The following is a 57671-nucleotide window of genomic DNA, read 5'->3' as shown; positions in this document are numbered from 1 at the left end:
TCGGCGCGCTGTACTACACCAGCTCCGGGACGCAGGGCGACGCCATCGCCATCCTGAAGAACGCGGGCATGAACTACGCCCGGCTCAAGGTGTGGGTGAACCCGGCCGACGGGTACAACAACAAGGCCCGGGTGCTGACCATGGCACAGCGGATCAAGGCGCAGGGCCTGAAGCTGCTGGTCGACTTCCACTACTCCGACTCGTGGGCAGACCCGGGCAAGCAGGTGCCCCCGGCGGCGTGGGCGAACTACTCCCTCGCCCAGCTGAACACCGCGGTCTACAACCACACCTACGACGTGCTCAACGCGCTCAAGGCGCAGGGCACCACGGCGGACATGGTGCAGGTCGGCAACGAGATCAACCCCGGCATGCTGCTGCCCACCGGCAGCACGTCCAACTGGGACAACCTGTCGCAGCTGCTGAAGTCGGGCGTCAACGCGGTCAAGGCGGTCAACTCCTCGACGCTGGTGATGCTGCACCTGGCCGAGGGCGGCGACAACGCCACCTTCCGCTGGTGGTTCGACCAGGCGGTGGCGTACCGCGTGCCGTTCGACGTGATCGGGGCGTCGTTCTACTGCTACTGGCACGGGCCGCTGTCGGGGCTGCAGGCCAACCTCAACGACATGGCGTCCCGGTACGGCAAGCCGGTCATCGTGGCCGAGACGGCGTACGGCTTCACCACGGCACAGGACGACGGCGAGACCAACATCTTCACCTCGTCACTGGCGAGCACCTGCGGCTACCCGGCGAGCGCGACCGGACAGCGGGACGCGTTCGCCGCCGTGGTGAACATCGTCAAGAACGTGCCGAACGGCCGCGGCATGGGCGTCTTCTACTGGGAGCCGGCGTGGACCGCGCAGGCCGGCTCGGGCTGGGACCCCGCCAACCCGTCGTCGGGCAACGGCTGGGAGAACCAGGCCCTGTTCGACTACAGCTCGCGGGCGCTGACCGCGATGTCGGTGTACGGCTCCATGTAAGAGCGACGCCGCCGGGTGGTAGGGCACCCGGCGACGCCGCCGTTGACAGCCGACGCGACTGTTGCGAGTATGTGAACGCTCACAGACACATCGGTAACATCATGGACATCCATCCGGCATCTCTACGCCGGGCCGATCACCCGCACGCCGCCCGGCGGGACCGTTCCCCCACTGGCGAAGACCGCCCCGTCGAGCAGGTCGACGCCCGACACGTCCGGCACGGTGACCGGCTCGTCGCCGTGGTTCAACAGGAACAGGTACTCGCCGCGCCGCACCGCCTCGACGCTGTCCGGCAGGCCGCGCGGGCGCGACACCCCGGCCGCGTCGAGGGCCTGCGACAGCAGCGGGCGCAGCCCGTCCACGCTGGTGGCGACGTACCAGGCGGTGCCCCGGCCCAGCTCGTGTCGGGTGACCGCCGGATGCCCGGCGTCGGGGCCCGCCGCGAACCCGGTCACCGTCACCGCGCCCGCCGGGCGGACCCGCTCCGACCAGACCCGGGCCGTGCCCCCGTCGGACAGCGCGACCGTCTCGTGCTCGCGCAGCGGGTGGAACTCCTCGACGGACAGCCCCAGCACGTCACGCAGGACCCCCGGGTACGCGCCCGGGTGTACGGCGTCGTGCTCGTCGACGATCCCGGAGAAGTACGACACCAGCAGGTGCCCGCCCGACTCGACGAAACACCGCAGGTTCTTCGCCGAGGCCTCCCCGAGCAGGTAAGCGCTAGGGGCAACCACCAGCTTGTACGCCGAAAGATCCGCCGCCGGGTGCACGAAGTCGACGGTCGCGTGCTCGCGCCACAGCGCCGCGTAGTACGCCTCGACCCGCTCCCGGAAGCGCAGGTCCACGCTCGGCCGCCACTCCAGGTCCAGCGCCCACCAGGACTCCCAGTCCCAGACCACGGCCACCTCGGCGGCGACCCGCGCGCCGCGTACCCCCGAAAGGCGGTCGACCTCACCGCCCAGCGCGACCACGTCGCGCCACAGGTCCGAGTCGGTGCCGGCGTGCGGCAGCATCGCCGAGTGGAACTTCTCCGCTCCGGCGCGCGAGGCCCGCCACTGGAAGAACAGCACCGAGTCCGAACCGCGCGCCACGTGGGCGAGGCTGTTGCGGCGCATCTCCCCCGGGCGCTTGGCGATGTTGCGGGGCTGCCAGCTGACCGCGCCCGTGGAGTGCTCCATCAGCAGCCACGGCCGGCCGCCGCCCAGCGAGCGGCTCAGGTCCGCGGCCATGGCCAGGTCGATGTGGTTGTCGGGCTGATCGGCGTTGAGGTAGTGGTCGTTGGAGACCACGTCGACCTCGGGCGCCCAGCGCCACAGGTCCATCGACTTGCAGTTGGTGACCATGAAGTTCGTGGTGACCGGCAGGTGCGGGGTGGCCGCGCGGATCACGTCACGCTGCGCCGTGAAGCAGGCCAGGTTCTCCGCGGAGCTGAAGCGGGCGAAGTCGAGCCGCTGCGCCGGGTTGACCACGGTGTGGTTGGCGCGGGGCGCGTCGATCTCGTCCCAGTCGCCGTAACGCTGGCTCCAGAACGTGGTGCCCCAGGCGGCGTTGAGCGCGTCGAGGCCGTGGTAGGTCTCGCGCAGCCAGCCGCGGAACGCCTGCACGCTGGCCTCGCAGTAGCACTCGCCGAGCGGCGCGCCGTACTCGTTGTGCACGTGCCACATGACCACGCCGGGATGATCGCGGTAGTGCTCGGCGAGCCGGTGTGCCAGCTCAACCGTCGCGTGGCGGTACTCGGGCGAGCTGGGGCAGGCGGTCTCGCGGCTGCCGAAGCCGATGCGCACGCCGTCCCGGTTGACCGGCAGCGTGTGCGGGTACTTCCGGGCGAACCAGGCGGGCGGGGCGGCGCTGGGCGTGGCGAGGTCGACGCTGACCCCGCCCGCGTGCAGCCGGTCGATGATCTCGTCGAGCCAGCCGAACTCGTAGCGGCCCTGCTCCGGTTCCAGCAGCGCCCACGCGAAGATGCCGAGGCTGACCAGGTTGACTCCGGCGTCGCGCATCAGCGCGACGTCTTCTTCCTGCACCTCACGGGGCCACTGCTCCGGGTTGTAGTCGCCGCCGAAGGCCAGCCCGCGCAGGCGCGGCACCACATGTTCGGTCTCGGACACGAATCCCCCTGACAAGCACGGCACGTCTGTGAACGTGCACAGTAACCGACCGCCCGCCCCCCGCAAAGCACCCTCCCGTCGCCGACCGCGCCCCGCCCGCCCCTCTGCCGCAACTCTTAAAGAGTCGCGGCATCGGCGATCCCCTGACAGGCCAAGTCTTTAAGAGTTGCGCCGAGGGGGGGGTGGGCGGCGGGCGGCGGGCGGGGCGTGTAACGCCTCGGATACGGGGTCTTGACGGGTCGGTTACGTGGCGAGCACACTGTGCCGCACTGTGAACGTTCACAGAGAATTCGCCTTTGACGGAGGACCTATGCGTACGAAGCGGCTCAGGATGGTGATGTCCGCAATGCTGGTCGGCGCCCTGGCAGCGGGCTGTTCGGGCGGTGGGCAGGAACAGACCCCGCAGGAGACCGGCCCGGTCGAGCTGACGTTCTGGACGTGGGCTCCCAACATGGACAAGATCGCGGCGGTGTGGAACACGGCGCACCCCGACATCAAGGTCACCGTCAGCAAGCAGGCGGGCGGCGACGAGGCGGCGGCGAAGTTCCTGACCGCGGCCAAGGCGGGCAACGCGCCCGACCTGGTGCAGGCCGAGTACCAGATGCTGCCGTCGTTCGTGGCCGCCGAGGCCGTGGCCGACATCAAGGGCGAGGTCGCCGGAGTGCGCGACCAGTTCTCCGACGGCATCTGGAACCTGGTGACCCTGGGCACCGACGGCGTCTACGGCCTGCCGCAGGACAGCGGCCCGATGATGTTCTACTACCGCACCGACCTGTTCACCAAGTACGGCATCGCGGTCCCCAAGACCTGGGACGAGTACGCGGCCGCGGCCCGCACCGTGCACGCCAAGGACAAGTCCGTCTACCTGGGCGGCTTCTCCAGCAAGGACCCGGGCTGGTTCGCCGGGCTGTCGCAGCAGGCCGGCGCGCAGTGGTGGTCCATCACCGGCGAGGCCTGGAAGGTCGGCATCAACGACGACGCGACGAAGAAGGTCGCCGACTTCTGGGGCGGCCTGGCCAAGGACGGCGTCGTCGACACGCAGGCCCCGTGGACGCCGGAGTGGAACGCGGCGCTCAACGGCGGCAAGATCCTGAGCTGGGCGTCGGCGGTCTGGGCACCGGGTGTGCTGAGCAGCAATGCCCCCGACGGCAAGGGCAAGTGGGCCATCGCGCCGCTGCCGCAGTGGAGCGCCGGGGAGAACTACTCCGGCTTCTGGGGCGGCTCGTCCATCGCGATCGCCGAGGGCAGCAAGCACAAGCAGGCCGCGGCGCAGTTCGCGTCCTGGCTGAACACCGACGCCAAGGCGCTGGACCTGCTCATCAAGGAGGCCGCGATCTACCCGGCGGCCAAGAGCGGCCAGGCTCTGATGACCACCGCGCCGGAGTACTTCACCAACCAGGCCGACTTCTGGCAGCAGGCGACCAACATCGCCGGCACCGCGCGGGGCTTCACCTTCGGCCCCAACGTGAACGTCGCGTACAGCGCGTACAAGGACGCCTTCGACAAGGCGCTGCAGAACAAGTCCTCCTTCACGGACGCGCTGGGCGCGATGCATGACGCGACCGTCGCCGACATGAAGAAGTCCGGCTTCACGCTGGCGAGCTGATAGATGACCAAGGCAAACCGGGGCGCCCGCGCGTACAGCGCGGGCGCCACCCCCTACCTCTACCTCGCTCCCGCGGTGGTCCTGTTCACCCTGTTCATCGCCGCGCCCCGCGGGTACACCCCGGACCTGAGCCTGCGCCGGGTGCAGTTCTCCGGACTGGGGCTCGGTAAGAAGTCGCGCACCGAGATCTTCGTCGGCCTCGACAACTACCGCACGGCCGTTGCCGACGGGGAGTTCTGGGCGGGCTGGCTGCGGGTGCTCGGATACGCCACGTTGGTGCTGGCTTTGATGTTGGGTCTGGCCCTGGTGTTCGCGCTGCTGCTGGACTCGGCGCGGGTGCGGCTGGCCCGCTTCTCCCGGATCGCGATCTTCCTGCCGTACGCGGTGCCGGGCGTGGTCGCCACCCTGCTCTGGGGCTTCCTCTATCTGCCGAGCCTGAGCCCGATCCACGGCACGCTGCGCGCGTTCGGGTTCGACAACGTCGACCTGCTCAGCCCGAGCACGGTCATGTTCTCCATGGTCAACGTCGCGATCTGGGGCGGCACCGGCTTCAACATGCTGGTCCTCTACACCCAGCTGCGGGCCATCCCCCGCGACTACTACGAGGCCGCCCGCATCGACGGCGCGGGCGAGCTGGCCATCGCGCTGCGGGTCAAGGTGCCGATCCTGGCCCCGGCCCTGGTGTTGACCACGGTGTTCTCCATCATCGCGACGATCCAGGTGTTCACCGAGCCGATGACGCTGCGGCCCATCTCGAACGCGGTCAGCTCCACCTGGAGCCCGCTGATGAAGGTCTACCGCGACGCGTTCGTCACCGGCGACCTCTACAGCGCCGCCGCCACGTCGCTGGTCATCGCCGCGATCTCGGTCGTGCCGTCACTGCTGTTCATGCGCCTGGTGCGCCGCCAGGCCTTCGGGGAGGAAAGATGACGACCAAGGGGGTACGCAGACCGCTCGGGCTCGCGCCCACCGCGGTGCTGCTGCTCGGGGCGCTGTACTGCCTGCTGCCGGTGTGCTGGGTGCTAGCCGCGTCGACCAAGACGCGCGGGGAGCTGTTCACCACCAACGCGTTCACCCCGGGCACCGGATTCTTCAGCAACATCGCCGACCTGTCGGAGTACCGCGACGGGATCTTCTGGCAGTGGATGGCCAACACCGCGCTGTACGCGGGCGTCGGCGCGCTGCTGTCCACGGCGGTGTCGGTGCTGGCCGGGTACGCCCTGGCGAAGTTCCGGTTCTTCGGCCGCAACGTGATCTTCAACGTGCTGATCGGCGGCATCCTGGTGCCCGCGGTGGTGCTCGCGGTGCCGCAGTACCTGCTGCTGGCCAAGGCCGGGCTCGCCAACACCTACTGGGCGGTGCTGCTGCCCAGCATCCTGCACCCGTACAGCATCTACCTGGCCCGCATCTACGCGTCGGCGGCCATCCCGGACGCGCTGCTGGAGGCCGGGCGCATCGACGGGGCGGGCGAAAACCGGCTGCTGCGGGTGGTGGCGGTGCCGCTGATGCTGCCCGGCATGGTGACGATCTTCCTGTTCCAGTTCGTCGCGATCTGGAACAACTTCCTGCTGCCGTTCATCATGCTCGCCGACGACGAACGCTTCCCGCTCACCGTCGGCCTGTACACGCTGCTGGCCACCGGGGCCAACCAGCCCGCGCTCTACAACCTCGTCATCACCGGCGCGCTGCTGTCGATCATTCCCCTGATCGCGCTCTTCCTCACCATGCAGCGGTACTGGCGTACGGACCTGTCCGGCGGGTCTGTGAAAAGCTGATGGCTGTGACCAACAAGCGGCGTCCCACGATCCACGACGTGGCCCGTGCCTCGGGAGTCTCCCGGGGCACGGTGTCCCGCGCCCTCAACGGCGACCCGTACGTGAGCACCGCCGCGCTCGCCGCCGTCACCCGCGCCGTCGCCGAGACCGGGTACGTCGTCAACCGCGCCGCGCGCAGCCTGGTCACCCAGCGCACCGGCACCGTCGTCATGGTGCTGAGCGAGCCGCAGGAGAAGCTGTTCGAGGACCCGAACTTCAGCGTGCTGCTGCGGGTCGCCACCCGGCGGCTCGCTCAGCGCGACGTCGCCCTGGTCATGATGGTCGCCGGCGATGATGGCGACCGCGAGCGCGTGGTCCGCTACCTGCGCGGCGGCCACGCCGACGGCGTCCTGCTCCTGTCGGCCCACTCCGGCGACCCGCTGCTCGCCGAGCTCGAAGGCCTCGCCATCCCGGCGGTGGCCTGCGGCGCGGTCCTCGGCCGCGAAGGCGTGATCCCGTACGCCGCCGCCGACGACCGCGAAGGCGCCCGCCAGATGGCGCAGTACCTCGTCGACCAGGGCCGTAGGAAGATCGCCACGATCACCGGCCCGCTCGACACCCCCGGCGGCCTCAACCGCCTCGAAGGCTTCTGCGACGTGCTCGGCCGCAAAGCGGTCAAGAAGCTCATCGCCCACGGCGACTACTCCCGCCACAGCGGCGAAGCCGCCATGCGCGAGCTGCTCGACCGCGTCCCCGACCTCGACGCCGTCTTCGTCGGCTCCGACCTCATGGCCGCGGGCGCCCTGGCTGTCCTGCGCGAACGCGGCCGCCGTGTCCCGGAGGACGTCGCCGTCGGCGGCTTCGACGACTCGGCCATCGCCGGCTCCACCCACCCGAAGCTGACCACCGTCCGCCAACCCCTGGAGCAGGTCGCCACCGAAACCGTCCGCCTCCTCCTTGAGCTGATCGACGGCGCCGACACGGTCGAGAACGTCATCCTCGCCACCGAACTCGTCCCCCGCGACTCCGCATAAGAAAGGGCGCCTTCCCATCGGTATACGCAGAGGAAGGGTGCCTTCTTAACCGCGCGTCACGCGGCGTTCGGGTTTGTGCTGGTTGCGGGAGGGTCGGGTGGTCAGGGCGTGGAGGAGAGCGCCCACGGCGGCGGCGAGGTCCGCCCGGCTCTCCGGGGTACCGGGCGGCGGGGCCGTCAACGCGCCCGCACCGGCGAGCCGGTCGAACAGGAGCCCGTCCACGCAGGCCACGAAATGGTCGCCGGCCCGGTCCGGGTCCGCGGCGCCCGCGGCGGCCAGCATGGCGCGCGCCTGCACGCGTGAGGCGGCGCCGTGACCGAGGATGTCACGCAACTCCGGGTGGTGGGTCGCTTCGAGCACGCAGGCGTAACGGGCCAGGGCGCGGTCACGCCCCTCGGTGAGCCACCGGTCCAGCAGCGCGCCGGTCGCGGCCGCGATCCCGTCCAGGTCGGCCCCGGTCAGTTTCGGGGGGTACGCAGGCACGTCGTCGCTCGGCAGGCTGCCCGCCGCCAGGTCGGCCGCGTCGAGGTCGGCGAGCCGCTGCACGAGCGCCTCGATCAGCGCCTTGCGGGTGCGGTAGTAGGCGGAGGTCGTGCCCGTCGGCAGTGCGGCGCGCGCGTCGACCGCGCGGTGGGTCAGACCGCGCATGCCCTGCTCGGCGACGAGTGCGATGGCGGCGTCGGTGATGACGGCGTACCGGGTGACCACGTTAACCCTCGCTTTCCACGCCTGTAGTATGCCGCTTCTACAGATGTAGAAAAGGAGTGGCATGGACGCGATCGTCATCGGCGCGGGCATCGGCGGGCTGTGCGCGGCCATCGGACTGAGGCAACGCGGCTGGCAGGTCACGGTGCTGGAACGCGCGGCCGCCTTCAGCGAGGTCGGCGCGGGCCTGACCCTGATGGCCAACGGCCTGCGCGGGCTGGACGTGCTCGGGATCGGCGACACCGTACGGGCCGCAGGACGGGCCGACGCGCCCGGCGGCACGCGTGCCTCGTCGGGCCGATGGATCTCGCGGATCGACGCCGAAGCGATGACCCGGCTGCTGGGCACCGCCGCGCTCGGCATCCACCGGGCGACCCTGCACGAGATCCTACGGGCAGCGCTGCCCGCCGGGACCATCCTCACCGGCGCGCAGGTGACGGGCCTCGGCCCGCAGGCCCGAGGCGACGAGCCGACCGGCCGGCAGGTCGTCTACCAGCACGCGGGCAAGACGGTGACCGTGCGGGCCGCGCTCATCGTGGCCGCGGACGGGATTGACAGCGCCGTACGCGCCCAACTGTGGCCCGACCACCCAGGGCCAGTCCACTCCGGCTCGACGGCGTGGCTGGGCGTCACCGGACCCTGGGCCGGGGAACGCGCGGCCGCGATCAGCTGGGGCCCAGGCGCCGAGTTCGGCACCGTCCCGCTCGGCGACGGCCGGGTCTACTGGTTCGCCGCGGTGAACGCCCCCGCCAAATGGCGCGTAGAAGACGAGATGGCGGCCGTACGCCAGCGATTCGGCGGCTGGCACGATCCGGTTCCCGGCCTGCTCGACGCCACCGACCCGGCGGCGGTGATCCGCACCGACCTGCGCCATCTCGCCGCTCCCCTGCCGTCCTATGTACGCGGCAACGTTGCGCTGCTCGGCGACGCCGCCCACGCCATGACCCCGAACCTGGGCCAGGGCGCGAACCAGGCCATCGAGGACGCGGTGGTGCTCGCCGCGGTCTGCGGCCCCGGAGACGCCATCCCGGCCGCACTGGCCGAATACGACCGGCAACGCCGTCCCCGGTCGCAGCAGGTCGCCCGCGCCGCCGTACAGATCGGCCGGATCGGCCAGCAGCTGGCGAACCCGCTGGCCGTAGGCCTGCGCAACACGATGATGCGGCTGACCCCGTCCCGGTTGGCCCTGCGGTCGATGGCCCGCCACGCAGACTGGGACGCGCCCCGGATCCCGCGGTGACCGACCGCGCCTGTGGTGATGTGTCCGCGGGTGCCCGGCACGGTGCGCCGACGGTTGACGGCGGGCCCATGTCGTCGCGGTGTCACCGGCACCTCCGGGCATGGTCGCGAGGTGTTCCGGAACGTGAGGTTCAGTGCCGACGGCTGACCGTCGCCACGTACGGATCGAGTTCGCCGGGCTCGAACCGGCAGAGTTTCATCGCCCACCAGAATCGGCCGCCGGCGTCACCGGTCAGGCGGTAGGACCCGTCCGCGTGCAGCGTGGCCGACTCCCCGTCCTCGAAGGGCACGATCGTCAGCCGGCACCGGTCGTGCGCGAGGTCCCACACCCGGATGGTCCCGTCTCCGCCGCCGGTGACGACGACAGGGCTTCCGTCCACGTCGACCACCCGCACCGACCAGATGGGGCCGGTGTGCGCCTGGAACGGTTCGCCGATCGGCTCCCCGGTCGCCAGCTCGGACAGCCGCAGCAGTCCGTCCTGCCCGCCCGCGACGATGACGGCGCCACCGGCGAGGCTGCTCACCGCCACGCACCGCACCGATCCCGGGTGGCGCAACGGCCGGCCCGCCAAGCGCTGGTCGGACAGGTCCAGCACGCGAAGCACGCCATCGGCTTCCCATAGCACAAAAGGCTCACCGTTGACACCGACCACCGCCGATCGTCCGGTGACGCCGTCCCGCGTCCAGAGGTCGGCGAGCATCAGGTCGCCGCTGTCCAGGTCCCAGGACAGCACCCCGTCACCGGCCGCGACGACGATCGTCTGCTCACCGATGGTCTTGACGGTGAGCGAGTCGAGCGATGCGGCCGGCCCGGTAAGGGTCGTCAGCAACCGGCCCGTCGCCAGATCGCAGACCGACAGCGATGCGGGGCCGACGCCTCCCACGATGATCACCGGCTGGCCCTGCAAGCGGGCCGTGGCCATCATCCGAACCGCTCCGACGTGAGCGGGCCACGGCCGGCCCACCGCCGCTCCCGTGTCGAGGTCAGCGGTCCGGATGTAGCCGTCGCTGCCCCCGGACACCACGACGGGCCGTCCGTCCAGGTCGCCGATCGCCATGGACACCGCAGATCCGAACCCCGCACGGCTGCGCTCCCCGACCGGAGATCCGGTCACCGCATCCCACGCCCAGACCGTACCTTCACGGCCCTCCGTCGCCACGATGACGACCCGGCCCTTCAAACCCGCCACCTCCAGCATTCGGTGCGAGTCAACCTGTTCGGTCCACGGTTCGCCCACGACGTCCAGGTGTTCCAGGTCCAGGACTCGGACCTGGCCGCCGTCGTCGTCGCAGACCACGATCACGCGACGTCCGTCGAGCTCGGCGGATGCCAGCGAGAGCTGCGAACCGGGCCGGTCGAGCCAGACGCTGTCGGCGGGTTGCCCGGTCACCGGGTTCATCGTCCGCACCGCTCCGCTGCCGCAGGCCACTGCCACGACGGGGGATCCGGCGACCGTAGCGGCCGCCAATGACCACGCCGGACCGTCCTGGGTGTGCCATGCCGGGCCGATCGGCTGCCCGGAGCGAAGATCAAAAACGCGGACGAGTCCTCCGCGCCCGGCAGCGGCTACCGCAGCGCGACCGCCGACGTCGACCAGCGCCAGTGACCACACCGGACCGCCGAACCCGGACCACGACTCACCCACCGGATCGCCCGTCGTGAGGTCCCACGCCCGGACGGTCCCGTCGGCGGCACCGGCGACCACCAACGGCCGGCTGTCGACCTGAGCAGAAACGACAGCGAACACCACTCGCCCCTGACCGGCATGAATCATCCGATGCATGTGCCGGCCCGTCGCCGCGTCGCAGACCCACAGATGCCCGTCCGCTCCGCCCGACACGATGACGGGTCCGTCCGCGAGCACCGCCGTGGTGACGGACCACACCACGCCGCCATGATGCGAGCACACCTCGCCCACCGGTCGCCCGGTCACCAGATCCCATCGTCGGACGTCCCCGGCGTCGTCGCCGGAGACGACCAGCAGCCTCCCGCCGACCTCCACCGTCGTCACCGACGTGACGGAACCCGTGTGGCCGACGAGATTGCGAAGCGGTCGCCCACTCGCCAGATCGCGAACCTGGACGAGCGGGCCCCTGCCGACGACGATGACGCCCAGGGAGTCGACGACAGTCACGCAATTCGCGCCGAACGCGACCGAGGTCATGACGTCGACGTCGTCCCGGGCCGCGACCGCCGCGTCGGCAAGCTCGGGGGCGTGGAGTGCCGGCACGTCCAACGCGGTGCCGAGGATGGCCGCACGCTTCCAGGAGCTGCCGACCACCCTGGTCTCCCGTAGGTCCGTGTCGATGAGCTGGGCGCGGTCGAATTTGGCACCGGCGAGGTCGGCGCCGGCCAGGCCGACGTGGGCGAGCCGGGTGTCGGACAGATCAGCCGAGCTCAGCCGCGCATCGGACAGGTCGATGTCCATCAGCACCACTCCGGCCAGAACCGTCGAGCTCAAGTCGGCGCCCCGCAGCGCGAGGCCGGAGAGATCCGCGCCACGCAGATCCCGTGCCGACAGGTCGACGGTGGCGTCGACCGGCAACCGCCGCGTCAGCGTCAGGGCGCTCTCCTTCGCCAGCGGGTACGACGTGGGCTCGGTGAGGACTCCACTCGCCCATGCACGGGCGTTCGCGTGACCAGCCAGGTCGACGAAGAACTCCGCCATCAGCGGCGACACGGCCCGCACCTCGAGCAGCGCCGTCTGGCCCGTGTCGCACAGCTCGATCGCCGCGGCATTCGCCACGAGCCACTCCAGGACCGACTGGTGGACGAACGCGAAGGTGTCGTCGTCGCGGCGCACGAGCAACGTGCCCGAGCCGATCGCATGTGCCGCCTGCGGTGTGGTGAAGTCCTGCTCATGCAGATGGGTGAGGTCAGCCTCGACCCGGGCCAGCAGATCGTTCAGCGCCAGACCGGAAGCTCCGCTGGTCCACAGCTGGATCGCCAGGCGCGTGACCGCGGTGAAACGGTCCTCGTCGCCGAGTCCCGCCCGCTGGTGCCGCAGTCGGCCCGTCTCGAAGCCGAGCCACCACCCGATCAGCTCACGGTAGAGGTCCGCGGCACCGATTACGCCCTCCTGCCGGCGGACCTGGTCAAGCCGCTCCTGGGGCATCGCGGCGAGGAAGCTGAGCATGCGAGGGTTGGCGGCCAGCCCGAGCAGGTCCTGCACGGCGGCCAGCGCGTCATGGCGGGCACGCGCCGCGGCGGCGTCCCCGCCGTAGAGATTGGTCAGGTAGTCGAGGATCTGCTCATCGGTGAAGCTGTCGATGACGGCGACACGAACCAGCCCGCGCCGGACCTTGGGCTGCTCGCCGAGCACCGCCCGGATCTGCTCCGTCGACCCGAAGTGCTGCGTGCGGCTGGTGACCACGATCTTCGCCTGGCTGTTCGGGACGTCGAGCGGCTGGAGCAGTGTTTTCAGGTAGTCGGCGGCTTGCGTGTAGTTGGTCCGCACGACCAGCTCGTCGAACCCGTCGAAAAGCAGCGCCAGCCGGCCGGTGCTCACCATGCTGTGAAGTTTGTCCACATCGATGCGGGCCACGTTCGCCCCGACCAGGTGTGCGACGAGAAGCTGGTCGAGCGTCGGCTCCTTCTCCAGATGCCTCAGCTCGATCAGCACCGGTATGACATGTGGCAGCCGGGTGGGCAGTTGCCTGGTCAGCTCGCGCAGCAGGAACGACTTGCCGTGTCCGAAGTCGCCCAGCAGCAGCGAGAAGTTCGGCTGGTCCTCGTCGAACCAGCCGACCAGGGTCTCGATCAGGCCGGTCCGGGCGGCCTCCGCATGTTCGTTGAGCATCCGGAACCGCTGCGGCACGTACAGCGAGGACGGGTAATTCGTCTCGGCGCGAAGCCGTTCGGCCTGGCCGGCGACGAACGGCCGGAAATCTATGAGTCCCTGGTATTCGGTGAGACTCAGCAGCTTGATGCTCGCGCGCCGGGCGGCGTCGATGAGTTCAGGCCCCGCGGGCTCACGGCCTCCGTAGACCAGTTCCGAACTGAGGTGCGGGTCGTCCGCGGCGAACCGCTGGTGCACCTGCGCGAACGCAGCCACGGCACGATCGTCGACGCTGCTGATCACGCCGACCGGCCACGACCCGGCGGCGGAGCCGGCGCGCTGAACGATGCGGAAATAGGGCGGCTGGTCGGCGATGGCGTGAACCGTCTCGGCGATCCGGGCGTTGGGATGCCGCAGCGGGACAAGGTCGTGGACACGTTCCATGAGCCCGTTGACCCAGTCGGTGTCCCAGGTCGGCGCGGTCGCCGGTGGCATGGCCACAGGGTCCGTATGCGCGGCGTCGAACGTGGTGGCGGCGTCGGCGAATCCGTGCACCAGATCCTGGCGCCACGTGACGCCCGACGGGGTCATGCTCAGATCGTCTTCCCACCGCCGCAGCACCGGCCAGTAGCAGCGCCCGTAGCGGGTGAAGCCGTCGCCGCGCAGCGACACCAGGTGATATCGACTCGGGGCGTCCGCGTGGTCCGTTCCGATGGCATCCCCACGGCGCCCAGCCGCGAGCGCCGGTAGCCAGGTGGGCAGGTGATAGCTCTGGCCGTCATGGGCGTTGCCGTGCAGCAGCAGGTTGAGCTCGGGCGCGAGGATCCGGACGAGCCTGTCCACGTCGCGCAGATGCTCCTCCTCCCGGCCCGCGACCTGCAGCGGGTCGTGGTGGACGGCGCCAATGCGTAGCCAGCCCCGCGACCGGTACCGGCGTAGCCGTTCGGCGAACCAGGCGAGCTGCTCGTCACCGCAAAACCCGTAGTGATCCTCCGGCTGGTGGCTGTCGGCCATCGTGGAGTTGAGACCGGCCACGACGACGGACAGGCCGGGCACCTCGAAAAGCGTCCACGGCCGGTCCGGCGTGAACTCCGCCGAGTCGACGCCGTCGTACAGGCGCCGGAACATCGCCGCGAAATGCCGCCACTTGGGCCAGAACGGCGCTAGCGGCTCCACCCCGTCCGCCTGCTGTGACTTGAAGTACCCCTCGCACGCGATCCGGTTGACGTCATGGTCGCCAGGCACCACGATCAGCCGGTCGCGAGACAGGCCGAGGGTCGCGGTGAGGCCGCGGAGAAACCTGTCGGCGCGGGCGAACTCGGCCGGCATGCCGCGCTCGGTGAGGTCACCGGTCACCACCACGAGATCCGGCCGCAGCTTCTGCTCATCGATCAGGCGCGTCAGGTCGAGGTCCAGGTCCTGTCCATACGGGTCTGCTTCCCGCATGGCGTCGCCGCCGACCGCGTCGTCGCCGAATCGCAGATCGGCCAGGTGCAGGAGGGTCATCGAGGAAGGGTCTCGGCGCGCCGCCGCCCCAGTGGCGGCGACACCCGGCGTCCGCTGCCGGCTGAAGACCTTCGGCCAGGCGTCCGAACCCTGCGTTCCGGCTTCGCGGATCCGATCGGCGATTTCCGCCAGTTCCGGAAGAATCGACGTGCCGATGAGCGCGGCAACCGGCGCGGCCCAGCCGCCCAGATCGGTCTCGCGGTGGCGGGTCGCCGTGATCACCCCGACGACCGCCTGCCGCACCGTGCACACCAGCGGAGCACCGGAAAGCCCTGGCGCGACCTGGCCGGATTTCAGCTTGAGAAAACCGTCGCCTTCGACGCCCTCGAAGCGGAACGACGCCGGCGAGCCCGGCGGCAGCTGATGGCGTTCTCGCGCCGAGAATCCCCAGGAGTGGCAGTCCACTTCGCCGGCAGGGTCCGCCGGGTCGAGGCGCACCCATGGATGGTCGATCCGCTCGTCGAACGAGAGCACGGCAAGATCCGGATAGGGGCAGAGCGTCCCGGTGGTCGCGATCCCCGACCGGGCCACCACCTGAGCCGTGAGGCGCCGTGCGGTAACCGCCTGGTCGGCCGTCACGTCCATGAAGTCGGCATCACGAACGACGTGCGCGCAGGTGAGCAGCAGACCCGGGGCGATGAAGAATCCGGTGCCGGGGATGCCACGACGGTCGACCGGAGACAGCCGGACGACGAACCGGCGAAGCAGGCGTGAGTCGAGGGTGGCGCTCATTCGCCAGGTGCCGAACCCTCCGCTGCCCTGGCCGGCTGCCAGGTCAGCATGACGTTCATGCTGGCCGCCCCTTCGCCGTCGACGATCAGCCCGGTGAGGCGCCCGCCTTTCGCCGTCATCGACAACCCGAATTCCACGCTCGCCTCGCTGATCGCGATGCCGCTGAGCGATTCGGCCAGCTGGCTGCCGATGGCCCGTACGGTGTCGCGGACGCCGTCAAACGAGAAGACGTCCTCGATGCCGACGTTCTGCGCACCGCCGCCGTCCCTGACCTGAACGAAGAATTCGACGTCGCCGATCCTCACCAGCTCTTCGCTCACCAGTATCCCTCCGCCCGCTTTCCAGTGATGGTGTGGCCGACGCTCATCGCAGGTGGAACCGCCCCGAGCCCTCGAGCCAGTTCTCGACGGCATCGCACCATTCCCGGGTCGCCTGCATCTCCCGGGTGATCTCCCGACGCAGCTCGTCATCCACATCGGCCGCCGCCCGGCCCGCTATCTGCACCAGCAGGCCAAGGCGCGCCTGGTACAGGCGAATCACCGTCTCCTGGAGCTCCGCACCGGTGTCGGGGACGACGCGCACCGCGGGTGCCGGGACCGAGACCTGCGACCGAGTCGACGGCACGGGCGCACCCCGGGTCGCTGAGGCCACCGGGTGCGGCTCCGGCACGGTCTCCGGTTCGGATGTCGATGACGGTTCGTCAAACGTCGCGATCGGGGACGGTGCGGGGGCGTCCACAGCGCCAGGCGGCGGAAGCACGGGTCGCAGGAGCAGGGCCTCCTCCGCCGCGGCGGTCTCCCGTAGAAGGACAGGCGGCGGCGGGGGCGGCGGCAGGGCCTCCTCGTCCACGGCGGTGTCCCGGAGCAGCACCGGCGGCGGCGGCGGAGGCGGCGGGAGCAACGGCTCCTCCCGCACGACATCGTCCGCCACCAGCACCGGCGGAGGCGGCGGAGGCGGCGGCGGGGGCGGAGCCTCCTCCACCACGACGGTCTCCGGCAAAAGGACAGGCGGCGGAGGCGGCGGAAGCGGAGCCTCCTCGCTCGCGACGGTGTCCCGGAGCAGCACCGGCGGCGGCGGAGGCGGCGGCGGCGGGAGCAACGGCTCCTCCCGCACGACATCGTCCGCCACCAGCACCGGCGGAGGCGGCGGAGGCGGAACCTCCTCCAACACGACGGTCTCCGGCAAAAGGACAGGCGGCGGGGGCGGCGGCGCAACGACCGGATCTGCGGGCGAGGTCACCGGTTGTGCTTGCCATGGCCGCCGGTCAGCGATGTCGTCGGCAAGCAACTGGGGCGGCGGGGGCGGCGGCCCGCCCGGCATCGGAATCGCCACGAATTCCCCTATGTCGTGAACGATGCGTTCGCCGTCGTCGCTCATGCCTGGGCCTCCGTGAATCGTTCCGAGGTGAGTGGCCGTACGCCTGTCGGATCGGCCAGCACCTCGTCGGCATCCCACAGCAGGAGATCCGGGCCGTCCAATCCGAGGATCTGGCAAGTCGTGTTGCGAGCCTGGGATGCCGACTCCCAGGGCCGTCCGAACCGACCGGTGCCGGCCCGAGCCGGGTCACCGGTGGCCCGCCCGCCGACAACGTGCACCCGTCGACCGGACGCGGCGGCGACGCTGCCTTCGGCCCCCTGGAGCAGATGCAACGCCGTCGGCACAAAGTAGTGGTCCGCCGACACGATGACGACCTCCGCGAGGTTGTACTGCTCCGCCATGCTCGTGATCAGCGGCTGCAGCGTCATGTCCGCCGCGTTGTCACGCGAGCCGATGCTGTCGGGGGGCATCGAGAACCGCATCTTCCGAGCCACGAACGCGGCCTCGACCGCACGCACGTCCCATCCGGCGAGAGAGAGCGAATACCTGGTCGCGACGGCCACCGGAGGCACCGTCGAGCCGAACCGCTGGGCGAACGCGAGCAGCTGGTCGGCGAGATGATCCGGCGTCGGCGCCGCACCGATGACGTTCTCGACGTCGATGAACATGCCGACGGCCTTCTTGGACTTGTCCGGCGAGATCTCGAGCCGGGCACCGTACCGCGACCGAAGGTAGCGCTCCAGCACACCACCGCGGATCCGGATCCGCAGGTCGCCGTCGGAGCCCATCCGTGACTCGATCACGTAGCCGTTCTCGAGCACCCGCAACGCCGACCTGACCTCGTCGCCGAAGCGACCGAGTACGTCGGACACGCGCAGCCAGGCCCGGGGCTGGGTCAGCGTGTGCGTCAGGTCGATCGCGGTCGAGCGCTCGTACTCGCTGAGGACCGATGGCGAGAACCACGACGTCTCGAACATGATCTGCTGATCCACTGCGATCTGCCGGGAGGCCTCCCGGACGTCGTTCACGCAGATGATGTTCCGCCGGCCGGCGTTCGCGAGGCGGAGCGCGCCCTTGATCGTGGCCGAGGTGAAGTTCGGGTGGCCCGCGCATTCGTCGAACAGCGCGTTGAGCACGTCTGGCGGCACGGTCACCGGACGTTCATCGAGGACCGACTCCATGAGCTTCATCACGTCGTCCGGCTTCAGGAAGTCGACGCGTCGCGGGTCCACGAGCAGCCCGGTCTGCTGCGGAAGCCCGCTCGGTCCCTCCACCGCCGCGAAGATGAAACCGCACTGGCGGCTCTCGGCGGCCATACGCATGATGTCGAGGATCGCCGCGCATTCCACGGTGTACAGGCACTGGAACTCGTCGACCATCAGCACGGGCGGCACCGGGCCGGCGCTTGACGCGTAGGCGTTGATGAACTCCTCGAAGAACATCACCGGGTTCTCCGGCAGCGCGGGCACCTCCGGCAGCGGACAGTCGGCTCGTTGCGCGATCCGGCGGCACAGGTTGGCAACCGTCGCGCCGAGGCTCTGGTAGGCGGGCTGCAGTCCCTGCGCGGTCACGAGATCGACCCGGCGCCCGGTCTCCCTCAGCTCGACCACGATGCGGTTGAGCAGGCTGCTCTTGCCGACCTTACGGATGCCGTGGAAGCACACCGGAACGGCGGGGAGCCGATCGGTGTATTCGCGCAGCACCCGGTCCAGATGCTCGTCTCGGCCCTGGAACAGGCCGGAGACCACCTGGTTCTGGTCCAGGGGCTCGTTGAGCACGAAGTCGTCGGGAATCTCCAGACCGGACACGCCTGCGTCGGCGAGCAGCGCATCCCAACTGGAAACCGGTGTCTCCAAGGTGATCGTGCGCTTGCGGCCGGTAACGTTGTTCCAGCTCCAGCCGAGGTTGACGACGATACCCGCGGTGTCACCGGCCGACGGCCACTCGGTCGCGACCGGCACCGCAACGGTCAGCACCTGACCGGGAGCGAGATCGCCGACCTGGACGGCCTCGCGGCCTGCGGCCAGCGTCACGTCCTGAAGATGCACGTCCTGGGTGCCGCGGACCTCCAACACCGCCTGCGGCACGTCCGACTCACGGCTCAGACCGACCCAGTAGCCGGGAATCGACGCCCCCGGCGGTGGCGCGTCGACCAGGTTGGTCGCCGCGAAGTCGCAGGCCCGGCGGACCGCGCCCAGCAACGCCGCAAGCGACTCCTCGGCGGTGTCGGACGACTCCAGCTGGCTGGCGATGCGCCCGACCCCGTCCAGCAGTTCACGCGCCTCATCCGGCTGCACGCGCTGGGACAGCCGCCCGAGGCCGTCGAACATCTGGTGGACGAGCTCACGGACCTGAAGACCGGCGCCCACGTACGCCAGGGCCGGTTCGACGCTCTTGGCCAGCGCCGCCACCGAAGCCGGATCCGTAGCCGCGGTCAGCCGCGGGATGAGCTGCGCTATCTCTGGGCGTATCTCGGCCGGCCGAGAAGTCTGCACCGTGGGCAGCAGGTTCTTGAGCAGCTTCTCCTGCTCGCTGGACAGGTTGATGCCGTGGTGACTGGTGACAGCGGTGACTGCCCGGCCGAGCCGCTCGTCCCGCCACCGCTGGGCGAACCGGAGTGCGCCTTGCGCGATCGGGCGGAACTGTTGCTTCGCGTCGCTCAGCGCCTTCTTGGCGTGGTGCATCTGGCCCTTCACCGCGCTGCGGCGTGACTCGGTCTCGGTGCTCCGTTCCATCCGGCGTTCCAGCTGCTTCATGTCGGACGAAAGCTCGTCGAGTCGTTCCCGCCCGTGCTCCACGACGCGGTGCCACGTCTCGCTCGCGACGATCGACTGCTCCGGGTCCTTCTCGGTCAGATCGGCCAGCGCCACCAGCACCGTCAGCCGGGAACCCGGCGACACGCGGGTCGCCGCGCCGGCCAGGATGCAGCGCTGCCAGCGCTGGGTGTAACGGGACTCCTTGCGCACCTCGTCGATCATGGCCGCGACGGAGGCGCGACCGGGCCCGACCTGCAGCGCTGGTGGATCTGCGAGCTGCCCCCACTGCCGCAGGGCCCGCTCCGCCAGCGCGAACCCTTCCTGCGAGTCCCCGTCCGCCATGGCCAGCGCGGCCAGGAGCACCCGCGGCTCGGGCACCTCGCACGCCCAGGTGGTGAAGAAACGGGCGGCGTGCGCGGCCTCCGCGCTGTCCTCGGACGCCTGCAAAGCGAGCCAGATGCCTTGCAGCACCATGTCGGTGTCGGCCCGCCAGGACTTCAGCCCCTGCTCGACGTGCTTGTACGCGCCCGCCTCGGCGAACTTGCGGCCGGTGTCGAAGACGGCCAGATTCCAGCAGACCTCGGGGCTCGGCTGGGTCGTCCGCCGCCACTTGTCCGCGGCATCAGGTAGGCGCCCCGAGTGTGTATCGAGGTAGGCGTCCCATTCTTCCGCCACGGCGCTCCGGCCACGGACCAGGAACTGCTCCAACGCCTGCCGGCACCGGTCGATCGCCGGCGGGCTGCCGTCGATCGCCGCGGCGATCTCGTTCCGGTGGAGTTTGTTGCGCCCGAGCAGCAGGGTGGCGGGGTGCGGCGCCGCCGGCGCACGGTAGGTGGAGACGCTGCTGCCCAGCTGCTGCGCGAGCCAGGTCCGGGCCTGCTCCAGCAGCAGCCCGCGATTGCGTTGGCACACCGACATCGCGACCTGGGCCTGGAACGACTGGCTCGCGTTGAGCAGGGCGGTCCGGTCGTCGATGGACAGCCCGCTCAGATCGCTGCGCTTCGACGGGTCGGCCCGCTGCCGCAACTCGTCGAGGGCGAGGCTGGATTCCAGCTTGAACACGTCGAACCGGTCCGCCAGGCTCTTGGCCTGGGCTTGGGTCAAGTACTCGGCGAGCGTCGCCGCGGGCTCCACACATCCCGCCGCACGAGCGCGGTCGTGACGGGCCGAGGCCGTATCCAGGACGCCCGTCAGCGCGCGCAGCAGCAACTGGCGGACGACCGACGTATACCGGTCGGTGGCGGTGACGAGCGAGCTCACCTGCGCGCTCGACGGCGTGGCCTGGCGGACCACGATGCCGATCGCCTCGGCGACGACGTTGGCCTGCTCGGACTGGACCGCCGCCACGCACGCCGGCACCAGCATGTGCTCGGACCTCGGAAGGGACCCGCTGGTCGCCGCCTTGTCGGCGAGTATCTGGAGCAGGGCGGCGGCGACCGACTGCGTGGAGCGCTGCTTGACCGCCCGTGCCAGGCCGCGGTTCAGCAGCGCCCAGCCGAGCGGGCGCGCACTGTCGTTCTCGAAGAACAGCTCCGGGTAGACGGAGTCCCAGAACGTCCGCTCGTCCTCCTCGGTCAGCGTGCTCGACGTCCGGCTCGACGGGCCCGACGCGTGCGGGTCGGTGCTGTCGGAGTCGGCGGAATGCGGGGCCGCCTCGCCCGCCGGGCAGGCGGTGCGGGCCGCCAGGACCGCGGGTGAATCAGGCAGTTGAGTGGCGAGGTAGCCGATCGGCCCGGCCAGGGTGTCGACCACCGCCACTTCCATCGCGGCGGAGACCAGCAGGTCCGCGAGAGCATCGGCGGTGCCGCCGGTCACGTCCGGCCCGACGCTGGCCGCCAGCTGGCACAGCGCGTCAGCGCCGGTGACGACCGTGCGCCGGCGGACATGGTAGTAGAGGCCCTGCATCAGCAGGTGTGCCGACGTCTCGCTGCCCAGCCCGCCGCTCTTCGCGGCGAGGATCGCGAAGGCCGCGTCGAATGCGTCCGGCTGCGAACGATCCGGCAGGTCGCAGTGGAGAAATCGCCCCAGGCTCGTCAGCCAGGCCCAGGTCTGCGATTCCCAGGCTGCGTCAACTCCCACGGCACACCTCACCATTCGGGGACAGCGTCCTGCGGTTTGCCCTATAGGCGCCGGACGATGAGTGACGTTAACGCGTGACGCTCGGCGAGGACAGCGGTCCACCCGATCGAGAATTCGCGAGATCCATTCACGACTGCGGATGAGAATCGCGTCAGCAGGCCTTTCTCCGGGCCCGAGTGATCACCCGCGACATGCGGCTGAGGCAGAAATGGCCACTGGTGCCAACCCGACTCATCTTCGGACCGAGTTGACCGGGTCCATGGTCGCCGATCCCCTCCGCACGGACGGTTTTAGCAGTTCAAGCCCGCGGAATACCGAACCCGCACCGAAGGGCGGCGGCGGTGTCGACATTCGTCCGGAAGGCCCGCCGGCGAGCAAGTGAATCGTCGATTCACTCAAGTAACTTTTCGGACTGCGACACAACGCAGTCTTGATTTAGGATGCGGCTCGCTATAACGATCAATGAATAGTGATCGCTCACGCGGCACCCGACGACCCGGCATTCCCGTAGGCCCGAATAGCCATCGCGACGGTAATCCGCCGCCTTCGCCGGGCGTATCGACACCACGGTCACCGAGAGCGGTGAGCGGGTGCCGACGGTCCGGCACCCGCTCGGCTGACGTCAGTTCAGCAGTGTCACTACGGGGAACGTGCCGCTCGCCGCCGGAAGCCGGTCGGTGGTGTTGTTCTTGATGTACCCGACGCGGAACTGCGCACCCGCGGCCAGGCCCACGCTCGCCAGCGGCACGGCCGCTTCGATGACGGTGTCGTTGCGGACGAACGTCATCGCGCCGAGCGGGGTCCAGGCCCAGCCGCTGCCGCCGTGGTCGTACAGGTTGGCGTTCTCCAGCATGTAGTCGCCGCCGGACGGGTTGGTCCAGCCTGCGGCGTTGTAGCCGGTGCCGGTGTTGTTGTCGGTGTTGAGGAAGAACTGCCCGAGGACGTTCAGGCCGGTGCCCTTGACGCACAGGTAGAGCGTCGTGCCGTTGTTGGTCACCGACACCGACTGCACTCCGGTGCCGCCGGACAGCACCGGGTTCACGCCGGCCCAGTCCCCGGCCGAGCCGTCGATGGTGATCGCCGGATAGGAGCCGCCGGACGAACCGGTGGTGAAAGTGCCGTTGGGGCTGTTCGTGGTGCCACCGGCCGACACCGAACGCGCCCGGAACTGGTACGCCGTCCCCGCCGACAGCCCCGACAACGTCACCGAATGACTGGTCACGTTGCTCGCACCCGTCGCCGTGGAGCCGTAGGCCGTGGAAGTCCCGTACTCGACGACCGACGACGACGCCACGTCCGTGGTCCACGTGACCGTCGCGCCGGTGCTCGTGACGTTGGCGTACTGGACGTTCGAGATCACAGGTGCGCCGCCTCCGCCGCCGGAGCCGTTGAGCAGGGTTACCACCGGGAACGTGCCGCTCGCGGCAGGGAGCCGGTCGGTGGCGGAGCTGTTCTTCAGGTAGCCCGCCCGCAGCTGCGCGCCGGGGCTCAGGCTCAGCGTGGACAGCGGGATCGCCGCCTCGACCGCGGTGTCGTTGCGGACGAAGGTGACCGCGCCCAGCGACGTCCAGGCCCAGCCGCCCCCGGCATGGCGGTACAGGTTGCCGTTCTCCAGCATGTAGTCCGCGCCGGACGGGTTGCTCCAGCCGGTGGCGTTGTACCCGGTGGCGGGGTTGTTGTCGGTGTTCAGGAAGAACTGCCCGAACACGTTGAGCCCCGTGCCGCGGGTGAGCAGGTAGAGGTTGGCAGCGTTGTTGGCGATCGACACCGACTGCACGGTGGTGCTGCCGGTCATCACGGCAGTGATGCTCCCCCAGTCCCCGATCGCGCCGTCGACGGTGATCGCCGGATAGGAACCGCCGGACGAGCCTGTGGTGAAGGTGCCGTTGGGGCTGTTCGTGGTGCCACCGGCTGACGCCGACCGCACCCGGAACTGGTATGCCGTGCCCGGCGACAACCCCGACAACGTCACCGAGTGGCTCGTCACGTTGCTCGCACCCGTCGCCGTGGAGCCGTAGGCCGTGGATGTGCCGTACTCGACGACCGACGACGACGCCACATCCGTGGTCCACGTGACCGTCGCACCGGTGCTGGTCACGTTCGCGTACTGGACGTTCGAGATCACCGGCGGCTGCGCCGGGGGCGGCGAGCTGGATGGCGTCGGGGATGGCGACGGCGGGGCGCCGCCGCCGGGCACGGTGAACTTCACCGAGGACCCGCCGAAGTTGGCCACCCGCAGCCACGTCCACACCTCGGTGCCCGCCATCGAGGCCGGGAACACGTAGTCGCGGTCGAACTCGAACTCGGCCCGGGTGCCGGACTGCACGACCCGCACCGGCCAGCCGCGGTTGGTCGGCGCGCTCGGGCTGCTGAACTTGAACACGTCGCCCTGGCCCGCCCCGGCGTGCGGCAGCAGGTACGCCTGGTTCAGGTTCTCCAGGTAGAGGCGCGAGTCGGGCGAGGTGGGCCAGGACGGCTGCCACCCGGCCGGCCCGTCCTTGTCGTAGTCGAAATAGATCATCTCCTGGGCGAGACTGATCGTCTGCTTCGCCTCGACCATCATGAAGAACCGGTTGCCCACGAACTTCACGTACACCTTGGTGATGCCCTTGGCGTTCGCGCCCGCGGGATCATTGAAGATCGGGAGCTCCGCGGACCACTCCCCCACCGATCCGTCGGCCACGAAGCCGCCGTAGAGGTCCGTCGGATGTGCCCCGGTCTGGCTGGGCGAGGCCAGCCCCTGGGCGTCGAGCCAGTTCTTGGCGTCGTCGTACACCGCGGAGTTGAAGTGGTTCGCGCCCGACACGTCGTAGCCGAGGTAGCCCGAGTTGACGACGACCTCGTTCATCCACTTCTGGGTGCTCGCGGCGGGCACCCGGAAGTCGATGATCGCGACGTTGAAGCCGTCGGCCTGGTTGGCCTGGGCGTTGACGTACTCCTTCCAGAAGCCGCCGAAGTTGTCGCGACTTCGGTAGGTCGGCGAGGCGGAGTTGGTGTTCCAGTTGGCCTCGAAACCGGGGCTGGTGTCGTAGAAGCCCGGGATGTACGTGTTGTAGTACCAGGACTCGGTGACGAAGATGTTGATCGCGTGCCGGTAGCGGGCGGCGAACTGCGAGGTGCCCTCGTCGGGGTTGAAGTACCAGTAGCCCCGGTTGGACGCGACGACCTTGCTCGGGTCGACCGCCTTGATCTTCTCCACCAGGTCGACCATGCCGCCCGCGGTGAAGCCGAAGTTGCCGCGCGGCCCCCACGAGATGCCCGGCCCCGCGCCGCCGACCGGGTCGGGGGTGTCCACGGTGTCGAGGAAGACCCCGTCGTAGTCGCCGTCGTGCACGATCTTGTCGACCTGGTACGTGACGAACTTCTGCCAGGCCGGGTCACCGCCGTTGATGTAGCCGCCGCCGTAGGTCGGGTTGACGTCGACGGTGCCGTCGCCGTCCTTCCAGTAGCCGCCGTACAGGTAGCGGCTGTCGTTGACCCAGGTGCCCTGCTGGTCGAGATACCAGGGCATGACGCCGTTGTTGCGCCAGGTCAGGCGGTTGCCCCAGGACGAGTGGTTCGCGCCGATGGAGGTGCCGGCGTAGTTGGCGTAGCCGTCGGCGTAGGTGCCGTCCGGGGTCGCGCCGCCCTCGACGTTGAGGTAGGAGCCGGAGGAGCTGTAGTTCCACGGGTTCGGGCCGTGCAGCGGACCCGACGGGCCGCCGTAACCCGCCGGGAGCAGGCCCAGGTCGATGCCCTTCTGGACGGTCATGTGCCCGCTGTGCCCGGGGATGATCGTCGGCAGCATCTCACCGACCGACAGGTAGCCGAGCACGATCGCGTCGTCGGCGCTGCCCAGCACCCCGTCGACGCCGCGCTTGATCTCCTGGACCTGGGCTGAGGTGACCGACTCGAAGTAGAAGTGGTCGGCGGTCACGTTCAGCACGCGCAGCGTCGGTTCGAGGACCACCAGGTCGTACGCCTTGAGCTGGTTGACTTTCGCCTGGTCGAGCGCGCCGTACCAGAACGCGGTGCGGCTGTTCGCGCCGAGCGTGGGGACCTTGCCGTAGAACGGGGTCCGGCCGATCTCGAAGCCGGCCGCGGCCGCCGGGGCCGCCGTGAGGGCGACGATCCCGGCGGTCAGCGCGGTGGCGGCGGCCAGCGCCCCGGCCAGCAGCCTGGCCCGAACGCGGCGTGCGGATCGAGTGGTGCGGTGCGGATGAGCTCTGTCGTTCATGGCACCTCGCCTCGTTGAAAGTGGATCAGCTGACGGTGATCACTGCGGTGTAGGTCTCCGGCGAGCTGCCGGAGCCGTGGAACACCACCCGGTGCGGGCCGGGCGGCTGGCCGCCGAGCACGTCCTGGAGCACGGCGACAGGCACGCGCCAGACGTAGCGGTCGTCGTCGCTGGAGATCAGCGGGCTCGGCCCGTCGACCGGAGCCCAGCTCCAGCCGGTGCCGGCGTGGCGGTAGCACCAGGCGTTCTCGATGAGCAGGTCCGCACCGATGCCCGCGGTGGCGAACCCGGTGCTCGCGTCGTTGTCGACGTCGATGAACAGGTGGTGGAAGTCGAACGGCAGGTTGTACTGCGCCTGGTAGGTGGCCTCGGCGGTGCCGATGACGCCGGCGGCGTCCGTGATCGGGTCGCCCGAGGGCGCCGTCGTGCTGACGGTGAGCGGCCCGGCGGCGGCCGAGCGGTTCCCACTGCGATCGCGGGTGTACGCCGTGAAGGTGTAAGCCGTGCCCGGCTCCAGCCCGCTCACCGGCACGCTGACCGTGGCCCCCTGCGTGACCAGCCACGACGGCAGCGACAGCAGCGGCTGCCCGTCGACCTCGACGTCGTAGCCCACGAGATCGGACTCGGCCGACGCCGTCCAGGCCAGCCGCACGCTGGCGACCTTGGTCTCGGTCGCGTGCAGCCCGGCCGGGGCCGCGGGCGGCTGCCCGTCACCGGGCGGCGTGGTCAGGGTCAGGGCCCGGCCGGGCGCGGACACGTTGCCCGCCGCGTCGTGCGCGGTGACCGTGATCCGGTAGGCCCGGCCCGGGTCGAGGCCGTACAGCGTCGCCACCGGCAAGGCACTCGCCGAGCCCGCCGCCCGCACCCCGTCGACCTGCACGTCGTAGCCGGTGACCCGGCCGTGTGTGTCGGCAGCGGGCAGCCACGCGACGACGGCTTCGGTCGAGTGAGTCCGGACCGGGAACGGTGTGCCGAACACGCGCGGCGCGGCCGTGTCGCCGCCGCCCGCCGACGTGGCGGCCAGCTGCTGCGTCCAGTAGTCCTGCGGCGGCAGCGAGTCCCACGGGTTGGCCAGCACGTCCGGGGTGACGTACAGGTAGCCGGCGTTGCGCTGCTTGCTCAGCGTTACCGCGTTCGCGAGCTGCGCCGTGGTGTCGGTGGCGTGCACCAGGTGCCACAGCTTGCGCGGGTCGAGCGCGCGGTGCCAGGACGGCGGCTGCCAGCCGAGGTAGGTCTCGTAGGCGCCCTCGAAGGTGAGGATCACGTCGGCGGCGTCGGCGTAGCAGGGCTCGGTGTCGATCCCAGGGTTGATCACGGTGAACGCGCCGGGGTGGGACCGCTTGGTGTGCCGGTCGAGCATCCGGTAGGTGTCGACGTAGGTGTCCTGCGGGCCGCAGACGTTCTGCACCTCGTCGAAGAAGATCCCGGCGAGCCCGTCCGCGCCGTAGAGGCGGTACCAGGTGGACACGTCCTGCTGGACCTGCGCCGCCCAGGCGGCCGGGGTGGTCTCGTTGAGCCTGGTCGCGCGGCCGGTGGTGCCGAGGTAGCCGGTGGCGACGTAGCCGAGCACGCGTACCCCCGCGGACTTGGCGGCGGTGATGGCGGCGGCGTAGTTCGGGTCGCGGGTCTTGCCGGGTCCGGAGAACGGGTTCGCCACCGCGATTCCGACACCCGGGGTGTTCAGCTGCTGCCAGAGGGCGCTGCCGTCGCCGCCCGGGTAGAAGTACGCGGGCACCGCGAGCTGCTGCGCGATGCCGTCCGACGGGGTGCCGGTGGCCTGCGCGGGTGTCGCGGCGGAGGTGACGGTGAGCAGTGTGACGAGTACGGCCGCCGCCCGGAGGTGCAGGCGTCCGCGGCCATGCCGGTGCAGCATGGTCGTGTCTCCGATCTGGGGTATGGGTTCAGCCCTTGTTGCCGCTGAAGGCGATGCCTTGGATGAAGTGGCGCTGCATCACGGTGAACAGCACGATGACGGGCAGCGAGGCGAGCAGGGAACCGGCCATGAGCACCGGATAGTCGGTCTGGAACTGGCCCTGCAGCGAGGCCAGGCCCGCCGACAGGGTCATCTGCTCCGGGTCGGTGTTGACGATCAGCGGCCAGAACAGGTCGTTCCAGGACCACAGCACGGTCAGGATGCCCAGCGCGAGCAGGCCGGGTCTGGCCAGCGGCAGCATGACCGACCAGTAGATGCGCAGCGGGCCGGCGCCGTCGAGGCGGGCCGCCTCGTCGAGTTCCTTGGGCAGGCCGAGGAAGAACTGCCGGAGCAGGAACACGCCGAACGCGGAGAACAGGCCGGGCACGATGAGCGCGGTCAGGCTGTTGAGCCAGCCCAGGTCGGCCATGATCTCGTACTGCGGGATGACGAACAGCGGCGGCGGCACCATCAGCACCGACAGGAACACGCCGAACAGCAGGCCGCGGCCGGGGAAGCGCAGCCGCGCGAAGGCGTACGCGGCCATGGAGCAGAACAGCAGCTGCCCGGCGGTGCGGGCGGCGGTCATCAGCACGGTGTTGAGGAACTGGTCGCCGAAGGGCAGCAGCTCGAACACGTCGCCGTAGTTGGACCAGCGCCAGTCGGGGAGGAACGTGGGCGGCACCCGGGTGGCGTTGGTGAGGGTCTTCAGCGAGGTCAGGAACTGCCACAGGAACGGGCCGACCATCACCGCCGCGCCGATCAGCAGCGTGACGTGGGTGGCCGTGCGGCCGCCGCGGGGCGGACGGGGTGGCTCAGCCATAGTGCACCCACCGTTTCTGCAGCCGGAACTGGATCGCCGTGAGCACGACGATGAGCACCAGCAGCGCCATCACGATCGCGGCGGCGTAGCCGCGGTCGTTGGTGTAGAACGCCTTGTCGTAGAACAGGTGCACGACGGTCTGGATGCGCGGGAAGGCCGGGTTGGCGCGGGCCGCCTGGCCGCTGCCGCCCATCACGTACACCAGGTCGAACAGCTGCAGCGAGCCGATCACCGACAGCACCGACACGAAGAACAGCGACGGCGACAGCAGCGGCAGCGTGATCCGGCGGAACTGCGCCAGCGCGCCGGCCCCGTCGATCGAGGCGGCCTCGTAGTACTCGCGCGGGATCGACTGCATGCCGGCCAGGAAGATGACGATGTTGTAGCCGAGGCTGGTCCAGATCCCGACGGCGACCATGGCGTACAGCGCGGTCGCGGGGTCGGCGATCCAGTGCGGTCCGTCCACGCCCGCCAGCGACAGCAGGTAGTTGATCAGACCGTAGTCGCCGTTGTAGAGCCAGCGCCAGACCATCGCCACGGCCACCGGCATGGTGACCACGGGCAGGAAGAACAGCGCCCGGTACACCGACACCCCACGCAGCCGGGGCCGGTTGAGCAGCGCCGCGAACAGCACCGCGAGCGGAATGCCGAGCAGGCCGAGCAGGGTGTACGCGACCGTGTTGCGCAGCGCGGTCAGCACCTCGTCGTCGGCGGCCAGGGTGCGGTAGTTGTCCAGCCCGACCCACTCGTGCCCGCCGAACGGCCCCCATTCGGTGAAGGAGAAGTAGCCGGTCTGCAGCACCGGCCACAGGTAGAACACGGCCAGGCCCAGCCCGGTCGGCGCGATGAGCAGGTACGCCCAGGCGGCTTCGGCTCCCCGGTGGCGCCAGCGACGTCGCCGCCGGGCGGGCACCGGGGCGGGCACCGCGGTGCGGACGTCGTCCGCGGCACCCGTCACGGTCATCGTCATCTTGCGGTCCTACTCCTTCGCCAGCAGGGCGTTCATCTGCGCGGCGAGTTCCTTGGCGGCCGCGTCGACCTCGACCTCGCCGCTGTAGGCCTTGGTGAGCTGCTTGAATTCCTCGTCGTTCCAGGCGGCGGTGTTGCGCGACACCGGGTAGGGCACCGCGTAGCTCACCGCGTCGAGGAAGACCTTGCCCTTGAACTGGGCGTTGGCGGTCAGCCAGGCGTCCTGGGTGCCGGTGTGCGCCGGGATGGGGCCCTTCCTGCCGAGGATCTCCGCGGCCGGCTTGGAGCCGAGGAACTTCACGAACTCCCAGGCCTGCGCCGGGGCCTTCGTCTTCGCCGACACCACGTTGGCCAGGCCGTGGATGATGGTGGCCTGCTTGACGCCGGTGGGCAGCGGGGCCGCGTCGACCCGGGTCTTGGTGTACTCGTTCTTGCCGAACTCGGCGACGTTCCAGGAGCCGCCCCAGTACATGGCGAGCTTGCCCGACTCGAACAGGTTCAGCGGGGCGGTGTCGGTCATGGTCTTGAGGTCCGGCGACTGCTTGTTCTTGATGAGGTCGGTCCAGAAGCGCAGACCCTCGATGGTGGCCGGGTCGTCGTAGCCGGACTTCTTGCCGTCGGCGGAGATCACGTTGCCGCCGGCCTGGTAGATGGTGTTGTAGAAGTATTCCTGGCCGGCGAGGTTGGCGCCGACCGCGTAGACGCCCTTGGCCGGGTTGCTCAGCTTCGCCGCGGCGGCCTTGAAGTCGGCCCAGGTCCAGCCGTCGGCGGGGTACTTCACCCCGGCGGCGTCGAAGAGTTCCTTGTTGTACCAGACGCCGACGGTGTCGAAGTCCTTCGGCAGCCCGTAGACCTTGCCCTCGAAGGTGTAGAGGTCGACCAGCGCCTTCGGGTAGACGTTCAGGTCCAGCTTGGCCTGGTCGACCTTGTCGGACAGCGGCATGATCACGCCGTTGTCGGCGTAGAGCTGGATGTTGGGGCCGTTCATCCAGAACACGTCCGGCGCCGCGCCGCCGGTGACGGCCGCCCGCAGCTTGGTCCAGTAGTCGGCCCACGGCGTGAGCTGGACGTTGATCGTGATGTTCGGGTGGTCCTTGGTGAAGGCGGCGGCCAGCTCCTCCATCACCGGGACCTGGTTCTTGTCCCACACCGCGTAGGACAGGGTGACCTTGTCGTCACTGGCGGCAGGCTCTTCGCCGCCGCAACCCGCGGCGGACACGGCGAGGGCGGCGGCCAGAACCGCGGCCGCGCCTACCCGCACTGCTTTCCACATCTGAGGAACCCTTCTTCGCAAGAACGTCATCGGGGATTCACCGGGTCTCATGTGCTAGCCCAGTATTAATGGAGTCCTGAATAAGTTTGTCAAGACCTCTCCCCGCCCTGCGGCATGCCGATGTCTCAACGTGCAGGTCGGACGGGTGCAGCCAACCCGGTGCGCACGTCGAACAGATGCTCCTGCAGATGTTCCAGCGAGAGTTTCACCGCGCCGAGCGCCACCGCCTCGTCGCCGAGCGTCGAGGTGACGATCTCCGGGATGCGTACGCAACGCTTCTCGATCTCCCGGCGCAGCGGGTCGAGCAGCACGTCCGCGGAGCGGGAGAAGCCGCCGCCGAGCACCACCAACTGCGGGTCCAGTGCCAGGACCAGCGCGGACGCGCCCAGCGCGAGTTCCTTGGCGTAGCGGCGCACCACGGCCACCGCCTTGCGGTCGCCCTCGCGGGCACTGGCGAACACGTAGCCGGCCAGGTCGTCGGGGTCGGTGCCGGCGGGCGCGCCGGTCCACGAGCGCAGGTGCTCCTGCGCGCGGATCCAGCCCAGCTCGGGCAGCGCCCCGATCTCGCCCGCTGCCTGCGCGAAGCCGCGGTGCAGCCGGCCGTCGATGATCAGGCCGGTGCCGGTGCGCAGGCCCGCCAGCAGGTACACCACGTGCTGGGCGTAGCGGGCCACGCCCCGCCAGGTCTCGGCCAGCGCGGCCAGCCGGCTGTCGTTCTCCACCAGCACCGTGCCGCCGACCAGGCGCCCCACATGCTGGGCGAGGTGCACGCCGGTCCACTCCGGGAACGCCACCGACAGCACGACCCGGCCCGCCGCGTCGACCAGGCCGCTCGTGCCGACCGTGGCCGCCCAGATGTCCGCGCCGGTCAGGCCGGCCGCGGCCAGGCATTCGGCGACCGCGGCGTCGACCGCGGCGAGCCGCTCGGCCCGGCCCGCGGTGATCGCCACCGGCGTGCGCACCGTGTGCCTGACCTCGCCGTCCAGGTCGGCGGCCAGCACCCGGATGGTGTGGCCCCCGATGTCGATGCCGAGCACCCAGCCCGCGTCGGAGCGGAACCGGTAGCGCCGGGCCGGGCGGCCCATCCCGCCGGACGCGGGCTGCACCTCCTCCAACCAGCCCTGGTGCTGCAGCTGCAGCACCACATCCTCGGTCGAGGGCCGGGACAGGCCGGTGTCGCGGGACAGCTCGGTCAGTGTCAGCGCCGGGCGGCCGCGTAGCACGTGCACCACCGCGAGCGCGTTGAGCTGCCGCAACCGCGAGAGATCCCCGCCTGCTAGCTGTTCGGTCACCACCGGCCCCCTTTTGCACACCGCGCTGCCATGTTACTAATTATGGAGACCTTCAAAAGTAACTCCTCCAGGGGATGGCTGAGATGACTGTAGACGGGGTGCGGCTGGTCGTGGCAGGTGCCGGACTGCGCGGCATCGGATACGCCCGCCGCGCGGCCGCCACGGGGGCGGCCCGCGTGGTGGCCGTCGCCGAACCCGACCCCGACCGGCGCGCGGCCTTCGCCGCCGAGTTCGACGTGCCGGCCGACCAGGTGTTCACCGACTGGGCCGAGCTCGCCGCCGCCGGGCGGCTCGGCGACGCCGCGGTGATCGCCACCCAGGACCGCATGCACGCCGACGCGGCCGTGGCCTTCGCCGGACTGGGTTATCACATACTCCTGGAAAAGCCGATGGCCACCACGGAGCCCGACGCGCTGCGCATCGCCGCCGCCGTCGACGCGGCCGGGGTCATGCTCGCCGTCTGCCACGTGCTGCGCTACACGCCCTACACCCGGGCCCTGAAAGGGCTGCTCGACAGCGGCGCGATCGGCAAGCTGGTCAACGTCCAGCACCTGGAGCCGATCGGCTGGTGGCACTTCGCGCACTCGTTCGTCCGCGGCCACTGGAACAACGCCGAGACCTCCGCCCCGCTGCTGCTCACCAAGTCCTGCCACGACATCGACTGGCTGCTCTACCTGATCGGCGCGGCGCCCAGCCGGATCAGCTCGTTCGGCGGGCTCGCCCACTTCCGGTCCGAGCAGCGCCCGGCCGAGGCCGCCGACCGCTGCCTGGACTGCCCCCTCGAACAGACCTGCCCCTACTCCGCGCCCCGGCTGTACCGCTCCTGCCTGGGCGACCCGGCCCGCGAGTTCTGGCCGCTGTCCGCGGTCACCACCGACCACACCGAGGCCGGCATCGACGCCGCGCTGCGCACCGGCCCGTACGGGCGCTGCGTCTACGGCAGCGACAACAACGTCGTCGACCACCAGGTCGTGGCGATGGAGTTCCCCGACGGCGCGACCTGCACATTCACCATGACCGCGTTCACGCCCATGGAGCACCGGCGCACCCGGCTGTTCGGCACCCACGGCTACGTCGACGGCGACGGCCGGCTGCTGCACGTCACCGACTTCCGCACCGGTGAGCAGCACACCGTCGACACCGGCACCCTGGCCGGCGGCACCGCCGGCGACGGCCACGGCGGCGGCGACGAGGGCATCATGGACGCCTTCCTCAAGGCCGTGGCGAGCGGCGACGCGTCCGCGCTGCACTCCGACGCGGCCGCGAGCCTGGCCAGCCACCGCGTGGTCTGGGCCGCCGAGCAGGCCCGCACCGCCGGCGCGGTCCACCGGTTCCACGCCGGCACGGGTGCGTGACCGGCAGCGGCCGGGTTCGGCCTCGCGCGAACCCGACCGCTGCCGACTACGCCGCCGTCACCGGCGTCCGCGCGGACGCGGCAGGTGGGCCGCCATCCGGCCGGTCGTGGTCGACGTGGTGAGCAGCCGCTGGAAGGCGACGAAGAACAGCAGCACGGGCAGCAGGGACAGCACGCTCATCGCGAACATCGGCCCCGGGGCGCTGAGCCCGCCCGCGATCGCGTACTGGTGCAGCCCGGAGGGCGCCGTGGAGTCCTCCACCAGCGGCAGGTAGACCAGTTGCGGGAAGAAGTCGTTCCAGGTCCAGATGAACGTCAGGATCGCGGTGGCGGTGATCGCCGGGCGGCTCAGCGGCAGGATCACGTGGCGGAAGAGTTGCAGCGGGCTGGCGCCGTCGGTGCGGGCGTACTCGTCGTAGTTCTCCGGCAGCGACCGCAGGAACTGGACGATCAGGAAGATGAAGAACGAGTCGGTGGCGAGCAGTTTCGGGACGATCAGCGGCAGCGGGGTGTTCAGCCAGCCGAGTTCCCGGAAGAGCATGTACTGCGGGACCATGAGGACGTGCTGCGGCAGCAGGAGCGTGCCGATGACGACCGCATACCAGAAGCGGCGCAGCGGGAACCGCAGCCTGGCGAAGGCGAACGCGGCCAGCAGGCAGGTGACGACGTTGCCGACCACCGCGCCGACGGCCACGACGGTGCTGTTGAGGAAGAACCTGCCGAAGCCGACCCCGTTGCTCCCGGACCAGCCGGCGGTGTAGTTCGACCAGGTGAACTCCTGCGGCCACAGGCTCAGGCCGGTCGCCGTCTCGCCCGCCGCCCGCAGCGACGAGGCCAGGATCCACAGCAGCGGGTAGCCCAGGACCAGCACCACGGCGACCGTGGCGATGGTGGCCGCGGCACGGGCGAGTCGGCCGGTGCGCGGCGGGGCGACAGCGGGCACGCTCACGGTCGGCCTCCCGGGTAGTGGACCCACCAGCGGCTGGTCCAGAAGATGAGCCCGGTGAGGGCTCCCACAGCGACCAGGAACACCCAGGCCATCGCCGAGGCATAGCCCATCTCCAGCCCGGCGAACCCGCGCAGGTACAGGTACAGCGTGTATGTCAGGGTCGCGTCGCCGGGGCCGCCGCCGCCGTCGCCGAACACGAAGGCGGCGGTGAAGCCCTGGAACGCCGCGATCGTCTCCATGACCACGGTGAGCAGGATGACCGGGGAGAGCGCGGGCAGGGTGACGCTGCGCAGGATCCGCCACCGGCTCGCGCCGTCGAGGCGGGCCGACTCGGCGTAGTCGGCGGGGATCTGCCCCATGGCGGCCAGGTAGATCACCATGGGTCCGCCGAACTGCCAGGCGGCGAGCAGGACGAGCGTGAACAGCGCCGTGTCCGGCTCGGTGGCCCAGGACCGGTCCGGCACGCCGAAGACGCCGAGCACCTGGTTGACCGCGCCGCCGGTGTCGAACATGGTGCGCCAGGTGATGGCCAGTGCCACGCTGACGCCGAGCAGGGACGGCAGGTAGACCAGCGCCCGCAGCGTGCCCGCGCCGCGCCGCCGGCCGTTGAGCAGCGCGGCGACCGCCATCGCGATGATCAGTTTCAGGGGCACGGACACGGCGACGAACACGACCGTGACCTGGACTGCACGCCAGTACCGGGGGTCGGCGGTGAACATCCGCTCGTAGTTGGCCAGGCCGATCCAGTCGAGCTCGCCGGTGATGACGTTGTAGTCGGTGAAGCTCAGGGCCAGGGAGTAGAGGACCGGCAGGACGGTGATCGCGGCGAGCCCGGTCAACCACGGGGTGAGCAGCAGGTAGCCGGCGACGCCCTCCCGGTGCAGGAGGCTGCGCCGGGGTCTGCGGTGCGGCAGAGGCAGCGGCTTGGTCCAGAACCGGACGGCGGGCTGCTCAGTGACGGGCACTGCCGGCTCCCCCGGATGAGACGCCGGCAGGGGCGGTGGACAGGCGCATGGATCGGTGCTCTCTTCCTGCAGTACGAGTACCAACAGGGCGTGCGCCGATCACGCCGGTGAGTCGTCGTGAGGTTATGGGCTCGCATCGATGACGTCCAGAGGTTTCGCCGAAACCACCCTGACTTCTGTCCGATCATGCAAAAGATGCCACCGGTAGGACAGCGCGTCAGAATCCGAAGTGGAGATAGGCGTCGGCGTTGTCCCTGGTGATCGTCTCCGAGGCCAGCACGATCTCCCTGGGGACGGCCAGTTCGGCCAGATCGGACAGGCCCCGCTCCTGGGCGATCAGCCTGGCCAGCAGAATCGCCGACGACGCCATGGACGGGCTGTAGGTGACCGTGGCCTCCAGGACCGTGCCACCCGCCTTGATCGTCTGCATCGCCTGCCGCGATCCGGCACCGCCCACCATGAAGAACTCGCCCCGCTTGGCGGCCTCGACGGCGGCCAGCACGCCGACACCCTGATCGTCGTCGTGGTTCCACAGGGCGTGCACGTGCGGCAGCGCCTGGAGCAGGTGCGCGGCCTCGCGCTGGCCCGAATCCACCGTGAACGCGGCCGCGCGCCGGTTGGCGACCGACCACCCCGCCTCGGCCAGCGTGTCCTTGAACCCCCGGGATCTCTCCTGGGTCAGTTCGAGAAAGTCCAACCCGGCGATCTCCCCGATGACCGGGCGCTCCACCTTCCGCGCCCGCAGCCGCGAGATGATGTACCTGGCGGCCGCCACCCCCATGCCGTAGTTGTCGCCCTTGAGCTGCAGCCGGAACGCCGCGGGGTTCGGAAAGGCCCGGTCGAGGTTGACCACCGGCACGCCGGCCCGCATCGCCTCCACCCCGAACCCGTTGAGCTCCTTGCCGTCGTAGGGCAGCACGACGATCACGTCCGGCCGTTCGGCGATCAGGGTGGACAGCGCAGCCCGCTGCGCGGCGGCGTTCGCACCGGCCGCCACCATCTTGAACTCCACGTCCGGCAGCGCCCGCGCCTGCCGCCGGGCGTTGTTGGTGATCGCGGCCAGCCACCCGTGATCCGCCGCCGGCGCGGAGAAACCGATGACGACCCGCCTGCCGGGCGCCGCGCTCAGGTCGGTCGCGTCGCCCGCGAGCGTCTGCGCCGCCGGGGGACCTTCCCCGCCGGAGCAGCCGGCCAGCAGTGCGGTCGCGCCCAGCACGGCCGTGCCCGCCACGACCGCGCGACGCGAATGGCCTGCCATGACGGCCTCCGATTCATCAGGATCGAGACGCCATCGCAGGTGCGCCGGCGGCCACCGGGGCGATGACGCACCGGGCCGATCGACCTTGATCAGGCCGGACTCGGCTGGGTGTCGCACACGTTACGAGCTTTCCCACACCGTGTCCATATCTTCTACTGCAAATGTTCGAACTTTTAGATAGATCGACAAAAGTCCGTCAGTTCGGTGGTGCGCCGGCCTCGCCGAAGTAGCGGCCCGCGACCGCGGTATGCAGGCTGAACGCGAGCGGGGTGGCGGCGGTGACCAGCTCCCAGCCCGCCGACTCCGCGTTGGCGACCGGCGCGGGCAGGTCGGCGACCTCGCGGTGCGGCAGCAGCCCGAACACGAGCAGGGTGCCGTCCGGAGCGCTGAGCGTGTCGTACAGGCGCACGTCGGCCTCGTCGGCGCGGATGCCCGTCTCCTCCCACAGCTCGCGGACCACCGCCGCCTGCCACGACTCACCGAGATCGATGAAACCGCCCGGCAGCGCGACCCGGCCCGCCCCCGGCGGGATGATGCGCCGCACGCCGAGCAGCCCGTCACCGACCGGCAGCACGGCGACGGCGACGGGCACCGGATTCACATAGCTGACCTGCTCGCAGGCCGCACAGCGGCGGGGCCAGGCCAGGTCGGCGGGGAAGGCGCTGCCGCAGTAGGAGCAGTGCGAGTGACGTTCCGGCATGGAGGCCAGGCTAGTCCGGCCACGCTCGCCGCTGCCGCAGCCGTGCCTGCGCCACCCGCGGGGCCCCGCGCCCTGGCACCTGTACCGCCTCACCCTGCACACCGCCGTCGGCGTGGCCACCGCCGAGCCCCACGGCGCGACCCGCTGGGACTTCGCCCGCTGAACGGTTCAGGCGGTGCCGAACAGTTCGGCGAAGCGGCCGGTGAACAGGTCGGTCCCCTTGTACTCGGCGACCGTCGCGGCCGGGACGACCGCGGGCCCGTCGGGTGTGGCGAACTGACCGACGCCGCCGCGCGTGCCGAGCGGGAGCAGGATCATCGGGTCGGCCGCGGGCCGGTAGCCGGCCGTGGGCTGCTCGCCGCGCAACCGCGAGATGATGTTCTGCGCCACGACCTCGGCATGGCGCATCGCGTACGCGGCCATCTTCGCCTCGGCCAGGTCGGTGATGTCGCCGACCGCGTACACGTGGTCGTGCCCGTGCACGTTGAGGGTCTCGGTGACCCGGACCTGCCCCTGCGCGGTACGGGTGGTGAGCCGGCCGTCGGCCAGGTAGTCGGTGTTGAGGTGTACACCGTGGGCGCGGAACCAGATGTCGGCCGTGATCTCGCCACCTCCGGTGGTGGCGACGGTGAAGCTCGCGGCCAGACCGGGCCCGGTCGACGGCGGCGCGGTCAGGCCGGCGCCCAGCCGCACCTCGATGTCCGCCTCCTTGAGCTGGCGGTGCAGGTCCTCGCGCAGCTCCGCCCCGAAGCCGGGCAGCAGCTGCTCGGTCGGGTCGACGACGATCACCTGCTTGTCCGGCCAGACCTCCCTGATCTCCCCGGCCAGTTCCAGGCCGACCGGCCCGGCCCCGAGGATCAGCACCCGCTGCGCGCCGCTCAGCTCATGGTGGGTCCGGCGCAGGTCGTCCAGCGCCTCGCCGGTGGCGTCGGCGCTGGGCTTGGCCGGATAGGCGTAGCTGGAACCGGTGGCCAGGACCAGGTAGTCCGCCTCGACCCGCGCGCCTGAGGCCAGGATGACGCCGCCCGGGTCCGCCGAGACCACCCGGTCGCGGATCACCCGGCCCCGGGCGAGCAGCGTGTCGAACGGGAAGAACATATTGCCCGCCCAGTCGGGCCGGACCAGGGCGCGCAGTGACGCCGCCGAGTTGGCGAAGGCGTCGCGGGGGTCGATGAGCACGACGTCAGCCTCGGCGTCCAGCGCCTTGGCGACCGCCGATCCCCCGTAACCTCCGCCGATGATCGCGACTGTACGACTCATGACTTCTCACGCTCCCGAAGACGGCAGTTGTTTCCTGCCACGACTCTGGCCGGGGCCGATGCCGTCAGGAAGGCCGGGCTGAGGCTGGTAGCAGCAGGGACACCATCCGCGACGCCCACGCTGTTAGGTTCGAACGGTGAGCGACAACGAGCTCGGACTGTTCCTGCGGGTACGCCGTGAAGCGGTCACCCCGGCCGAGGTGGGACTGCCCACCGGGCCCCGACGGCGGGCCGCCGGGCTGCGCCGCTCGGAGGTGGCGGCGCTGGCCGGCGTCAGCGTGGAGTATGTGACCCGGCTCGAACAGGGACGCGACCGCAGGCCGTCCCCGCAGGTGCTGTCCGCGCTGGCCGACGCGCTGCGGCTGAGCGCCCGCGAGCGAGTCCACCTGCACCGGCTCACCAAGGCGGCCGACCCCGGCTTCAACTGCCGGGGCGACACCACCCCGGCGCGCACCGTGCGTCCCACCGTGCAGGCCCTGCTCGACCGCCTGGAGCCCACCCCGGCGGTGCTGCTCAACCGGCTCAGCGACATCGTCGCCCACACCGCCGGCTACGACCGGCTGGCCCGGCCGATCGGCATGCTGGACGCGGCGCTGCCGAACCTCGCCCGGTTCGTCTTCACCGACAGCCGGGCCCGCACCGCCTACCCCGACTGGGGCCACGTCGCCGACGAGCTGGTCGCCGCGCTCAAGCAGGGTCCGTTCCGGGCGGACCCGCACATGGCCGCACTGGCCGACGAGCTGACGGTCACCGCGGGCGACGCCTTCGCCCGGCGGGTCGACGCCGTGCCCACACCGGGCAGGGCCAGCGGCGCCCTCCGGCTGGACCATCCCGAGGTCGGCGTGCTCCGGCTGGCGTACGAGACGCTGGAGCTGTCCGCCGATGACGACCAGCGCCTGCTCGTCTACCTGCCCGCCGACGCGGCGACCTCCGCCGCCCTCGACCGGTTGAACAGCCCACAGCAGCGGCCGCTGCGCCTGGTGGTGGGCTGACTCGTCGCGACGGCGGCAGCGGGCGCGGCGACCTGAGGACGGGCCTACGGCCGGCTGTCGATCAGACTCGGCCTGTCGTGGGCGTGGGCGCGAGAGGCGCGGGAAGCTGCAGCTCGGGCGCGGGGGTGCCGTCGGGCATGAGCGACGGCGGGATGGGCAGGTATTCGTAGCGGGTCGGCGGCTGGCCGGGAACGAGGGCCCAGGCGTCGCCGGTGCTTGCGGTGTCGATGACGTGGCCCATGGCGGCGGCGACGTCGTCGGGGGTGAGCAGGGGGTAGCCCTGCTCGGTCAGCAGCGGGCGCAGGGCGACGAGCATCGGCGTGTCGACGAAGCCGGGGCACAGGGCGTTGATGGTGATGTTGCGCGGCTTGAGGGGGTTGGCCAGGGCGCGGACGAAGCCGAGCACGGCGGACTTGGTCAGCGTGTAGAGGGGGTTGGCCCGGCTCGGGTCGAGGACGGCGAGGGTGGACGTGACGATGATGTGGCCGCCGCGGACGCTGAGGGCCGGCAGCGCGGCGTCGATGCCGAAGACGACGCCGTCGATGTTGACCGCGGTGGCGCGCCGGTAGCGGATGAGGTCGAGGGGTTCGGTGGCGCGCTGCCCGGTGGGGACGCCGGCGTGCAGGCAGACGGTGTCGAGGCGGCCGTGCCTGCTCAGGATGGTGTCGACGAGATCCCGGTTGGCCTGGTGGTCGCTGACGTCGAGGCCATGGGCGGTGCCGCCGACCTCGGCGGCCACGGTGGCCGCGGCTTCGGCATCGAGGTCGGCGATGACGGGGTGGTAGCCGCGGGCCGCGAGCTGTCGGGCGAAGGCGGCGCCGATGGCGCCGCCGCCTCCGGTGATGAGGGCGACGGGGCGATCAGTCATTCACGCATGATAGGACGTCGATCTTCGGCGCGTGGGGCAGCGACCGTCAGAGGTCAGGGGCGAAGTGCGTGGCGGCCGCGGTCACCGCGGCGGTGGTCTCGTCCTCGGTGGCGGCGCCGGCGGCGCGGATGGCGTCGGCCCAGGCCTGGATGGAGCGCCGGGAGAACTCCTGCCCGGCCAGGGAGTTCTGGTCGGCGAGCGGGTCGTCGGTCGGCTCGCCGCCGAGGTGGCGGGCCAGCATGAGCAGGCCCTGGTCCCAGCCGGGGCCGACGTAGAGCGCGCCCGCGCCGCTGCCCGCCATCTCGATCGGCACGGTGTGCTCGACCTCCAGGTCGGTGGCGTCCGCGCCGGATGGGGTCAGCCGCACCTCGACGATGCTGGTCGGGCCGCCGTATGTCATCCGCAGCAGCTCCGGCGGGCGGCATCGCAGGATGTCGCCGGAGGCCATGTTCTCGACCTGGAAGCTGCCGCCCTCGCGGAAGTCGCCGCTGACCGGGGCGAACCAGCGCGGCAGGCGCTCCTTGCTGGTGATCGCGTCCCAGACGTCGTCGGCGTCGGCCTGGTAGGTCCGTCGCACCAGCACGGCGACCGTCTCGCCCGCGTCGCCGTCGCGCCGGGCGACCTCGCGCCGGATCGCCTCAAGCTGCTCGGTGATGTCCTTCATCGGGCTTCTCCTTGTCCTGTCGTGCCGGCAGGCGGCGTTCCCGGCGGCCCCGGGCGAGTTCGGTGCCCAGCGCGTCCAGGCGCTGGTTCCAGAACCCGCGGAAGTGGTCCAGCCAGCTGTCCACTTCCCTTAACGGGGTGGTGTCAACCGTGTACAGCCGGCGGGTTCCTTCGGCGCGCACGGTCGCGAAGCCGTTGTCGCGCAGCACCTTGAGGTGTTGCGACACCGCGGGCTGCGAGATGCCGAACTCCGCCTGGACGACCTCGGTCAGCGCCCCGGCCGCCCGCTCCCCGCCGGCCAGCAGTTCGAGGATCCGGCGCCGGACCGGGTCCCCGAGTACGTCGAAGGCGTGCACGGACCGAAGCTACAGCCCTCGCTTATATAAGTCAAACCCGGTATTAGCTCAGCAGCAGGTCGAGCAGGCCGTCGGTGAGCGCCGCCGCGCGCTCGGTGTCGTCGCCGATCGCGGTGACGACGATGCTCAGCCCGCGGTCGGGCACCCTGGCCGACAAGACGCGCACGCCAGGCCAGCCGCCGCCGTGGCGGTACACCGTCAGCCCGTGGCGTCGGCGCACCCCCATGCCCCACGCGTAGTCCAGCGTCGTGCCGTCGTCGAGGCGGCCCGGCGCCTGCAGCAGCCCGCTGACCCCGAGTTGCCCGTCGTTGAGCGCATCGGCCCAGCGCAGCAGGTCTCCGGTGGTGCTCCAGACGCCGCCGTCGCCCAGCGACAGCGGTGCGGGATGGGCCGGCGACAGCGGCTCAGCCCCCGGCGGACACGGCTCCGGGCCGTCCCAGAACCGGGTCGACGTCAACCCCAGCGGCTTGAACAGCAGCTCCTCGGCGAGCGCCGGCAGGTCGGTCCCGGCGGCCCGCCGCACCGCCTCGGCGAGGCAGACGTAACCGGCGTTGGAGTAGGCGTACGCGGTGCCGGGCGGGAGTGCGGGCTCGGGCAGCGCGCGCAGCGCGGCCAGCACACCGGCCGTGGTCCGGTCTCCGGTCAGGGCGCGGTCGACCGAGTCGTCGCCGGGCAGGCCGCCGGCGTGGTGCAGCAGGTGACGCAGGCGCACCGACTCCGCCCAGCCAGGCAGCTCGGGCAGCCGCCGCGACAGCGGCTCGTCCACGGCCAGGCCGCCCTGGCGCATGACCAGCGCGACCAGCGCGGCGGTGACCTGCTTGGACAGCGAGGCGGCGTAGACGGGAGTGTCCTCGCACACCGGCTGCCCGGTCGGCGTGCGGCCTGTGCACACGAACACCGGCGGCAGCCCCCGGCGCGAGATCCCCACTGCCAGCGGATCGGCCGCCGCGTAGCCCGACGCGCGCGCCAGCCGCCCGACCTCGTCCGCCGGCACTAGGCGCAGCTGCCGGGCAGGGTCGCGAGATACCTCATCGCCATACCCGCGAGCGCCACGAACGGCACCAGGCTAACCGCCCAGCCGGCCAGCACCGCCCACCGGTTGCCGTCGGTGCGGCGCAGCGCGCCCGCCAGCAGCACCCCGCCGAGCAGCAGGTCCAGCAGCACGGCTAGCACCCAGCCCGCGGCCAGCCCGCCCGCCCTGTCGCAGCCCTCCAGCCGCAGCAGCATGGAAAGCGAACCGTAGACGAGCGCGGCGAGCACATGCACGAGCGCGCCGATCGTCAGGTTCGCCGTCAGGCCCAGCGGCGTGGAGAGCCGGTGCACCGTGTGATCCGCCACGTGACCGCCTCAATGACTGCCGTCGCGCCGGCTCCGGTGGCCCGCCGCGAGCCGAAGTGTTCCACGGGCAGGTTACCGTTCGTTTACTCGTCGTCGTAGAGGCCTTCCAGGTGGCGCAGCCGCTCGACGACCTCGGCGGCGAGGTCGAGGCTCGCCGGGGACAGGCCGTTCATCCGGTGCAGCAGCCGGCGCACCTTGGTGTCGCGCAGCGCGCCGAGCAGCTCCAGTTCCCGGTCGACGGCCGCGGCCCGTTCGGGGTCGAGGAAGTAGGCCACGTCCACGCCGAAGTGGGCCGCGATCCGCCCGACCAGCTCGTGGCCCGGGTTGGTGCGCTTGCCGGTACGCAGCATGCCGATGTACTGCGCGGACACGTCGACGGCACGGGCGACCATCTCGTCGGTCTGGCGTACCCCGTCGGGCTGGATCGCGTCCAGCAGGCGGTTGTAACGCTGCGCGAACATCGGCAACACGGATCGTGCATGCATCTGGACATCATCGGACGGGCAGGCCGGGCCGGTCATGTTCACTCCATTTTGGACACGACATCGTCGGCGGTCCGCGGCTCAGTCGGGCGACGGAGTCAGGTGCTGCAGCTGGTGCGCGAACGCCATGATCACCGCGTCGAACTGCGCCTCGATGGCGGGCAGGTTCGACCGGGCCGCCTCCAGCGAACGCAGGCAGGTCGCCAGCATCGCCACGTCGCGGGCCTGGCGCTCCCGGTCCGGGCTGTACCCGACCCCGGCGCTGGCGCGGTAGCTGGCCGCGGCCCGGTCGGCGTCGCGGCGGGCGGCCTCCAGGATGTGCGCGGCCTGCTTCTCCGCGCTCTCCACGATGAGCCGGCTCTGCTGCTGCGCGGCCGCGATCACGGTGTCGGCCTGGGCCTGCGCGCGGGCGGTGAGGGTGACCGCCTCCGCGGCGACCTGCCGGGCCCGCGCTGCCGGGTCGACGGGCTGCAGCCGGTCCCCGAGCCGCTTGACCCGGTCCAGCTCCGCCTGCTGGGCCACGATGTAGGCGTTGAGCGCGTCGACGTCCTCGGCCAGCGTGCGCCGCAGCCGGTCCACCGCCTCCTTGTCGTAGCCGCGCCGCCGCCCGGTGGCGTCGGGCAGGTGGTGCCGGACGATCGACTCCGGCGTGTGCGGCACCCGCTTGCGCAGGTCCGGCTGCTCGTACGCGCTGACAGTGCTCACTTGTCCCCCTGGGTCATCGGGCCGGTGGTCAGCGGGCCGCGGCGGTGCTCGCCGCGGGCTCCGGAGACGGCAGGTAACGCGTGCCGTCGTAGTCCTCCAGATGGATCTGCGCGGCGGGCACGCCGGCGGCGGCGAGCGCGTCGTGCGCCTGCCCGGCCAGCGCGGGCGGGCCGCACACGTACACCTCTCGCTCGGCCAGCCGACTGGTGCGCAGCGCCGCGCCGAGCACGTCGTCGCCGCCGCGCTCCTCCGGCGTCACCGGCAGCACGCTCAGCCAGCGGTGCGCCGCCGCCAGGCCGCGCAGGGTCGGCAGGTCGTAGAGGTCGCCGACGCTGCGCGCGCCCGCGAACAGCTGCACGGACCGGGCCGGCACACCCGCGGCGGTCTCGACCTCGACCTGTTCGACCAGGGCCCGCATCGGGGCCAGGCCGGTGCCCGCGGCGATCAGCAGCAGGTCCCGGCCGCCACCGGGGGTGAGGGTGAGCTGCCGTCCGACCGGCGCCCCGAGCCGCACCTGGTCGCCCTCGCGCAGCTGATGCACCAGGGCCGGGCTGAGCTCGCCGCCGGACTGGGCGCGGACGTGGAATTCGATGGTGCCGTCGGCCCGCGGCGTGTTCGCGGGCGACAGGAAGCGCCAGACCCGCGGCCGCAGCGGGCACTCCAGTGCCACCGACTGTCCGGGCCGGTAGGTCAGCGGCATGGTCGGGCGCACCGTGAACACGGCCAGGTCGGGGCCGCGTCGCTCGTGCTCCAGCACGTCCGCGGTCCACCAGGCGGGCTGGCTGCGGGCGGCGTGCTCGGCCGCCCGCAGCATGGTGCCCGACACCAGGTCGTACGCCGCCGACCACTGTGCGGCCAGGTCGTCGGTCCACTGGTCGCCCAGGAAGTGCTCCAGGGTGGCCAGCAGCGCCTGCCCGACCTGTCCGTAGTGCGCCCCGACCACCGAGAACTTGCGATGATCGCGGCCCAGCCCTTCCAGAAACGGCACGGCCTGGTCGAGCCGGTCGACGTGCGACACGACGTGCCCCAGCGCCTGCAGCAGCTTGTCCCGCTGGCCGGCCATGGACACCGGGAACAGGTCGCGCAGCTCCGGGTACGCCACGAAGAGGAAGGCGTAGAAGTGCTGGGCGGCACGGTCGCCGTGTGCGGACACGACGGCGAAGCTGCGTTGCAGGCGCGCGGCGTCCATCCTCAGGCCGCCGCCGGCTCGGCCACGATCAGGGGCTGCACGCTGGCCAGCACCTGTCCGACCTGGAGGATGACGTCCATCGGGACGTGCAGTTCGAACAGCACCCCGGCGGCGTACTGCGCGACCCGCTCGTAGTGCGCCGCGCTGATGTTCAGCCGGGCGTGCGCGGGGCCGAGGTTCTCCACCGGATAGCCGGTGGGGCCGCCGAGCACGTGGGTGAGCAGCGCGACCATGTGGCTCTTGAGCCTGGGCAGGTCGATCCCGTCGAAGTAGTCGGCGAGCTGCTCGTCGGCGAGCAGGTAGGTGTAGAGCCGGTCAACCGCCTCGCGCACCGACGGCGCGCCGCCGATGAGGTCGTACGCGCTGGCCGTGGTGGTCGCTCCTGGACTGTCTGACATTGTTCCGCCTCCGTCATCGCAGTGGTGAGCTGCGCGGAGCCGGCATTCGCCCGGTCCGGGCCCGCACCCGGTTCGGACGTGGTGGAGCACACCGGCAAAACCAGCGGTTTGCCCGAAGGCCGCCAATCAAACCACTGGTTATCCGCGCACTAGCAGGATATATAGATGCATCACTTTGGTGTCAACCAGTAGTCGGTTAATATACGGTGTGTGTTTTAGAACACATGTTCGAGAACGGTCCACATCGTACAGTGCGACCGTCGACCGTGCGGCCGCAGCCTGCCCTCATCCGGCGCTGGTGGCCGTGAACCCTGCCGTGAGGGTGCCGGAGATCCCGTCGGCGGCTCGCGCTCCGCGAACCGACAGCGACAGGTCACCGGTCAGCGTCGAGCAGTCACCGGCCCGCGGCGTGAACCGCCCGTCGACCGCCAGCCGTGTCGTGGTGACCGGCCGGTCGCCGACACCCCATTCCAGGGTGCTGCCGGTGTACGCGAGGCTCGCCGCCGCGGCGGAGCCCGCCGGTCGGCCACCGCCGTCCAGCGTCGCCGCGACCTGCTTGCCGCCTGCCTTGCCGGACAGCTCGGTCAGCTGGCCCACCTCGCCGTCGACCACGTTGCCACCGGCAACGACCAGCCGGAACGTCACATCACCGCCGACCGGCCGCAGCGTCGCGCCGGCCACCCGGAGCGTGCCCGACACCGTCGCAGTGCCGGTCCACTCGCCGTCGGTGAACGTCGCGCAGTCCTCCTTGCCGTGCCAGCTCACGGTCACCGGCAGCGCGCCCGCCTGCCGCGGCATCGGCGCCAGGAACGCGGCCAGGCCCTCCGGCGCACCGGCGAACACCGCGCGGAACAGCGCCAGGTTGTCCATCGGCGCGGCCTGCAGCACCCCGGTGACGGCACGCTCGGGATCGGCCGGCTCGCCCGGGTCCGCGGCGGCCCGCAACCGCGCCGTCGCCCGGCCCGCGGCGTCGGTGACGGCACGCCGCGGCGACCAGCCGCCCTCCCCCAACTCCACATGCCCGGCCAGCTGCGCAGGCGGCAACCAGGCCACCTCCACCACGCCGGGTGCCGCGTTCGCCGTCAACAGCGGCTGGGGCCCGAACCCGGCCGCCGCGGCCTGCGCCGTGTCCACCGTCGCCACCACGTCCAGCGCGTCACCGGGCCCGCCCGCACCCTGGGCCAGCCGGGCCGTCTGCGGCGAAATCCGGATCCGCACATCCTGCCAGCGCAACATCGCCTGGGCGTACGCCATCGCGGGCGCGCCACCCAGCGACAGCTCCCCGCCGCCCGCCGCGTACACCACACCCCAGCCCGCCGCCTCCGGCGCGGCACGCTGACCGGCGCCCATCGGCGCGCGCTCGGGCACCCGCGCCGCCACGTCCGGGGTCACGAACCCGTCCAGCAGCAGCAGCCACTCCGACAGCGCGTCGACCGACGGGCCCAGCTCGCCGTCCCCGGCGAAGTCCACCTTTCGCGCCTGGAACAGCCGCACCAGCCACCTGTCCCGGGCCTGCCAGTACGCCGTGCGGTACAGCTCCAGCAGCTCGGCCGGCTCGCGCCGCACCCCCAGCGCGGAAAGCCGCCGCGCGAACGTCAGCATCGGCTCGCGGGCCGTGCCCGCCATGTCGGCGAGCGTGTCCACCTGCGCCAGGAGCACGTGCACGCCGTCCGCACCCGGGCGCACCCCGGCCAGCACCGGCTCGCCCGCCGGGGTGTAGACGGCCACGCCCAGATTGGCCAGCACCGACCAGGCCCCGCGGCGGCGCTCCGCCGGATCCGGCGAGGCCAGCGCGGCCGCGGTCTGCTCCGGCGACAGCACCGGCCGCTCGTCCTCGCGCCGCGGGACGCCGCCGGTGCACGCCGCCAGCGGCAGCAGCAACGCGAGCACGAGCCCGCCCACGATCGAACGACGGGCCACGCCCGGTCCCGCCCCGGCCATGCGAATCTCCCCGTCTGGCAGCCGCCGCCGGTGACACGTCCTGGGGCGTCACCGTAATGGCCCGCGGGCGGCCCCGCCAGAGGTACGCGGGGTCAGTCCTCCTCCAGCACCGACAGGATGTTGCCCGCCGGATCCTTGAACCAGGCGATCCGCGGACCCGTGTCGGCGTCGGACACCCCCTCGCCGTCGGTCTTCAGGTCGTCGGTGTCGTACCGCTCGAACTCGACGCCGCGTTCGGCCAGCTCCCCCATCGCGGCCTCCAGGTGCGTCACCGGGAAGTTCAGGATGGTGTACGTCGCCGGCTCGTGGTCGGGCTTCGGATAGATCAGCACCTGGCCGCCGCCGGCCAGTTCCAGCCGCAGCATGCCGCCGCCGAGATCGGTGACCTCCAGGCCCAGCGTCTCGCCGTAGAACCGCTTCGCCTGGTCGGTGTCGTCGACCGAGAACCCCGAGAACGCCCGTGTCCTGCCGAACATCGCCTGCTCCTCCTGCTGTGTGCCGAGCCCGGCCCTGGACCGGGCCGCTGTCATGACCTCGCCGCGCGGGCGTCGATCGCCGCCTGCGCCTTCGCGGTGCGGCGCACGGCCGCCGCGAGCGCCCGATCCGCCGCCGTACGGGCCGCGCGCTGCCCGTTCGCCTCCTGCTGCGCCCTGGCCCGCCGCTCCTCCAGCGCCGCCAGCGCCGTCCTGAGCTGCGCCAGCTCATCGGCGGTCGCCGTCTCGGCCGCCCGGGCCCGGTCCACCTCGTCCCGCGCCCGCTGTTCGGCCTCACGCGCCGAGGCCAGCTCCCGCCGCAGCCCGACCGGCACAGCGGGCGGCGCAGCCGTGCGGGCGACCCGCTGTGCCGCCACTGCCGCCACCGCCTCGACCGGCGCGGCAGGCGCGGCAGGCGCGGCGGGACTCTTCCGCACGGCGGTCCTGGCTGCCGTGCGGCGGGCCGTGTGCACGGTTTCGCCTGAGGGTTCATTGTCATCGGGTTCGTCGCCGAGCGGCGACGCCGCGCCGAACCCGGTGTAGGACACGGCCTTCGTGACAGTCCCGGCACGGACCTGGACGGCGACGTCGTCGTCGGCGAGCGCGGCGGCGAGGGTCTGCTCGACCTCGGCCAGCGGGAGCTTCGCCGGGCTCCGCGCGGGCTGGGCGCGTACCGCCAGGTCTGCGGCCTGTTCGGTCAGCGCCGACAGCAAGTCGCGGCGCTGCACGGTCAGCGCCCGCAGGTCCGCGCCGCGCAGCTGCCGCTGGGCGTCGCGCAGCGCGGCGGCCAGCGCGCTCAGCTCGGCGATGCGCTCGGGCGCCCGGTGGGCCAGCAGGTTGACCAGCCACGCGGCAACCGTGGGCCGGCGCAGCCGCTTGATCGCCGTGGCCTGCGCGGCGTGCCCGGCCGCCTTGGCCGCGGTCGCCGCCGCGTCACGCGCTGCGGTGAACCCATCAGGCAGGGCCGTGTACAGCTCACGCACGGTCTCCTCCGGCACCTCGCCCACCTTGCCATGATATGGGCTGTATGTGGCGAACCGGGCCGCCACCGCGCAACACGCCAGGCCGAGCCGATTGACGTATCCATATGAGTAATGAAAGGTCAAGGCATCCCTTTCACAGGAGTGTCCATGACAGACAGTGCACCGGCCGAGGTCCGCCACCAGTACGTGATCGTGGGCGCCGGACCCGCCGGGCTCCAGCTGAGCTACTACCTCCAGCAGGCCGGAGCCGACTACCTCACCCTGGAGCGGGCATCGGAGCCCGCCGGTTTCTTCCGGCACCACCCGCGCCACCGCAAGCTCATCTCCCTCAACAAGGTCCACTCCGTCAGCACCGACCCGGAGATCCGGCTGCGCTGGGACTGGAACTCGCTGCTGCACGAACCCGCCGACCTGCCGTTCGCCGACTACAGCCGGGAGTACTACCCGCACGCCGACGACCTGGTCCGATACCTCGCCGACTTCGGCCGCCACCACAAGCTCAACGTCCGCTACGACACCGACGTCCGGCGCATCGACCGCGCCGACGACGGGTTCACGGTGCACACCGCCGACGGGACCGTCTCGGCCCGGTGCCTGATCGTGGCGACGGGCTGGGGCCGGCCCAACATTCCCGACGTGCCCGGCATCGAGCACGCCGTCGGGTACGAGGCGATGAGCACCGATCCCGCCGACTACGCCGACCACCGGGTGCTGATCCTCGGCAAGGGCAACTCGGCGTTCGAGACCGCGTCGGCGCTGCTCGGCCACGCCGCGATGATCCACCTGGCGAGCCCGCGGCCGCTGCGGCTGGCCTGGAACACCAAACACCCCGGCGACGTGCGCGGACACCACGGGGCGGTGCTGGACAGCTACCAGTTCAAGACGCTGCACTCGGTGCTCGACTGCGTCATCGACGAGATCCGCCCGGTCGGCGAGCGCTTCGAGGTGCACCTGACCTACACCCACGCCGACGGGGAGACCGCGGTCATGGAGTACGAGTCGGTGCTGCGCTGCACCGGCTTCGCGATGGACACGTCCGTCTTCGGCGACGGCTGCCGGCCCCGGATGACCCCGAACGGCCGCATGCCGGTGACCCGGCCCGACTGGCAGTCCGCCGACGTCGACGGGCTCTACTTCGCCGGCACCCTCGCCCAGGACCGGGACTTCAAGAAGGCGTCCTCGGCGTTCATCGACGGCTTCCGGTACAACCTGCGCACCCTGACCCGGCTGCTCCAGGAGCGGTACGACGGCGTGCCGCTGCCCTACGACGAGGTGGCCGCCGAGGCCGGGGCGCTGACGGCGGCCGTGCTGGACCGGGTCAACTGGAGCTCGGCCCTGTGGACGCAGTTCGAGTTCCTCGTCGACGCGCTGGTCGTCGACCCGGCGGGCGGGCCGGTGCGGCACTACCACGACCTGCCCGAGGACCACGCGGTCGAACGTTTCGGCGACGAGCCGCACCTGTACACGTTCGGGCTGCGGTGGGGCCGCGACGAGTACGGCGACGTGTTCGCCATCGAGCGGCACCCGCAGCCCGACCGGGCCGCCGAGAGCGCGTTCATCCACCCGGTGATCCGCCGGTACCGCGGCGGCGAGCTGGTGGCCGAGCTGCACCTGCTGGAGGACCTGCTGGCCGAGTGGCGGCGCGAGGACCGGCACGTCCGCCCCCTGCACGAGTTCTTCGCCGCGGACCTGGGGCGCTCAGCGGTGGACCAGCACCTCCGGTAGCGGCTTGCGGGACAGGTCGGGCACGGTGACCCCGTCGGCGGGACGGCCGACGGGCATCACCACGTACGCCCGCTCCTCGGCCGGGCGCTCGCAGATCTCGTTGAGAAAGCGCATCGGGCTCGGCGTGTGCGTGAGCGTGGCCAGCCCCGCCAGGTGCAGGGAGGTGATCAGCATGCCGACGGCGATGCCGACCGACTCCTTGACGTAGTACGGCTTGGGCGTGTGCGGGCCCTGGTGGACCTCGAACACGACGATGACCACGGGAGCGGTCTCCAGGAACGGCTTGTGCCAGTCAGTGCCCATGCCGGAGACCGCGTCGAGCCACTCCTGCGGCGCGCGGCGGCTGTAGAACTCCCGCTCCTCGGCCTCCGCCGCGTGCCGCAGCGCCCGCTTGCGCACCGGGTCGGTGATGACCACGAAACGCCACGGCTGCAGGTTGGCGCCGCTGGGCGCGGTCGCGGCGGCGCGTACGGCCTGTTCGACGACGTCCATCGGCACCGGCTCGGGCGAGAACTGCCGCACCGAGCGGCGGGCGGCCATCCGGTCGGCGAAGTCGCGGGCGGTGCGGCTCATCTCCGCCGGTTCGAGGCGGTCCAGGTGGAACGGGACGGTGGCGACGGCGTGCACGGGGGCCTCCCGGGGTCGGATCGCTGCCGTTCCAGCATCGCCCACCGACCACGGGCCGCGCTTACGCCGGATTGCCCAGTTCCGGGTCAGCGCACCGTCTGCTCGGCGACGTAGTCCACGACCCCGGCCAGGCCGCCGTGCACCGCGGCCGAGCGCTGGCGGCGCGCGCCGGACCCGTCGGCCAGCAGGCGGTCCAGGGCCGCCGTGACGTGCTCGTGCTCGCCGTTGGCGCGCAGCTGCGGCTCGACCAGGGCCACCAGCGCGCGGGCCAGGTCCGCGGCCGGGCGCAGCCGTCCGGTGGCCAGGTCCAGGCCCTCGCCGTCCAGACCGTCGCGGGCCGCCCGCCAGTACGCGGCGCGCAGCAGCTCGCCGGGGACGTCGGGGGCGGGTTCGCCGCGCCCGGCGGCCGCCGACAGGTGGGTCACCAGAGCCCGGACCAGCACCGCGTAGAGCACCGCCTCGTCTGCGGTCAGCGCCGCGTCGGCGACCCGGATCTCCAGCGTCGGGTGGGCGGCCGAGGGGCGCACGTCCCAGAAGACGGTGCCCCGGTCGACCAGCGCACCGGCCTCCTGCAGGGTGTCGACCACCTGGTCGTAGTGGGCGGCGGAGTCGAAGCGCGGTGGCGGACCCGCCACCGGCCAGCGCGGCCAGGTCATGGTGCGCCAGCTGGCGTACCCGGTGTCGCGATCGGCCCAGAACGGCGAGTTCGCGGTCAGCGTCAGCAGGACCGGCAAGTGGGGCCGCAGGTGGTTGGACACGGCGACGGCCAGGTCGCGGTCAGGCAGCTCGACGTGCACGTGCAGGGCGCAGATGGCCAGCTCGTCGTGCAGGCCACGGAACGCGGCGATGCCTCGGCTCTGGCGGGGTCCGGTGGTCATCGGCGGCGGGACGGGACCGGCGACGGCCGCAGAGCCGGCGGACATCAGCCGCAACCCGGTCGCCTCCGCGGCGGCCGCGGCCACCCGGCGGGCCTGCCGCAGCTGGCCTGCCAGCTCCGCCAGCGTGGTGCACGGATCGGTCCGGGTCTCCAGCTGCAACGTGGTGATCTCACCGGACACCCGGGCGCCCAGCGTCGCCGACGCCTTCTCGACGACCTCGGCCGCGCGGGGCGCCGGGACGCGGGTCACCGCGTCGACGACGAGGAACTCCTCCTCCACGCCGAAACGGGGCGGTGCCGCGCTCGGCAGAGTGGTCACAGACATGGCGGTCGTCGCCTCCGGCTTCGGGTCGGGGCCGCACGACACGGCCGCCCGGAGCGTACCGGCCGGTCGCCCGCGAGCAGGCCGACCCGGCCTTCGACACACCGATGTGGACGGATCATCCAGTGGCGGCGCCCGTGGCGGCCGCGCGCCGGGACCGGCCGCGCGGCTGCTCCAGCACGGCGGCGACCAACCCGGCCAGCAGCGCTGCCCGCGCCGGCATCTGGGACACGTCGACCCACTCGCTGCGCGCGTGGGAGCCGCCGCCGACGCCGCCGAGGCCGTCGAGGGTGGCCACCCCCAGCGATCCGGTGAAGTTGGCGTCGGACGCGCCGGGGGCGTGCGCGCCGCGCAGCTCGGCCAGGCCGAGCCGGCGTCCGGCCTGCCGGGCCAGGTCCAGCAGCGGCAGGGCGACCTGTTCGGGCAGCGGGTAGCGGTTGAGACCGCCGCCGACGGTGAGCACGGCCTCCGGCAGCAGCGGGGTCATGGCACGCACCAGGCGGTCCACCCGTTCCAGCTCGTCGCGGGTCCAGGCACGCACGTCGACGCAGAACACCGCCGACTCCGGAACCTGGTTGGTCATCGTGCCCGCGGACAGGACCGTCGGGGTGACGCTGGTGTCGCCGGCCGCGAACGAGCGCACGGCCAGCACCTGATGGGCCAGTTCCACGGCGGCGTTGACGCCGCGGTGCGGTTCCACGCCCGCGTGGGCGGCGCGGCCGCGCACCGCGATGCGGTACATCGAGCCGCCCTTGCGGGCCACCTTCAGCGCTCCGTCCTCGGTGCTGGGCTCGCCGACCAGCACTGCCCGGGAGCGCAGCGCCTGCTGCTCGATGAGCGAGCGGGACGTGACCGAGCCGGTCTCCTCGTCGCAGGTCAGCAACAGGCCGACCCGCGAGGTGTCGGGCAGCAGCGACAGGGCCGTGAGCATCTGCACGATGCCGGACTTCATGTCGCACACCCCCGGCCCGGTCGCGATGGGACCGCGCACCGTGAACGGCCACTGCTCGACGGTGCCGGCCGGCCACACCGTGTCGTAGTGGCCCAGCAGCAGCACCCGCTGGTCCTCGGCCGCCCACAGCAGGTGCGGCAGCCCGTCGCGGACCACCCGGCGGGGCGGGCGGCCCAGCACCGCCGTGCCCCAGGCAGCCAGCAGGTCTGCACAGGCGCCCAGCTGCGGCAGCGCGCCCGGCGGCGACTCGCACTCGACCAGCTCGCGCAGCTGCGCCACCATCGTCGCGGCCAGCCGCCCCGCCTGATCGCCCATAAGCTCCACATCGGACATGACGCCAGCGTGGCAGCGCGACCGGGCCGGGGCCAGCGCCGAAAATGCGCAACCCGTCCGCCGGGCATCCGGGCAGGTGCCCGGCTCGGGACGGATCGCGGCGCGCCCGGACGCCAGAAGAGCAACATCGAAGAAGCGCGCCACCGGGCCCGGCCGGGAGAATGCCGGAGGGCTGTGCCGTCGCCGGCCCCGAGACCGAGCACCGAGGAGAACCCCGATGGCACACATCGACCTGGGCGTGGACGAGCGGATGTTCCCCGGCATCAACGGCCCGATGCGGTTCCGGCCGGAGACCGCGGGTCCGCTCAACGCGCTGGCCGAGGCGCTGCTGCACGCCCCGCACCCGACGCTGAGCGCGGGCGAGCGGGAGCTGATCGCGGCCTACGTGTCCGGGCTCAACGAGTGCGTGTTCTGCTGCTCGTCGCACTCGGCCTTCGCCGCCGCGCACTTCGACGCCGGTATGACGCTGGTGCAGCAGGTCCGCGCGGACCTCGACAGCGCCGACATCAGCCCGAAAATGCGGGCGCTGCTGCGGATCGCGGCCGCCGTGCAGCAGGACGGCCGCAAGGTGACCGCGGCGCTGGTCGACGCCGCCCGCGCCGAGGGCGCCGACGACCTGGAGGTGCACGACACGGTGCTCATCGCGGCGGCGTTCTGCATGTACAACCGGTATGTCGACGGCCTGGGCACGCTGCCGGCGGCCGACCCCGCCGTCTACGAGCACGCCGCACAGCGGATCAAGGCACACGGCTACGGGTCGGCGGCCTGAGCCCGCCCGACGGCGTCACCCGGCGGCGAGGTAGCCGTGGGCCTGGAGCGTGAACAGCTCCGCATAACGCCCGCCCGCCGCCATCAGCTCGTCGTGGCGGCCTGACTGCACGAGCCGTCCCTCGTGCAGCACGTGGATGACGTCGGCGTGGCGTACGTTGGCCAGCCGGTGCGTGATGAGGATGGTGGTCCGCCGGCCCTGCCGGTCCCGGATCGCCTGGAACAGGGCGTCCTCGGCGCGCGGGTCCAGCGCCGAGGACGGCTCGTCCATGATGAGCAGGTCCGCGTCGCGCAGGAAGCCGCGCGCCGCGGTGATGCGCTGCCACTGCCCGCCGGACAGGTCCTGCCCGTCGGCGAAGGTGCGGTCCAGCAGCGTGTCGTACCCGAACGGCAACTGCACGATCATGTCGTGGGCCACCGCGCGGCGCGCCGCCGCCTCGATGCGCTCGCGCTCCACCGGAGCCCCCGCCTCGCCGAGGCGGATGTTCACCTCGGCGGTGAACGGCCACTTCCAGTAGTCCTGCGACACCACCGTGATGCGGGCGCGCAGCTGGTCGGCGTCCAGCTCGGCGAACGGCACACCGTTCCAGGACACCGTGCCCGCCGACGGCTCGCGCAGCGCGGCGATGACCGCGGCCAGGGTGGTCTTGCCGGAGCCGTTCTCCCCCACGAACGCCACCGTCTGCCCGGCGTGCACGGCCAGCGACACCCCGTCGACCGCGGGGGCGTCCCGGTCGGGATAGCTCAGGCTGACCGCGTCGACCTCCAACGTCTCCAGCTCCCCCGCGGGCAGGACACCGTCCGCGGCGGGCACGTGTGTCTTCGCCCGCTCCATGAACTCGGTGTAGTCGTCGAAGTGCCGCCCCTCCATGTACAGCGAGTCGACCTGGTACGTCACCGTGGCCAGCGAGTGCCGGGCGGCCTGGAGCGCGATCACGGCGGTGGCCGCGGCCGACAGCGGGATCGCGCCGTCCAGCAGCAGCCAGCCGAGCAGCCCGTACACCGCACCCGTGGCGAGGCCGCCCGCCAGCGCGCCGAGCGCGTTGGTCGTGGTGACGCGGCGGGCCAGGTCGAGCTGGATCCGCGTCTCGGTCTCCATGACCGTGTCGTACTGGCCGAGCAGGAACCCGCGCAGCCCGTACGCGCGCAGCTCCGCCGCGGTCATCCGGTCGGCCATCAGCCGGTTCAGGATCCACATCCGGCGTCGCCGCACCGACCCGGCCAGGTACGTCTGGTACTCCAGGTGCCCGGCCTTCAGCGCCGCCCACGCGTTGGGCACCGTCGCCAGCAGCATCGCGCCCAGCAGCAGCGGGTGCACGACGACCAGCGCCACCGCCACCGCCAGCACCCCGATCGTGCCCGCGGCCAGCGCCATCATCGCGTTGACCAGGCCGATCACCGACTCCATGCCGCGCGCGGCACGTTCCATGTCGTCGGCGAACGCGTCCTCGTCGAACGCGTCCAGCCGCACCGCCGTCGTCGCCTCGAACAGCTGCCGCTGCACCGCCCGGTCCACCCGCGGCGTCAAGCCGTTGAGGGCGTACCCGGTGGCGATGCCCATGCCCGCGCGCAGCGCCGCAGCCCCGGCCAGCACGATCAGGGCGGGCAGCGCCGTGGCCACCCGGTCCGGCGTCGGCGCGGCGGAGAACAGGCCGACCAGCACCTGCTGCGTGGCGAGCAGACCCGCGGTCGACATGACCCCGGCCAGCACCGTGCAGGACAGCACGATCGCCGTGCGGACCCGGTCGGCGCGCCAGGCGATGCGCAGCGCGGTGCCGACCAGCCGCGGCAGCGCCTGGGCCAGGGTGCGCAGCCCGGCGTCGGCACGGGCGCGCATCCCGTGCTCCCACCACATGGTCCGCATCTGCGGCAGCACTGAGCCGGTCGCGGGTGTCGTCTCGACGGCGGTCACGGTGGCGGCATCGGACGGTGCGGACACAGTCATCCCCTCCCCTGAGCCGCGACCTCACCGGCGGCCTGAGAAAAGGGTATGCCCAATCAGGAATGAGCAGCCGATTCGTTCGCGCCGACGCGGTGCTCGGCCATCCAGCCGGTCGCGAAGTCGACGAGCGCGCGCTGCCGTCCCAGCCGTGCCACCGCCCCGCCCACCGGGCCGACCCGCATCGCGCCGGTGGCCTCGAAATCCTCGCCGAGCTGCGTGAAGTCGCTCTCGTCCGGGTCCACCTCGGTCCAGGTGACCCAGTGGCTGGTGCCGTCCGGCCGCCGCACCGACGAGCCGGTGCGCATCATCGGCGGCTGCTGCTGTCGGCATTCGGCCAGGTGCAACGACGTGTTCGAGTCGTGCCCGCAGCCCAGCAGCAGCACCTTGCCGTCGAGGCGGTACACCGCGCCCAGCGGTGAGCGCTCGCCCAGCGCGTCGTCGAGCACGTGTTCGGCGACGATGTCCGCGGCGTGCCGGCCGAGCGCGGCGAAGGACACCTGCGGGTGGTCGCTGCGTCTCGCGCCCGGCCAGGTGCGGACCGCCTCGGCGAGCGCGCCCATCCAGCGGCTGGGGGTGCGCGCCGGGTCGAAGCCCGGGGTCTGCTCGCGGATCACCGGCCACCACGCCTCGGGCACCGGCGGGTGCTGCCATACCGCCGGGTCGGTGTTGTCCGGGGTGTGGGTCGGCACGACCAGGGTGCCGTCCGGACCGAGCACGTCCAGGAACGCCTGCACGACGGCGTGCGTGCCACCGGCCGTGAACCCGACGCTCTTGAGCGACGCGTGCAGCAGCACCACGTCACCGGACGACAGGCCCAGCTCACGCAGGTCGGCGGCGAGCGTGGCGGTGGTGTACGGCATGGTCTGATCCATCGGGGCATCGTAGTCGGGGCATCGTAGTCGGGGCATCGCCGAACTCGCTGCGTTCACCGGCGACTGGAGCGCAGCCACGCAGTCCTACGGCCGTGCGGTGGATTCACTCCGAACGGCTGTGCCCCGACACCGCCACGATGCTGTTGCGGGCCAGCACCGCTGCCGATGATGCCAAAGCGGCCGGCGCGGGCAGGCCCAGCTCGGCCATGGCCGCCGCGTACCGGTCGTACCCCCGGCGGGCCTCGCCGTACCGGCCCGCGTCCAGGTGCACGGTCACCAGATCGCGGTGGGACTGCTCGTCGT

The 57671-nt window shown here is 71.5% G+C and carries 46 protein-coding genes (2 of these 46 running past the window's edge); 11 read left to right on the top strand and 35 right to left on the bottom strand.

All coding sequences use genetic code 11. The features are described from left to right. Window positions 1-977: the 3' portion of a glycosyl hydrolase 53 family protein gene (locus tag F6W97_RS28785; protein ID WP_155373685.1), read on the top strand. It extends 580 nt beyond the left edge of the window; 977 of the gene's 1557 nt are visible here — the last part of the coding sequence; its start codon lies off the left edge, out of view; it ends in the stop codon at window positions 975-977. Window positions 978-1099: 122 nt separating this feature from the next. On the opposite strand, the gene F6W97_RS28780 is transcribed toward F6W97_RS28785, so the two are convergent. Next, window positions 1100-3085 (bottom strand): beta-galactosidase, encoded by a 1986-nt coding sequence (locus F6W97_RS28780; protein ID WP_230687063.1) that lies wholly within the window; start codon window positions 3083-3085, stop codon window positions 1100-1102. A gap of 337 nt (window positions 3086-3422) precedes the next feature. On the opposite strand from F6W97_RS28780, the gene F6W97_RS28775 reads away from it, so the two are divergent. Genes F6W97_RS28775 through F6W97_RS28760 form a run of 4 tightly spaced genes read left to right on the top strand, consistent with a single transcriptional unit; the run spans window position 3423 to window position 7479 of the window. Then, window positions 3423-4691: an ABC transporter substrate-binding protein gene (locus F6W97_RS28775; protein ID WP_230687062.1), complete on the top strand. Its 1269-nt coding sequence runs from the start codon at window positions 3423-3425 to the stop codon at window positions 4689-4691. Between the two features lie 3 nt (window positions 4692-4694). Beyond that, window positions 4695-5621, top strand: a complete 927-nt coding sequence (locus tag F6W97_RS28770) for a carbohydrate ABC transporter permease (RefSeq protein WP_155373683.1) — start codon at window positions 4695-4697, stop codon at window positions 5619-5621. Continuing rightward, window positions 5618-6466: a carbohydrate ABC transporter permease gene (locus F6W97_RS28765; RefSeq protein WP_155373682.1), complete on the top strand. Its 849-nt coding sequence runs from the start codon at window positions 5618-5620 to the stop codon at window positions 6464-6466. The genes F6W97_RS28770 and F6W97_RS28765 overlap by 4 nt, the downstream gene beginning before the upstream one ends. Then, on the top strand, window positions 6466-7479 hold the full coding sequence (locus tag F6W97_RS28760) for a LacI family DNA-binding transcriptional regulator (protein ID WP_155373681.1): 1014 nt from the start codon (window positions 6466-6468) through the stop codon (window positions 7477-7479). The genes F6W97_RS28765 and F6W97_RS28760 overlap by 1 nt, the downstream gene beginning before the upstream one ends. Before the next feature lie 45 nt (window positions 7480-7524). Here F6W97_RS28760 and F6W97_RS28755 read toward each other — a convergent pair whose 3' ends face one another. Further along, window positions 7525-8187, bottom strand: coding sequence for a TetR/AcrR family transcriptional regulator (locus F6W97_RS28755; protein WP_230687061.1), 663 nt, complete (start codon window positions 8185-8187; stop codon window positions 7525-7527). Between the two features lie 61 nt (window positions 8188-8248). On the opposite strand from F6W97_RS28755, the gene F6W97_RS28750 reads away from it, so the two are divergent. Then, entirely contained in the window at window positions 8249-9424 is a 1176-nt protein-coding gene (locus tag F6W97_RS28750; protein WP_155373680.1) for an FAD-dependent monooxygenase, read from the top strand. Window positions 9425-9554: 130 nt separating this feature from the next. Here F6W97_RS28750 and F6W97_RS28745 read toward each other — a convergent pair whose 3' ends face one another. From F6W97_RS28745 to F6W97_RS28700, 10 genes are all read right to left on the bottom strand, one after another. Next, complete coding sequence (locus tag F6W97_RS28745; protein WP_155373679.1) at window positions 9555-15440, bottom strand: trypsin-like peptidase domain-containing protein; 5886 nt, start codon at window positions 15438-15440, stop codon at window positions 9555-9557. After that, window positions 15437-15760, bottom strand: coding sequence for a CU044_2847 family protein (locus F6W97_RS28740; RefSeq protein WP_155373678.1), 324 nt, complete (start codon window positions 15758-15760; stop codon window positions 15437-15439). Before F6W97_RS28740 ends, F6W97_RS28745 begins: the two co-directional genes overlap by 4 nt. A gap of 43 nt (window positions 15761-15803) precedes the next feature. After that, the gene (locus tag F6W97_RS28735) at window positions 15804-16817 is read right to left on the bottom strand and encodes a hypothetical protein (protein WP_155373677.1); all 1014 of its coding nucleotides are present in this window, start codon (window positions 16815-16817) and stop codon (window positions 15804-15806) included. After that, window positions 16814-21592, bottom strand: a complete 4779-nt coding sequence (locus tag F6W97_RS28730; protein WP_155373676.1) for a PIN domain-containing protein — start codon at window positions 21590-21592, stop codon at window positions 16814-16816. Before F6W97_RS28730 ends, F6W97_RS28735 begins: the two co-directional genes overlap by 4 nt. 622 nt (window positions 21593-22214) lie before the next feature. Beyond that, complete coding sequence (locus tag F6W97_RS28725) at window positions 22215-25808, bottom strand: fibronectin type III domain-containing protein (RefSeq protein WP_155373675.1); 3594 nt, start codon at window positions 25806-25808, stop codon at window positions 22215-22217. 25 nt (window positions 25809-25833) lie between these two features. Continuing rightward, on the bottom strand, window positions 25834-27681 hold the full coding sequence (locus F6W97_RS28720; RefSeq protein ID WP_155373674.1) for a spherulation-specific family 4 protein: 1848 nt from the start codon (window positions 27679-27681) through the stop codon (window positions 25834-25836). Between the two features lie 28 nt (window positions 27682-27709). Then, entirely contained in the window at window positions 27710-28543 is an 834-nt protein-coding gene (locus F6W97_RS28715; RefSeq protein ID WP_155373673.1) for a carbohydrate ABC transporter permease, read from the bottom strand. Beyond that, a complete protein-coding gene (locus F6W97_RS28710; RefSeq protein ID WP_230687060.1) occupies window positions 28536-29513 on the bottom strand; it encodes a carbohydrate ABC transporter permease in 978 nt (325 codons plus the stop codon). Before F6W97_RS28710 ends, F6W97_RS28715 begins: the two co-directional genes overlap by 8 nt. A 9-nt stretch (window positions 29514-29522) precedes the next feature. After that, complete coding sequence (locus F6W97_RS28705) at window positions 29523-30785, bottom strand: ABC transporter substrate-binding protein (RefSeq protein ID WP_155373672.1); 1263 nt, start codon at window positions 30783-30785, stop codon at window positions 29523-29525. Window positions 30786-30910: 125 nt separating this feature from the next. Beyond that, on the bottom strand, window positions 30911-32077 hold the full coding sequence (locus F6W97_RS28700; RefSeq protein WP_155373671.1) for an ROK family transcriptional regulator: 1167 nt from the start codon (window positions 32075-32077) through the stop codon (window positions 30911-30913). An 83-nt stretch (window positions 32078-32160) separates the two neighbouring features. On the opposite strand from F6W97_RS28700, the gene F6W97_RS28695 reads away from it, so the two are divergent. After that, complete coding sequence (locus F6W97_RS28695) at window positions 32161-33432, top strand: Gfo/Idh/MocA family protein (RefSeq protein WP_155373670.1); 1272 nt, start codon at window positions 32161-32163, stop codon at window positions 33430-33432. Between the two features lie 57 nt (window positions 33433-33489). Here F6W97_RS28695 and F6W97_RS28690 read toward each other — a convergent pair whose 3' ends face one another. From F6W97_RS28690 to F6W97_RS28675, 4 genes are all read right to left on the bottom strand, one after another. Beyond that, entirely contained in the window at window positions 33490-34380 is an 891-nt protein-coding gene (locus tag F6W97_RS28690) for a carbohydrate ABC transporter permease (protein ID WP_230687059.1), read from the bottom strand. Then, complete coding sequence (locus F6W97_RS28685; RefSeq protein ID WP_155373669.1) at window positions 34377-35345, bottom strand: carbohydrate ABC transporter permease; 969 nt, start codon at window positions 35343-35345, stop codon at window positions 34377-34379. Before F6W97_RS28685 ends, F6W97_RS28690 begins: the two co-directional genes overlap by 4 nt. A gap of 217 nt (window positions 35346-35562) precedes the next feature. Then, a complete protein-coding gene (locus F6W97_RS28680) occupies window positions 35563-36603 on the bottom strand; it encodes a substrate-binding domain-containing protein (protein WP_155373668.1) in 1041 nt (346 codons plus the stop codon). A gap of 196 nt (window positions 36604-36799) precedes the next feature. Continuing rightward, the gene (locus tag F6W97_RS28675; protein ID WP_155373667.1) at window positions 36800-37303 is read right to left on the bottom strand and encodes an NUDIX domain-containing protein; all 504 of its coding nucleotides are present in this window, start codon (window positions 37301-37303) and stop codon (window positions 36800-36802) included. Here F6W97_RS28675 and F6W97_RS40980 point away from each other — a divergent pair. Continuing rightward, on the top strand, window positions 37302-37466 hold the full coding sequence (locus tag F6W97_RS40980; RefSeq protein ID WP_230687058.1) for a hypothetical protein: 165 nt from the start codon (window positions 37302-37304) through the stop codon (window positions 37464-37466). The two genes, F6W97_RS28675 and F6W97_RS40980, sit on opposite strands and share 2 nt — an antisense overlap. 5 nt (window positions 37467-37471) lie before the next feature. Here the strand turns inward: F6W97_RS40980 and F6W97_RS28665 are convergent, their stop codons facing one another. Next, complete coding sequence (locus tag F6W97_RS28665) at window positions 37472-38563, bottom strand: NAD(P)/FAD-dependent oxidoreductase (protein WP_155373666.1); 1092 nt, start codon at window positions 38561-38563, stop codon at window positions 37472-37474. A gap of 136 nt (window positions 38564-38699) precedes the next feature. Between F6W97_RS28665 and F6W97_RS28660 the strand changes: the two genes are divergently transcribed. Further along, on the top strand, window positions 38700-39554 hold the full coding sequence (locus F6W97_RS28660; protein WP_155373665.1) for a helix-turn-helix domain-containing protein: 855 nt from the start codon (window positions 38700-38702) through the stop codon (window positions 39552-39554). A gap of 61 nt (window positions 39555-39615) precedes the next feature. Here F6W97_RS28660 and F6W97_RS28655 read toward each other — a convergent pair whose 3' ends face one another. From F6W97_RS28655 to F6W97_RS28600, 12 genes are all read right to left on the bottom strand, one after another. After that, the gene (locus tag F6W97_RS28655) at window positions 39616-40422 is read right to left on the bottom strand and encodes an SDR family NAD(P)-dependent oxidoreductase (protein ID WP_155373664.1); all 807 of its coding nucleotides are present in this window, start codon (window positions 40420-40422) and stop codon (window positions 39616-39618) included. A gap of 46 nt (window positions 40423-40468) precedes the next feature. Continuing rightward, window positions 40469-41086 carry an SRPBCC domain-containing protein gene (locus F6W97_RS28650; protein ID WP_155373663.1) on the bottom strand — a complete coding sequence of 206 codons (618 nt, stop codon included), beginning with the start codon at window positions 41084-41086 and terminating at the stop codon, window positions 40469-40471. Continuing rightward, complete coding sequence (locus F6W97_RS28645; protein ID WP_155373662.1) at window positions 41061-41441, bottom strand: ArsR/SmtB family transcription factor; 381 nt, start codon at window positions 41439-41441, stop codon at window positions 41061-41063. Before F6W97_RS28645 ends, F6W97_RS28650 begins: the two co-directional genes overlap by 26 nt. A gap of 43 nt (window positions 41442-41484) precedes the next feature. Then, window positions 41485-42435, bottom strand: a complete 951-nt coding sequence (locus F6W97_RS28640; RefSeq protein WP_196279373.1) for a serine hydrolase domain-containing protein — start codon at window positions 42433-42435, stop codon at window positions 41485-41487. Beyond that, window positions 42435-42779, bottom strand: a complete 345-nt coding sequence (locus F6W97_RS28635) for a hypothetical protein (protein WP_155373660.1) — start codon at window positions 42777-42779, stop codon at window positions 42435-42437. The genes F6W97_RS28640 and F6W97_RS28635 overlap by 1 nt, the downstream gene beginning before the upstream one ends. A gap of 83 nt (window positions 42780-42862) precedes the next feature. Beyond that, complete coding sequence (locus F6W97_RS28630; RefSeq protein ID WP_155373659.1) at window positions 42863-43264, bottom strand: helix-turn-helix domain-containing protein; 402 nt, start codon at window positions 43262-43264, stop codon at window positions 42863-42865. Window positions 43265-43342: 78 nt separating this feature from the next. Then, window positions 43343-43966, bottom strand: coding sequence for a hypothetical protein (locus F6W97_RS28625; protein WP_155373658.1), 624 nt, complete (start codon window positions 43964-43966; stop codon window positions 43343-43345). A gap of 28 nt (window positions 43967-43994) precedes the next feature. Then, entirely contained in the window at window positions 43995-45155 is a 1161-nt protein-coding gene (locus F6W97_RS28620) for a globin domain-containing protein (RefSeq protein ID WP_155373657.1), read from the bottom strand. Between the two features lie 2 nt (window positions 45156-45157). Continuing rightward, window positions 45158-45553 (bottom strand): group I truncated hemoglobin, encoded by a 396-nt coding sequence (locus tag F6W97_RS28615; RefSeq protein WP_155373656.1) that lies wholly within the window; start codon window positions 45551-45553, stop codon window positions 45158-45160. A gap of 285 nt (window positions 45554-45838) precedes the next feature. Next, a complete protein-coding gene (locus tag F6W97_RS28610; protein ID WP_155373655.1) occupies window positions 45839-47494 on the bottom strand; it encodes a hypothetical protein in 1656 nt (551 codons plus the stop codon). A gap of 92 nt (window positions 47495-47586) precedes the next feature. Further along, window positions 47587-47970 (bottom strand): VOC family protein, encoded by a 384-nt coding sequence (locus F6W97_RS28605; protein ID WP_155373654.1) that lies wholly within the window; start codon window positions 47968-47970, stop codon window positions 47587-47589. A gap of 50 nt (window positions 47971-48020) precedes the next feature. Beyond that, the gene (locus tag F6W97_RS28600; RefSeq protein WP_155373653.1) at window positions 48021-48974 is read right to left on the bottom strand and encodes a hypothetical protein; all 954 of its coding nucleotides are present in this window, start codon (window positions 48972-48974) and stop codon (window positions 48021-48023) included. Window positions 48975-49097: 123 nt separating this feature from the next. Between F6W97_RS28600 and F6W97_RS28595 the strand changes: the two genes are divergently transcribed. Beyond that, a complete protein-coding gene (locus F6W97_RS28595; RefSeq protein WP_155373652.1) occupies window positions 49098-50675 on the top strand; it encodes an NAD(P)-binding domain-containing protein in 1578 nt (525 codons plus the stop codon). On the opposite strand, the gene F6W97_RS28590 is transcribed toward F6W97_RS28595, so the two are convergent. The 3 genes from F6W97_RS28590 to F6W97_RS28580 form a co-directional block, all read right to left on the bottom strand. Then, on the bottom strand, window positions 50649-51248 hold the full coding sequence (locus F6W97_RS28590) for a nitroreductase family protein (protein ID WP_155373935.1): 600 nt from the start codon (window positions 51246-51248) through the stop codon (window positions 50649-50651). The genes F6W97_RS28595 and F6W97_RS28590 overlap by 27 nt on opposite strands. A 140-nt stretch (window positions 51249-51388) precedes the next feature. Further along, window positions 51389-52504, bottom strand: a complete 1116-nt coding sequence (locus tag F6W97_RS28585) for a carboxylate-amine ligase (protein ID WP_155373651.1) — start codon at window positions 52502-52504, stop codon at window positions 51389-51391. A gap of 115 nt (window positions 52505-52619) precedes the next feature. Next, window positions 52620-53786, bottom strand: coding sequence for a M20/M25/M40 family metallo-hydrolase (locus F6W97_RS28580; RefSeq protein ID WP_155373650.1), 1167 nt, complete (start codon window positions 53784-53786; stop codon window positions 52620-52622). Between the two features lie 217 nt (window positions 53787-54003). Here F6W97_RS28580 and F6W97_RS28575 point away from each other — a divergent pair, with 217 nt between their 5' ends. Next, entirely contained in the window at window positions 54004-54555 is a 552-nt protein-coding gene (locus F6W97_RS28575) for a carboxymuconolactone decarboxylase family protein (RefSeq protein WP_155373649.1), read from the top strand. 15 nt (window positions 54556-54570) lie between these two features. Here F6W97_RS28575 and F6W97_RS28570 read toward each other — a convergent pair whose 3' ends face one another. The 3 genes from F6W97_RS28570 to F6W97_RS41300 all read right to left on the bottom strand — a co-directional run. Then, entirely contained in the window at window positions 54571-56499 is a 1929-nt protein-coding gene (locus F6W97_RS28570) for an ABC transporter ATP-binding protein (protein WP_155373648.1), read from the bottom strand. 53 nt (window positions 56500-56552) lie between these two features. Further along, window positions 56553-57368 carry an AAC(3) family N-acetyltransferase gene (locus F6W97_RS28565; protein ID WP_155373647.1) on the bottom strand — a complete coding sequence of 272 codons (816 nt, stop codon included), beginning with the start codon at window positions 57366-57368 and terminating at the stop codon, window positions 56553-56555. Window positions 57369-57471: 103 nt separating this feature from the next. Then, window positions 57472-57671, bottom strand: the final stretch of a protein-coding gene (locus F6W97_RS41300) for a tetratricopeptide repeat protein (protein ID WP_196279372.1). The gene runs 2785 nt beyond the window's last position; the window shows 200 of its 2985 coding nt (coding positions 2786-2985); the start codon falls outside the window, past its right edge; it ends in the stop codon at window positions 57472-57474.

The sequence above is a fragment of the Catellatospora vulcania genome, from assembly GCF_009720385.1.
GTDB lineage: Bacteria > Actinomycetota > Actinomycetes > Mycobacteriales > Micromonosporaceae > Catellatospora > Catellatospora vulcania.
The sequence above is the reverse complement of the archived record's forward strand: the minus strand, read 5'-3'. Positions and strand labels throughout refer to the sequence as shown.

What these genes read in the sequence shown, in the direction of transcription:
- F6W97_RS28775 (WP_230687062.1), top strand. Translation starts at nt 3,423, where the DNA reads ATGTCCGCAATGCTGGTCGGCGCCCTGGCAGCGGGCTGTTCGGGCGGT.
- F6W97_RS28770 (WP_155373683.1), top strand. Translation starts at nt 4,695, where the DNA reads ATGACCAAGGCAAACCGGGGCGCCCGCGCGTACAGCGCGGGCGCCACC.
- F6W97_RS28765 (WP_155373682.1), top strand. Translation starts at nt 5,618, where the DNA reads ATGACGACCAAGGGGGTACGCAGACCGCTCGGGCTCGCGCCCACCGCG.
- F6W97_RS28760 (WP_155373681.1), top strand. Translation starts at nt 6,466, where the DNA reads ATGGCTGTGACCAACAAGCGGCGTCCCACGATCCACGACGTGGCCCGT.
- F6W97_RS28750 (WP_155373680.1), top strand. Translation starts at nt 8,249, where the DNA reads ATGGACGCGATCGTCATCGGCGCGGGCATCGGCGGGCTGTGCGCGGCC.
- F6W97_RS28745 (WP_155373679.1), bottom strand. Translation starts at nt 15,440, where the DNA reads ATGAGCGCCACCCTCGACTCACGCCTGCTTCGCCGGTTCGTCGTCCGG.
- F6W97_RS28735 (WP_155373677.1), bottom strand. Translation starts at nt 16,817, where the DNA reads ATGAGCGACGACGGCGAACGCATCGTTCACGACATAGGGGAATTCGTG.
- F6W97_RS28725 (WP_155373675.1), bottom strand. Translation starts at nt 25,808, where the DNA reads ATGAACGACAGAGCTCATCCGCACCGCACCACTCGATCCGCACGCCGC.
- F6W97_RS28720 (WP_155373674.1), bottom strand. Translation starts at nt 27,681, where the DNA reads ATGCTGCACCGGCATGGCCGCGGACGCCTGCACCTCCGGGCGGCGGCC.
- F6W97_RS28715 (WP_155373673.1), bottom strand. Translation starts at nt 28,543, where the DNA reads ATGGCTGAGCCACCCCGTCCGCCCCGCGGCGGCCGCACGGCCACCCAC.
- F6W97_RS28710 (WP_230687060.1), bottom strand. Translation starts at nt 29,513, where the DNA reads ATGACGATGACCGTGACGGGTGCCGCGGACGACGTCCGCACCGCGGTG.
- F6W97_RS28705 (WP_155373672.1), bottom strand. Translation starts at nt 30,785, where the DNA reads ATGTGGAAAGCAGTGCGGGTAGGCGCGGCCGCGGTTCTGGCCGCCGCC.
- F6W97_RS28695 (WP_155373670.1), top strand. Translation starts at nt 32,161, where the DNA reads ATGACTGTAGACGGGGTGCGGCTGGTCGTGGCAGGTGCCGGACTGCGC.
- F6W97_RS28680 (WP_155373668.1), bottom strand. Translation starts at nt 36,603, where the DNA reads ATGGCAGGCCATTCGCGTCGCGCGGTCGTGGCGGGCACGGCCGTGCTG.
- F6W97_RS40980 (WP_230687058.1), top strand. Translation starts at nt 37,302, where the DNA reads ATGGAGGCCAGGCTAGTCCGGCCACGCTCGCCGCTGCCGCAGCCGTGC.
- F6W97_RS28675 (WP_155373667.1), bottom strand. Translation starts at nt 37,303, where the DNA reads ATGCCGGAACGTCACTCGCACTGCTCCTACTGCGGCAGCGCCTTCCCC.
- F6W97_RS28665 (WP_155373666.1), bottom strand. Translation starts at nt 38,563, where the DNA reads ATGAGTCGTACAGTCGCGATCATCGGCGGAGGTTACGGGGGATCGGCG.
- F6W97_RS28655 (WP_155373664.1), bottom strand. Translation starts at nt 40,422, where the DNA reads ATGACTGATCGCCCCGTCGCCCTCATCACCGGAGGCGGCGGCGCCATC.
- F6W97_RS28650 (WP_155373663.1), bottom strand. Translation starts at nt 41,086, where the DNA reads ATGAAGGACATCACCGAGCAGCTTGAGGCGATCCGGCGCGAGGTCGCC.
- F6W97_RS28630 (WP_155373659.1), bottom strand. Translation starts at nt 43,264, where the DNA reads ATGCATGCACGATCCGTGTTGCCGATGTTCGCGCAGCGTTACAACCGC.
- F6W97_RS28620 (WP_155373657.1), bottom strand. Translation starts at nt 45,155, where the DNA reads ATGGACGCCGCGCGCCTGCAACGCAGCTTCGCCGTCGTGTCCGCACAC.
- F6W97_RS28615 (WP_155373656.1), bottom strand. Translation starts at nt 45,553, where the DNA reads ATGTCAGACAGTCCAGGAGCGACCACCACGGCCAGCGCGTACGACCTC.
- F6W97_RS28610 (WP_155373655.1), bottom strand. Translation starts at nt 47,494, where the DNA reads ATGGCCGGGGCGGGACCGGGCGTGGCCCGTCGTTCGATCGTGGGCGGG.
- F6W97_RS28605 (WP_155373654.1), bottom strand. Translation starts at nt 47,970, where the DNA reads ATGTTCGGCAGGACACGGGCGTTCTCGGGGTTCTCGGTCGACGACACC.
- F6W97_RS28595 (WP_155373652.1), top strand. Translation starts at nt 49,098, where the DNA reads ATGACAGACAGTGCACCGGCCGAGGTCCGCCACCAGTACGTGATCGTG.
- F6W97_RS28590 (WP_155373935.1), bottom strand. Translation starts at nt 51,248, where the DNA reads ATGAGCCGCACCGCCCGCGACTTCGCCGACCGGATGGCCGCCCGCCGC.
- F6W97_RS28585 (WP_155373651.1), bottom strand. Translation starts at nt 52,504, where the DNA reads ATGTCTGTGACCACTCTGCCGAGCGCGGCACCGCCCCGTTTCGGCGTG.
- F6W97_RS28580 (WP_155373650.1), bottom strand. Translation starts at nt 53,786, where the DNA reads ATGTCCGATGTGGAGCTTATGGGCGATCAGGCGGGGCGGCTGGCCGCG.
- F6W97_RS28575 (WP_155373649.1), top strand. Translation starts at nt 54,004, where the DNA reads ATGGCACACATCGACCTGGGCGTGGACGAGCGGATGTTCCCCGGCATC.
- F6W97_RS28570 (WP_155373648.1), bottom strand. Translation starts at nt 56,499, where the DNA reads ATGACTGTGTCCGCACCGTCCGATGCCGCCACCGTGACCGCCGTCGAG.
- F6W97_RS28565 (WP_155373647.1), bottom strand. Translation starts at nt 57,368, where the DNA reads ATGGATCAGACCATGCCGTACACCACCGCCACGCTCGCCGCCGACCTG.